Origin of the sequence: Streptomyces thermoalcalitolerans, from assembly GCF_039525155.1 — a bacterium.
In the GTDB taxonomy this organism is placed as follows: Bacteria; Actinomycetota; Actinomycetes; order Streptomycetales; family Streptomycetaceae; genus Streptomyces; species Streptomyces thermovulgaris.
In genome coordinates this window covers 228564-285914 of the sequence record NZ_BAAAHG010000002.1, presented here as the reverse complement: position 1 = coordinate 285914, position 57351 = coordinate 228564, and the positions used below count along the sequence as shown (strand labels likewise).

Genomic DNA, 57351 nt, shown 5'->3' with positions numbered 1-57351 from the left:
GGGGACTCCTTCAGCGGACGGCACAGCGGTGGGTGCGGGCGGCCAGCTCGGCGGCGGCCCGGCTGTCGTAGTCGGCGGAGAAGCCGCAGCGCGGGGCCGTGCAGGCGGCGGTGTGCTTCTCGTGGCCCCGGCCGTCGTAGTAGGTGGCGACCTGAACGGAGCCGATGCGGACGACGCGGCGGAAACGCGGGTTGGCGGGCATCAGGGCAGCTCCTTCGAGTTCTTGTGGTTCTCGCCGGTGAAGTCGGCGACGCGGTCGAGCAGCCACCGCCGGATCTCCGCGCCCTCGTACTTGTCAGCGGTGAGGATCACGGGCTCGGCGATGAGCAGTGCTTCGGCGAAGCGGTTCTGTCGGGTCAGCTTGGCGGCGCGGTTCAGCGCGCGGAGCGTGGACTGGCGCACGGTGGAAAGTCCTCCGGGTCAGGTGAGGTGGGTGGCGATGGCTTCGGCCAGCGGCAGCGGGACGCCGAGCCGGGCGCGAAGGGTCGAGGTGTCGATGGGCGTTCCGGTCCGGGCGCGGTGTTCGTCGGCGACCTTGCGCGCGAGTGTGAGAAGCGCCGGCGGAACCGGGGGCGTGGAGGGCGGAACCGGTTCCGGCTCCGCAGCGGGCAACTCAGGGGCAGAGGCAGGGGCTTGGGGCGCCTCGGGTTCCGGGGCCGACTCGCGCTTTCCCGTCGAGGCATGCGCGGTTGCTCCGTGGGCGAGCAGTGTCCCGCCCAGGAAGGCGACCGCGGGCCATCCGGCGACGAGGATGCGCAGCCAGTTCGGTACGGCGTTCAGGTCGAGCAGCCCGGCCGTGGCGACGTTGGCGCCGAGCGAGGCGGTCAGGGCGACGAGGAACCAGCACCACCCGGCCGCTTTCGCCTCACCGGAGCGCAGCCGACGCCAGGCCGCCACCAGCAGCAGGTCGACGGAGACCGGGTAGGCCCATGCCTTCCAGCCGTCCTGCCCGGCAGCGGCAGCCAGGTCGTGCAGGTGGGCGAAGGACAGCGCGGCGGCGATCAGCGCTTGGACGAGTACGGCGTCGAGGCGGGCGGACAGGACACGCACGGCACGACTCCTTCCGGTTCCAGGCATGGAGGGGGTAGGGACGTGGCACGGAACGGCCGTGCCGGCCGTGGGGAGGGAGTGCGTCTACTCGGTGGCCGGCTGCGTCGTGGCCAGGGGCCCGGACGCTTCCACCGGCATCGGCGGGACGTACGGCCGGAAGGGATCGAGCGCCGGTACGTCGGGGGTGAGATCCGCCGTCGCGCGGCAGGTGGCCGCGGCATCGGCAAGGGAGAGGTAGGGAGTGCGGATGCGGGACCAGCCGCCGGAGGTGTCGCCGACGACGGCCAGACCGGGCAGCTCGGGGGCGATGGCGCAGGCCGCGAGGACGGCCTCAGGGGCGATGTCGCCGAGCGCCATCTTGGCCGAGGCTTCGTCGTTCACACGGTGGCAGACACGGCCGGTGAGCTGAGCGCGGAGCATGGTCGCGCCCTTGCCCAGTTCGGCGCCGAAGCGCTGCCCGCACACTTCGAGATGGATACCGGCGGCCCGGCCGAGTTGGGCGAGCCGGATGAGCTGGGTGACCATCTCGTCCCGCCGCTCTTCCTCCTTCCGTGTGGCGACGAGGAAGAGTTCGGCCACTTCGTCGATGAACAGCACGATCGGGGCCGGGCATTCGTCCTCCGGCAGCCCCCAGATGTCCGAGGTGATCAGCTGTTCCGGGGTGTCGGGCGCGATGCCCTGCCGGGCCTTGATCAGGTCGTATCGGTCCTCCATTTCCTTCACGAGCACGGGAAGCAGCTCGGCCGCCTGGTCCGGTTCGGTCGCCAGGGCGGAGAGCCGAGGGGCGAAGGGCGCCAGCTCGACCCCGCGTTTGCAGTCGATGCCGACCAGGGCCACCGGCTGGGCGGCGAGCCCGGTCAGCAGGTTCCGCAGGTACATGGACTTGCCCGAGAGCGTGGCGCCGAGCACCAGCTCATGCGGTACGGCCCGGTAGTCCCGTACGAACGCGGTCACGTCCTCCCGTAACGCCACCGGGATCCGAAGGGGACCGCCGTCCAGTCGACGGGGCATCCGCACCTTCCGCAGCACGTCGAAGCCGACGAGCCGCAGTTCGACGACGCCCGGCTTGATGTCCCGCACATGGACGGCGTGGACACCCCAGGCGTGCCGGAGGCGTTCGGTGGAGGCCGCCAGATCCGCCGGCTCCTGTCCCGGAGCCAGCCGCAGCCGCATGCGCAGGCCGGTCGTGGTGGGCCGGATGACGCCCCGCCGAGGAGGCACCGGCCGGATCTCACGACGGGTGGTCGCCCGTACGGCCAGCGCCCGCCACCGGGACGGCTCGACGGTCAGACCGCAGGCGTCCATGGTCGAGGAGTACGAGGCCAGCAGCCGGACCACCGTGAGCGGCAGCCCGACCATGGACCAGTACGCCGCCGGGTGGGCGTGTCGGGCGTAGACGGCGCCGCCTGCCGCAGCGAGCAGGCCGCCCAGCTCGGCCCACGTCACCAGGTCCGTCACAGCGATCAGCCCGCTTCGGCCAGCGGGAAGGCACCCGGGGTGACGGCGGTCGCCCGATAGGCGATGCCGTGCCGCTCCCGGCCGTTGAAGACGCTCTGCCACGGCCGTGCCACCAGCCCCGGCAGCGAGACCGGGGCACCGACCGTCAGGCCCTCGGCCACGCCGCTCTCCGGGACGGTGACCTGGATCAGCGACGACTCGCCCTCGTCGATGTAGACGACGCCGACGGTCATCAGTGCCTCACCGGTCACCGCGTCCTTGGCGATCTCACCGGTCTGCCGGTCGCGCACCTTCGGCGCCGGAGCCTCGGTGAGCAGGATCGTGGCGGTCGAGGCATCAACGCGGATCACACGCACAGGGATTGCTCCTTCTGAGAGTCGACCAACTTGCCAACCTGACAAGTTGACTTAGCAAGTTTGACGCTAGGGATGACAGGTTGACTTGTCAAGCCGCTTTCGCCGGAGTCTCGCCCGAAGGGCGGTGTCAGTTCAGACGGTAGGTGTCCTCGAGTTCCTGCCGGTCGGCCGGAAGAAGCACGTCGGAGACCTGCAAGGCGCGACCGGAGGCGTCACGCGCGACGACCAGGACGCTCAGCACGGGAACACCGTCCGGCAGCTCCAGCAGCTCCGCCTCACGTGCTTCGGGCAGCCGAGCCGAAACCCGCTCGGTCACATGGTCGAAGCGGACCTTCTTCCGTGCTTCGAGGTGTTCGCGGGTGCTCCCGCTCAGAGGCGCGTCGGCCTCCAGCTCGGTGCCTTCGACCATGCCGGCGGGGAAGTACGACGAGACCAGCTCGACGGCTTCGCCGTCCTCTTCGACCAGGAAGCGGCGCATGAGGACCTCAGCGCTCTTCGGCAGGCCGAGCGCCGAGGCCACCCGAGCCGGGACGGGCACGCGTCCGACGTCGACCAGACGGCCCGCGCTCCGCGCCTCGTCACGCTCCAGCGCCTCACGCCCCCGCCGGTCCTTCCGCTCGACGACCTCCGGGCGGGCTCGGACGATCGTGCCGTAGCCCTGCCGGGACTCGAGCCAGCCGTCCCGCTTCAGCAGCTCCAGCGCTCGGACGACGGTCGGGCGGGACATCCCGAAGGTCTGCACCAGCTGGTTCTCGCTGGGCACGCGGGTGCCGGGCGCATACGTGCCGTCCTCAATGCGACGCTGAAGCGTCTGCGCAAGGCGCACGTACTTCGGTGGCTCCACTTCATATGCCATGAACGCCGCCCGTCGAGATTGGCCAAGTCAACTGGTCAACCAGACTAGCGACACTTGCACACCGGCAGGAGAAGCAGAGGGCTATCCCATCACGCCGGCCAGGCATCGGCCACCACGAAGGAGACGACCGTCCCGCCGAAGCGGCTGGGCCCGGAGTGCCAGGAGTCGGCGATGGAGTCGACCAGGAGCAGCCCCCGCCCGTGCGCGTCGTCGGCGTCGGGGTGCCGCAGGCGCACGTTCGCCGGGAAACCCGGGTTGTGCACCTCGACACGGAGCGAGGTTCCCTCGCGATACCACTCGACCCGCACCAGCCAGGGCTCGTCCGACCTCCCGTAGCGGATGGCGTTGGTCACCAGCTCCGAGATCATCAGCGTGCAGTCGTCGATCGAGCAGGCCGGGTTGTACGGAGCGATGAACTTCCGGAACCAGCGCCGGGCGCGGGACACGGACTCGGGCTCAGGATGCAAGGTCATCGCTCCGAGCCGCGGTGAGCCCTCGCAGGGATAGCGGTCGATCGTGTAGGCCATGCGTGCTCACTCCTTGCCGCTGCCGTCGCAGTCGAGGCAGCGCCGCTTCGACGTGGCACGGCTGCGGTCATTGGCCGTGGAGAGCGCCAGCTCCGTCCGGGAGCCGACGCGCTTCCACCCACGCCCCCGACACCCCCGGCACGCTAAGCGCGCATCCCGCTCCGGCCGCCGACTCGTCACGTCGTGCCCCCTTCTCCTTCAAGTGGCATTAGCCACTTTCTGGATAGTGGCATTAGCCACTTTGGAGGCGCAAGCGATTCACCGGAACCGGCGAGTCGTCAATCAGGTGAGGGGGTACCCCTGTTCGAACGCCCAGCGGTGAGGCGGGTAGGTGGCTTCGGCGAACTCCAGGGGCCGGTCCTGCAAGTCGAAGACGACGTGATGGACGACGAGGACCGGGGAACCCGGCTCCAACCGCAGGTCGGCCGCCTCCTCGTCCGTGGCGGCCCGAGCGCACATGCGGTCTTCGGCGTAGCTGCCTTGACGCCCCGTCATCTTCTCGACGTACATGAGCGTCCCTTCCGTGATCCGCTCGGGATCCATGAGCCTGGGCGCACGCCGGCCGACGTCCGGAGCGAACCACGAGGTGGACAGCGTGATCGGACCGTCCTGATTGTTGGTCACACGCCGGCGGTGCACGGCTCGACGGTCCTTCACCAGGCCCAGGGCCTCGGCGACGTAGTCCGGGGCCTCCGTCCACCCGGCCGAAGTGATCACCGCGTACTCTCCGGGCGTATAGATCTTCCCGGTCTGCCGGGCACGCCCGTACAACTCCCGTGCGCGCCGGTTCACTTCGAGGCTGCGCACGTAGGTGCCCGACCCTTGGCGCTTCTCGACCAGGCCCTGATGGCTCAGCGCTTGCAGTGCCCGTGCGGCCGTGGGCCGGGACACGTTCCAGTCCGCGGCGAGCTGCCGTTCCGAGGGGACCTCGTCCCCTGGCCGCAGGTCACCCCGAAGGATCTGGTCGCGGATGTAATGGGCGATCTGGAGGTACTTCGGCAGAGCCTCTTCGATCTGAGGCATCCCCCCTCCTTTCTGTCCAAGTGGCTATGGCCTCTAGCCACTATAGGGTGAGTGGCCAACCCCTGAACCCGTAGTCTGACCGCATGACGCGGTTGATCGTCGCAGCAGGAGGAGGGGGCGACGCAGTCGCCGCCGCAATGCTTCACGCCGCCCTCTACGGCGACGAGGACCAGGCGGTGATCTTCACGTACGCCTGGGACCGCCTCCTGATCGACCCGCGCCCGGGGCCACGGGGAGCCGACGGCTTCACGGGACTCGAGCAGCTCACTCGGTCCGTCCGGTCGGTACCGGCCACGGCCCGGCCGATCCCTCCAGGAGGCTCCACCCTCCCCCGTCTCGCAGCAGAGCTGCCCCACACCCTGGCCCTGCTCGACCCCCACCACGGCGCCGAGGGCATCACCCGTCAGCTCGAAGAGCTGGTGACCCACTTGGCCCCGGCATCGATCGACCTGCTCGACGTCGGCGGCGACATCCTCGCCCGGGGCGACGAACCCACCCTCAAAAGCCCACTCGCCGACGCCCTCACCCTCGCCGCCTGCTGCCAGGTCAACGCACCGATCCGCCTCCTGATCGCAGGCCCCGGCCTGGACGGCGAACTCTCCCCCGACGACCTGCGTCCCCTGTTCGGCCCCCTCGTCCACACCTTCACAGCCGAGGATGTGGATGCGATCGGCGGCATCCTGCAATGGCACCCCTCGGAGGCCACAGCCATGCTCGCCGCAACAGCCCGAGGAGCCCGCGGCACCTGCGAGGTACGCGACGCCGGCCTTCCCGTCCCCCTCACCGACGAAGGCCCCACGGTCCACGAAGTCGACCTGGACGACGCGCTCAGCCGCAACAGCCTGGCCCGCGCCGTCATGACCACCGCCACCCTGGACGAGGCCGAGGCACACAGCCGCGAGATCTGCGGCTTCTCGGAAATCGACTACGAACGCAACAAGGCGACCTGGCTCACCGAACAGCCGCCGACGAAGCTGGACCCCAACGACGTACTGTCCCGGCTCGACCAGTTCCACAGCGAAGCCCGAGCCCGCGGCGTCACCCACACCACGTTCCGCCACCTCACCGAGGCCCTGAACCTCAACGGCTCCCACAGAGAAGCCCTGCGCCGACTGCTCATCAGCCATCGCCCAGAGCAGTACGCAGCGCCCTTGTGGCGCATCCCGTCCAACGACTGAGTTACAACCTTCTTTACGGGTTCAAGTGCGGCTCGCTGCCGCTCGCCGCGCGCGGCCCGGCCCCCGGCCGGGCCTGCGCTCCTGTCTCCGCCCCGCTCCAGCCCGGCCGGCGCCCGTGCCGCACGCTGAGGCAAGCCGCCGCTTGCCGCCGGAGAAGAGGGTGCGTCATGGCTGGGGCGGTCGGCTCCGCGATTTTAGGCAGCCACTTTGGCGCGAGCCTCGCAGATCATGGCCCCAACGTCGGGCTTTACCGGGCAGGTCCACCACCTGCCCGACGCGCCAGCAGCTTACGGGGCCATGATCACTCGCGCCAAAGCAGCTCCCGCCCAAAATCGCTCCGCCGACCTGACAATCCTCCACTGGTTCTCTTCGGTTCAGACGCCAAGACGACCCAGGATGTAATTCGTGAACTGTTGACTCTTTGCCGCCTTTTCGAGTGTGGTGTTACCATTCTTCAGATAGGCCGCGGTTAGCTCTTTCAAAACACTAAGGCGCTCCTCAAGAAAATCGGAATCAAGCTGCGCATTGACCTCCACCACACGCTTCAATTGCTGAGGATCATGAATCCGGCCGCCAGCGAGCTTGACCGCCACCAACATCGACAGGTGGAACTTCAGGTTATTTCGCTCACCTTGCGTGGCACTCGCAAGTTCCGAGTGAAGGAAAACATCCACCTTTCGCTGAGTTTGAGCAGCCCAGAGAAAAACGCTGAGATCAACCTTCGGATTGAATACTTGCAAGTAATCGTCATCATTCTTGAGCAGAGACGACGGCTTTCCGCGCGCCTTGTCAGGTCGGCACAACCCCATAGCGGTCAAGGCTTGCCCAAGCAGAGGGATACCGATGATCTTTGCCGGATCCTTACCCTCATTCTTGTAGTAATTCTTACGACGGTCGTAATACCAGCCGTTGACCAGGAAATAGTCTTCGATATTTCGCTGGATTTCATCGGTTGCCCGTAGCGAGGCATCATTGACTGGAGTCTGCCGGTTAGTGGCCCTGATCACCTGATCACGAGTCTTTCGGTCAGTGGTCGAGATAATGCGAACCAAAAGCATACGTTCTCCGACAGGGGCATTCCTATCGGCCCGCAAGACTTCATAGATGGTATGGCTTGTCTGTAGGCCGTTGACGATTTGGATGTCCGTCAGCGTGTACGTCTTACCCCCCGTCGTCGCATCACTGCAGATAATCGTGACCCCGTTGTTCAGCCACCAAAATTCGGGACTTTCTGGGTTCTCAAGAGTTCGTCGAATCTCCTGATTTACTGTGACTGGCCCTTGATAATCCCGCACGTTCCAGTCGAACAGATAGCGACGCAACTTACCGTGCTCATCTGTAATTAGATCGAAGTAGTCGGACAGCCGCACCAGGGCTACGTGAGAGTTTCCACTAGTCGCGTTCTCCTGGAACTTCATCGGCAGGGAATAAGATGGCTTCTCATTGAAGCGCGCGAGAAGTTCACGGTCTCCGAGCAAATCACACGCGACAGCCGCGCCGGGAGGAAACAGATCGAGCAAAGCCTTACGCAACATTCCCTGCTTCACCAGGACCTGCGGAGCTACTCCCTGAACATCCCCCGGCGTAGCATAGACGACATTAACGGAAATTTTAGGCCTGCGCACAAGGAGTTTTTCCCAAGCACGCCGGAATAGATTCACACGGGACAGCAGGCTCTCATTGTAGAGCCCCCGAAGCCCATCGAGATCTTGACTCAGGTCCAGGATACGCCGAAGAGTGTTTTCCAGTTTATCCAGAGCAGCTTCTTCGAACGATGCACTGCGCTTAGCTTGAATCACCCACAGTTCAAGGAGTCGCTCCTGCGAGAAATCACTTGGCTTGCGATGCTCAGAGAATAGGTCGGAGTCTTCATCCAGGAGATTATCGTCCCAGAAGGTGAAGACCGAATCAATTCCGCCGTCCTGCCCGGACCCTACAATTCCATCCTGAATATTCTCCAACCCGAGCCCATACGGGCGCAAGGCAAGTTCAGAGGCGAAAATCTCGAACGCCGTATCCGCTGAGGACTGCGGAACGTTCTCTTGATGCCAGCTGTCAAAGATTCGCATGAGTAGAGTGCGGGCGTTGGTTTGGTGAGCTGGCATGATGCAGTCTCCTCACTAACTGTATGCACTAGGCGACGTAGCGCGACCTCAACGATCAAAGGGTAGATCAGGTCTGCCGGAGCATCCCCGAGTTGCGCTAACTCGTCGACTGACAGAGCCGGAGGTGGTTGGCACAGGCACCCGCCCCTCCACTCAGGGTCCGGGCCGACCACCAGCCGCGTTGGCTTCGTACCCGCGGTCGATGTGTGATGGGCCAACACCGGTCACCGCACCACATGCGCACCAGAACGAGCGGGGGACAGCGGGGAATCAAGGTAACGCGAGCGCTGCCAATGAAGCCGCAGCCCAACCATTTGCCCAGGTCAGCGTCCGCACTGACCGCGAATGATCGCAGCTTCCCAAGCTGAGAGCGCGAGTTCGATTCTCGTCACCCGCTCTTTGAAGAAGGCCCAGGTCAGAGACCTGGGCCTTGTTGTTTGTGCGCGATGATCAGCCACCGCGTGCCAGATCCGTGCCAGAAGCACGCCAGATACGCACCACTTCACTTGGGGGCTTCCCTCGGTGGGCCGTACCTCACGGCCGCCGGCCGAGCCGCGGCTCCAGAAGGTCCAGGGCCTCCTCCCCCCGGAAACGGTCCGCCCCATCACCGGCCTTCGGCCTGTGCGGCACGTAGGTGCCGATCATGACGTTCATCTCACGCAGCCTGTCCAGACTCCGCGCATAGGCCGGGTGGGCCGCCTGGGCGGCGTTCAGGTAGGGCAGAACGGCGATGGGGACGCCCATGCCGTACCCTCGCACAGGATGCCCAGGGCAAGGGTGTCGGAGATCCCGGCGGCCCACTTGTTGATCGTGTTGAAGGTGGCCGGGGCGACCGCGATGGCATCGGCGGGCGGCAGAGGACGTGCCTCACCGAGTGTGCGCCAGGCGGAGCGGACCGGGTGGCCGGTCTGCTTCTGGACGGCCTCGACGTCAAGGAAGGCCGCTCCCTGCGGGGTGGCGACGACACCGACGTCCCAGCCCCGTTGCCGCGCGGCCGTGATCAGCTTGCCGGCATCGGCGGCGATGCCGCACGCGCAGACGACGACGTACAAGAAGGGTCTCTTCCCCACGGCTGTCGGATCGGTCACGCAAACACTCCGAGTCGTCGGCTGAGCTGATGCAGTCCGGGCAGAGTACGGCGGCGGTCGCGAGCCGCCATCTCCGCGACCAGATCGCGGACGGCGGGACGGCGGACATCCTGTGCGGCGCACGTCTCGGCGACACACAGGGCCCGGTAGCCCTCGGCAAGGTGCCCCTGCCGGCTGTAGGCCCGGGCCACCTCCAGCCACAGCGCGGCCCGGCGCTCCGGAACGGGGATGCGGCGGCGCATGAGCGGGTGGGCCGCTCGAAGAGCGAGGCCGACGTCGCCCAGGGCCACCCGTGCGCTGACTTCGTGAAGGGCCACGTTGGTGGGGCCGAAGGTGGCCCAGGCGTCGGGCCGGTCGAGGGAGACGTACCGTGCCACCTCCCTCTCCTTGGAGAGGAATTCCTCCGTGGCGGCGCGGTCACCTCCACCGCCGGCCGCGGTCGCACCGCGCAGGAGCAGCAGTCCGACAGCCGCGAGGTATTCAGGGGAGCGGCGGTCGTAGGAACCGGTGAGCTGGTCGGCGGTGCGGCGCACAAGTGCGACGGCCTGCGCGGTGTGCCTCTCACGGGCGAGGACATGAGCCTGTACGCGGACGCTCGAGGCGAGGATCAGCGGGTCACCGGAGCGTTCGGCCTCGGCCATCGCACGGCCGACGGCGAGCCAGGCAGTCCCCTGGTCGCGCTGCTTGAGCAGCAGACTGGTCGCGGTCTGGTACGCCGTGGCCAGGAGCGGCGAGAACGCGTCCATGGCTCTCGCGTCCTGTGCGGCCTTCCGCAGGTCGGCGATCAGGCCGGGGAGCATGCGCTCCAGTGCCGTGTAGTCACAGGTGTGGAAGAGCCTGCGGGCCTCGCCGACCCTCTTGCGCAGAACGGTCGTGTCAAGCGGAGCGGCGGTGCCTGCCGGGTCCAGCCCGGGCAAGAGGGCCTGCACGAGTTCGTCACGGGCGACGACCGAGTCGGCAGGAGACACGAAAGCCACGACGCCGGCGGCAAGGAACGTACGACGACGCATGTCCTCAGCTCCGAAATCGGCGGCGGAGACGTCAGGCACGGCTGCGAGCCCCAACTGTCCGGGAGGAATGCCGAGTTCCTGCGCAACAGCCCGTAGGACACGGATGTCCTCCGTGCCACGACCACTCTCCAGGCGGCTCACCTTGGACTGGTGACAACCGAGCGCGGCAGCGACCTCCTTCTGCGAGCGCCTCTGCAACACCCTTGCCCGACGCATCACTTCACCGATCCGCCGGGCTTCGCCGCACGCCTCGGTCATCCGCCACGGCCCCTTCCATCGCCGATCCTGCCTGCTCAACAGGGCGTGAATCAGCCGGGTTTCGCTTCGATGCAGCTCTTGCATACCCCATGCGTCAGCGGCGCATGGCCCAAACGGCCACAACAACCGACTGGTTCCTTGAAGCGGCACCACCGACGCCACTGTCGCAAGGAAGGTCACCCATGGCAGCGCACCGGCTTGCTTTCTCGGTACCGGCCACGGCACACGCGGTCACCACCGCGCGGCACCAGGCCGTGAACGGGATACGGCGTTGGAATGCGGGACTGGACGACGATGTCGTACACACCGCAGCCCTGGTGATCAGTGAACTGCTCACGAATGCAGTGCGGCATGTCGGTGCCGGCCGGATTCTGCCGGCTGTCCGGCTCACCGGGACCGTTCTGCGCATTGAAGTCCGCGACTCCGGCTCGCGGCTTCCCCTGCCCGGCCTCCCGACCGAGGACAGCGAGAGCGGGCGTGGTCTGCTCCGGGTGGCCGCTCTCACCGGCCGGCACGGTGCCGAGCCGACTCCCACGGGCAAGCGATGCTGGGCCGAGATTCCCCTGCCCACCCCACCAGGAACGGAAAACCCCGCTCCTCTCCCCGATGAGGAACCGACCGCGTCACTCGCCCCGCCTCACCCCGCACAGCCTTCTGAAGTGCACGCCACACGCACCGAACGACCGCCCACCGGGGTCGGCAGGATCCGGCGAGGCTACTGGTGCGAGTGCTGGACCGAAGCTGTCAGAGGCGGCACGAAGGAGCCGGTGCTCCTGGCCTCCTTCGACGCCTGCTCAGCGGCTCAGGCCGACCGGTGGGTCGCGGTCGCACTCCGGACCATCTCACCCATGCTCGACGCCGACGCCTTGGACGAAGCCTGGGCGTGGCTGTACGAGGACCGCATTGAAACACGTCGTGCTCTACTGCGACGCGAACCCTGCACCGTAACGCTCACACACGCCAACACCCGCATCACCTGGGCGATCCGACCAGTGCTCTTCCTGCCACTCGCCCACCGCCAGAACGCTGAACTCCCGCCGTGCGCACACGCTTTCAAGCATCACGTCGCCAGCTGAGTCACCGCTTTCTCTGCTTCTTTCAAGGCGCCGCGCAAGCGCGTCGCGCGCAGGCCCGGTCCCCCGGCCAGGCCTGCGCTCCTGCCTACGCCCCGCTCCCGCCCGGCCGGCGTCCGTGCCGCGCACAGCACTCAGCCGATCTCCCCGGAGAAGGGGTACGTCGCGGCTGGGGCGGTCGGCTCCACGGCTTTACAGCGCCGCCTTGGCGCGAGCCTCGAAGATCATGGCCCCGACGTCGTGCTTCACCGGGCAGGTCCGCAAACTGCCCGACGCGCCGGAAGCTTACGGGGCCATGATCATTCGCGTCGAAGCAGCGCCGCCACCCCCAGCCGCTTCGCCGACCACCGTGTCGGGCAGGGCCGCGTCAACACTGCCTGAGACGCAGCGTCACCGCCAGACCGGCGTGATCGGACGGCCACAGTCCATTGGGTGTCCGCTCGTTCGGACGGTCCCCGATCACTTCGGCGGCGACCGCCGACAACCGTGAGGGCTGGTAGAAGACGTAGTCGATGCGGTGATCCAGCTTCGATGGCAGGTTGCGCAGATCGGGGTCCTGCCGGGCGGTGAATCCGCCCCCGGGACCGTGCACAGCCCGCCAGGCGTCGTCGTAACCGCCGGAGGTGAACGTGCCGTACGGGCCCGTGGCGTCCGTGGGCAGGGAGTTGAAGTCCCCGACCGCAATGACCGGGTACGGCGACTGGGCCAGTGCGGTGTGCAGTTCGTTGCCCTGGGCGTTTCGGATGGACGCCGCCGTCGGCTCCAGATGCGTAGTGGCCACCCGCACCGTGTGCGACTGGTCGTTGGTCTTCGGGCCCGCTTTCGGCTTGTGGCCGAGGCCGACGTCCACCGCCGACCAGCCGCGCGGGATGGTGAAGGTGAGGCCGGCCGGGGTGGTGACGACGAGCCTCGCCGTGTAGAGGTGCGACTGCGCATGGGTGACCGGGAGCCTGTCCTTTGTCAGGATCACGTCGCGGTCGGTGAAGCTCGCCCTTTCGGTGGCGCTGATCGGCAGGGTGGCGCTGAAGGTCGTGTCGATCGCGGCGGCGCGGTAATGGAGGCCGACCGCGCGCAGTTCCCGGAGCAGGATGTCGAGGAAGTCGTAGGTGGTGGTGAGGGAGCCGGTCAGCGGTCCCTTCTTCCAGAGGGCGACTTCCTGCAGGCCGACGACCTCGGGCTTCTCCCGGCGGAACAGCTTGGCAATGGCCCGTGCACGGGACGGGAAGTCGGTGGCGACCATCTGGTCGTAGGCGATGCCGGCTCGTCTGATGAGTTCCGGCAGAGTGGGTGCTGTGAGCAGCGGCGTGAGGGGGGCGCCCTGATAGATGTTGTACGTGGTGACCTTGAGCTGCCGTGCGGAATCGGCCTGAGCGGGGGCGGTCAGGCCGAGCAACGCAGCCAGCAGTCCGGCGACGGCAAAGAATGCCGTCATCCTGCGTGTCAATGCACTCTCCTTCTCGTACTGGCGCAAAAACGCATCAACACGCAGATATCAGCGCGATCCCCCAGAGGCGTGAAGACCGCAACTCGTGGTCACCCGTTTACGCGATAAATCACCCGTCCGGGCGGCTGCGAGGACCCACGCATCGGACTTGCCCACAAACAGCGCCGTCCAGCAGAGGCCGTGCCGGACGTGCGCCGGATCGTAGGGAGAACCACGGGAAACACCGGGGACCAGCGACCCTGCCCATCAGGCGTCGGCACTCTTGAGTCGCACGCCAACACCCGCAGCAAACCCCCAGAACACCTTGGCTTTCCAAGCTGAGAGCGCGAGTTCGATTCACGTCACCCGCTCTCCGAAGGATGAAACCCGCCCGTCTCCGGCGTCCCTGTGCAACAAGCGCGTATATCCTTGATAGCACCTTATATATACAACAGAGGTGTGCTCGATGACTCGCACCGTGATCGACCTCGACGACCAGCTGGTCGCCGAGGTGGCCAAGGCCCTCGGCACCCGCACCAAGAAAGAGACGGTGAACACCGCGCTGCGCGAGGTGCTGGAGAACCGGCGGCGGTCTCTCGCCCTCACCCGCCTGCGGGCGGCGGCAGCCGAGGGTGCCTTCGACCTCGATCTCCTCGAGGACAAGAGGAACTACCGTCGGTGAACGCCGCGCAGTTCCTGATCGACACCAGCGCGCTCGCCCGCATGTTGCGCGGCGACGCCGAGCAGTACGGATGGGACCAGGCGGTGGCAGCCGGGCTGGTCGCGACCTGCCCCATCACCGAGCTGGAGTTCCTCTGCAGCGCGCGTTCCAGCGCCGACCGTGCACGGGTCATCGAGGACTTGCGCCTGCTCTTCGGCTGGGTTCCGGTCGACGACCGTGCCTACGACCGCGCCTGGCAGGTCCAGGAGATGCTCACCCAGCACGGACAGCACCGCAGTGCCGGAGCCGTCGACCTCGTGGTCGCCGCCACGGCCGAGTTGCAGGGGCTGACCCTCCTGCACCGCGACCGGGACTTCGAATGCATCGCCGCCGTCACCGGCCAGGCACTTCAGTGGTACGGGCCGGAGGCCGGAAAGTGAGCCGGGCACATGGCGGTTGTATCGCTTCTGCACGACCATTCCGGCTGACAGGTGTGCCCTTGGCCGGGCATCCTGCGCAGCCTCGAAGGGGTTTTGAGTCTCGACTTCGAACCAGCCGATGCGCACCTCGGGCCCACTTCTGCGTATCTGCTGTCTCCTGCCCGCCGTTCTTCAAAGCCGAGCCCCCAGCGTGCCCGTACAGGCGGGCGATCACGTGATATTCGTACGCTGAACTCACGTGATGCAGAGGTGAATTGACGGCCGGTCTGGCGCCGGACAACCGTATCCCGCGGGAAACACCGCCGACCTGGCCGTCGGCGGCGTGCCGGCTGTTGTCAAGTGAGCGTCCCCATGGGGCAGGCGGCATCGGCGACGTGTTCGTCCGCGGCTGCGGTTGCCCAGTTCGGGTGGTAGATCTCCCGTACTGTGCTCCCTTTCCCAGGGGCACGGACAAGCCGTTCCCGTGCAGTGCGTTGGCGGTTCCCGGTCGCCTTCCGGCCCGAGACATCGGCGAGTTGGCAGGACGGCGATCGGCGGATGTCCAAGGTGCCGGGGAGAGAAGGCCGTTGAGGGAAGGGGCCGACGGGCGCCGGTGTGCCGGACGTGTCCGCACTTCCGTTGCGCCTCGTCGGTGGGGCATCGGCGGGGCCCGCGCCCCAGGGGACGCGGACGGCCCCCGTGCTTCACCTGTGGGCGATGGCCTGTTCGATGAGGGCGACGGTGGCTCGGGGGTCGTCGACCTCGAGGACGAGGCGGTCGTAGGCGCCGGCGTCGGCGAGTTCGATGACGACCGCCTTGTCGGGGTTCTTGACGTCCCAGAAGGAGCGTTCGCCGTCGCGGCGGAAGCGGCCGGCGGTGATCACGCCGGGGACGTAGGTGCCGCCGGTGCGGATGCCCTTCGGTTCCCGGGCCATGCCGGGGTCGTGGGTGGCACCGCGGACGTGGGCGAGGGGAATCTCCAGACGGCTCTTGAGGGCCCAGAGCTTGTCGAGGCCCTGGAGTTCGGCGGTCAGCAGGCCGCGTTCACGGTCAACGGAGATCAGGGCCATGTCACTTCTCCTTGGGTGTGGTGGCCGGCCGGGCCCGCAGGCGCAGGCGGGCGCCGAGGACGGTCGAGGCGAGTTGCGGGGCGGCGTCGCCATGGGTCGGACGCAGGGCGTCCTCCAGTGCGGTGATGCCTTCGGCGACCAGTGCCGCGACCTCCTGGTCGTGCGGGGCGCGCTCGGCGGCGGCGAGCAGGAGGAGCCCGGCGGCCGGGCCGTCGTCGTACGAGGCGATGGCCGCGGCCAGGGCCTGCTCGGGGGCGGTGAGGGCCGCGATGGCGGAGGTCGTCGGGTGGATCTCGTGATCGAGGTGCCGTCGCAGCGCGGTCAGGTGCAGGCCCCGTTTGGAGCCGAAGACCTTGTAGAGACTCCCCCGGTGAACCCCTGTGGCGGTCACCAGGTCGTCCACCGAGGTGCCCTCGTAGCCGTAAGTGGCGAAGAGGGTGGCCGCGGCGCTGACGGCCTGGTCGGTGTCGAAGGCACGTGGTCGTCCCATGTCCATGACTGTAGGGGATTGGAGAACGATCAGTCAAGAACGATCGTTCTCATACGGAGCCGGCCTCTGGTTCCGCTCGTCCACTCGACCGCGGGGACGGAGCACGGCACAGCGCGGCCGGGTGAACCGGCGGCTCCGTATCGGCGGGGTTTCGCCGGGGCACTCCGGGCGGAATCCTCCCTTTATGAAAACAACGGGGCGGGTTGTCGGGGAGCTGGTCTGCGCGGCCGTCGGGGTGTGGGCGGCCTCCGAGGTCATGGTCCCGTTACGGATCGACGGCACCGCGGGCGAGCGGGCGGAGTCCGTGGCCCTCCTCGCCGCCCTGTTCACCGCCGCCACCATGGTCGTGCCCCTGTCGGTGGGGTGGGTGCTCGGGCGGGCCGTGGCACGGAATCGGCGTCGTATGGCGCAGGAGCCCGACTGGGACGCCTCCGAGTGGGAGTTCCTCGCGCCTCTGCGCAGGCATTTCGTCTATGCCGGGCTGTTCATGGCGTTGCCGGTCGTCATCCTGACGGTGTTGGGGCCCTTGGGGGTGTGGGCCGGGGTGGAGCTCGGTGCCGGGCTGGGTCTGGACGTCGAACTCAGCGGTGGGCTCAAGGTCCTCGTCACCACCGGACTTGTCGTCTTCGCCGTGCAGAGGGTGCTGCTGCGGGTGCTCGCCGTGCCGTTCAAGGGCCGCCGCTCCGAGGCCCTGCTCTCGCTGAGCGGCTTCCTCTTGTGCTGGGCGGGCCTGGCGCTCGCGGCGGTATGGCTGGACTCAGTGGAGGCGACGGGCCCGCAGTGGCTGGCGCTCGCCGTCGTCGCCGCCCTGTTCGATCTGCGGTTCTCGCTGACCCTGACACTGCCCGTGCCCGGAGTGGCGTCGCTGATCCTCGTCTCGGTCAACGCGCTGGTGCTCTGGTTCATCATGTGGCTCACCGGCCTGCTGCACATCGACGGCTTCTGGCCCCTCATCGGGACGGTCGCCCTGATGTGGGTGGCGGAATGGCCGAGCCGCCTCGCAAAGGCCGCTGCGGAAGCCCGGGCCAACCCGCCCCAGCCTCCGCACGACCCTTTCTGGCCGGAACATCACCTGCCGCAGACACCGCTGTACTGACCGGCCGGAGGTCGGACGCCGGCGTGCGGCGGCCCCCGCCCAGGCGTCAGTCCCCAGGGTTGTACGGGGACTTGGCGCGGGCCTCGTGGAGCGCGGTGCCCCACCAGGCGAGCTCGTCGAGCATCACCTTGACGGCCCTGCTCGTCCCCTCGGCGTCACGCGGCGTGCCGTCCTCGCCGAACGCCTCCCAGTAGAACGGGAAGGCCACACCGTCGCGGATGGTGACGGCGTGCATCTCGGCGAAGATCTGGCGCAGCTGCTCGACGGCGCGCAGGCCGCCGCTCTGGGCGCCGTAGGAGACGAAGCCGACCGGCTTGGCCCGCCACTCGGTGAAGTGCCAGTCGATGAGCGCCTTCAGGGAGGCCGGGAAGCTGTGGTTGTACTCGGGGGTCACCACGACGAACGCGTCGGCGGCGGCCAGCTTCGCGGAGAGCGGGAGCATCCCGGCCGGGCGCAGCTCCTCGGTCGCCATGGCGGGCGGTGTCGCGGGGAGGGGCAGCGGCAGCTCCGTCTCGGCGAGATCGACGACCTCGACGTCGAAAGCGCTGTGCTCCCTGGCCAGCCCGGCGAACCAGTGCGCCACGACCTCGCCGAACCGGCCCTCGCGGACGCTTCCCAGGATGACGACGAGCTTCAGGGGGTCCGTGGACATGTTTGGTTGCTCCTTTGTTCTTCAGTTCTTCTCAACGGGCGTTTCCCGACGGTCGGCCACCGACGAGGAGACGGGATGAAAAAAGAGGCAAGGGAGATGAGAGGGACGTAGCGGTGCGGCTGCGGCTCACACGCCCGCCGGGGACGCGGCGTCGAGCCGCGCAAGTTCGCCGTCGCCGAGGACGATGCTCGCCGCGGCGACGTTCTCCTCCAGGTGGCGCAGCCGCTGTGTGCCGGGGATCGGGGTGACCGGGATGCCCCACACCCGGGCCCGGTGATGCACCCAGGCCAGCGCGATCTGACCGGGCCGTACGCCGTGCTCGCCGGCGATGTCACGCAGGACCCCGGGCAGTTCCTCCCGGCCCGGAAACGTCCGGGAGAACTGTGCCGACCGGTCGTCCGCGGCGCAGAGCAGCCCGCGTCCGTTCGGCGAGAAGGGCACCACGCCGACGCCGAGTTCGGCGCAGACCGGCACCATCCTCTCGACGCGGCGGGCGCCCAGCGACCACTCCGACTGCACGGCGGAGACGGGGTGCACGGCGTGGGCGCGGCGCAGTTCCTCGCCGCTGACCTCGCTGAGCCCGATGTGGCGCACCTTGCCCTCGGCGACCAGCTCGGCCATGGCGCCGACGGTCTCCTCCAGCGGCACGTTCGCCGGGGGCCGGGCCAGGTAGTAGAGGTCGATGACATCGGTGCCCAGGCGTTTCAGGCTGGCCTCGCAGGACGCCCGTACGAAGGGGGCGTCACCACGCACCCACCAGCTGTCGCCGGGGCCGAAGACCACACCGAACCGGGTGCACAGCACGACCTCGTCACGGCGGCGGCCGATGGCCCGGCCGACGAGTTCCTCGTTGCGGCCCCGGCCGTACATGTCGGAGGTGTCGATCAGCGTGACGCCGAGGTCCAGCGCGTGGTTGATGACGGCGGCGGCCCTGGACGGCTCCGTCGCCATGGCCGGTTCGGTCATCCGCATGCAGCCGAGTCCCTGGACGGGGACCACGAGACCGGTGCCGCCCATGGGCGTCGTCGGCAGACGCGTACGCATTCTCTGTCACTCCTGCTTCCACGATCTGTTCACGGCCGCCGGCCCCGGACAGGGTCCGGGCCGCGTCCGGCACCAGCACATGCGGAGCGAACGCGGCGGCCGCCGTGCCGAGGGCACAGAGCACGGCCCCTACGGCGAAGATCCGCCGTCGCCCGAAGAGATCACCGAGCGAGCCGGCGACGAGCATCAGGCAGGAGGCGGCCAGGAAGCAGCCGGCGACCACCCACTGCAGGGCACCACCGCTGCCGCCCGGGTCGGCGGCGATACGCGGAAGCGCGATGCCCGTGCCGGACATGGCCATCGGAACGATCAGGTGGCCGAGGAGCACGGACCCCAGGGACAGCGCGGACCTGACGCGCCCCCGGACCCCGGAGGGGCCCCGGCGCCTGACGGCGCCCCTGCCTGGTCGAGCCTCTGCGATGCGCCCACGAGGGTAAAGTACAACGTGCATTGCAATGAGTAAAGTGGTCATTGCACCCGACGAGGAGGAGCCACGATGGCCAGGGCGGACAGCCGGCGGAACCGGCCGCACAAAGGGTTCCCGGAGAAGCGGCAGGCCATCCTGCGAGCCTCCCGGAAGGTCTTCGGCCGGGTCGGCTACCAGGGGGCGAGCATCGAAATGATCGCCGCCGAGGCCCAGGTGTCCACCCGCACCATCTACAACCACTTCGAGAACAAGGAACAGCTCTTCACCACCGTGCTGATCGACAGCTCGGAGCAGGTGGCCGCCGCCCACGAGGCGATGATCGAGCGTCATCTCGGCAACACGGTGAGCGCCGCCGACCTGGAGGCCCGCCTCGTCGGCCTCGCCAAGGACTGGGTACGGCCGCTTCCGGAGTTCGCCGACCACTTCGCGATCGTCGCCCGCATCAACGCCGAGGGAGAGAACTTCCCCGCCGACCTCCACGACGCCTGGCAGAAGGCCGGCCCCCTGCGCGTGCAGCGCACACTCGCCGCGCACATGGCCCGGCTCGCCGAGCGCGGGCTGCTGCACGTCCAGGACTCCGAACTCGCGGCGCAGCACTTCGTGGTGCTGGTCACCAACACCTGGGGCAGGGGCCGGGCAGGCGTGGACGCACTGTCCGAAGCCGAGATCCACGAGATCGCGGCCGCCGGCGTCCACGCCTTCCTCCACGGCTATCTGCCCCGCGGCTGAACAGCCGGACACCGACGCAGCGGTCGTACAAGCCCGGTGATGCCGGTGCGGTCGCCGGGCACCCGCGCCAGGGCGCGCGGGGCCGCCGGTTCACCGAGTGCGTCGTGCCGGTCGTCGAGTGCGTCGTGCCGGGCAGGCCCGTCGGGCGTGTCGTCGTGTGCGTGCGGTGGGCGGGAGGCCGGCTGCGGCCCGGTGCGCTCCGGCCGGGCCACCGAGGCCGTGTGGACACCGAGGCCGTGCGGTCTCAGCGCATGCGCCCCAGTGCCTCCCGTATCCGCCGGGCGTCCCGGATCCGCTGCTCGTACGTCGCGCCCAGCGCGAGCAGCAGCAGCCCGGCGAGCGCGGGAGGCAGCCAGCGGGGGAACAGGCCCGCCAACTGCACCAGGTAGGGGGCGAGTTCATGCAGCGCGTCCAGCACGAGCACGCTCCCGCCGAGCAGGAGCGGGGCCTGGAGCCGGTGACGGGCACCCAGCAGGGTGAGGACGAGGGCCGCCGTGCCGAGCAGCAGGGGACGCGGCCAGTCCGCGTCGGCCCACGCCGCCGTCAGGCTCGGCACGAGTGTCGCTGAGAGCCCGGGGCCGTAGGCCGTCCACGACGAGGTCTCGGGGGCACGGCGGCGCCGGACGAAGCCCACGACCAGCGCCGGAACGGTCACCGGCAGGGTGTACGCCTCCGGGGTGCCCACGCCCCACGACCCGAGCCGCACCCAGGTGGCCGACACGAACAGCGCGGCGGCCACGTACCCGGCCCACCGCCGGTCCGCGCGCACGGCGGTGCCCGCGGCGATCACCCCGCACAGGGCCAGGACGAGGGCCAGCACGGGCGCGTCGGTGACGGCCAGTCCGATGGCCAGCAGCCCCGCGACGGCGCCCGTGGCCTCGACCGGAACCGCGGCCCGCGGGACCCGTGCCGCGAGCAGGGCCGCGGCGGCCGGGACGACCAGGACCAGCAGCGCCGTGTGCGCGGGCGACCGGTCCGCGGCGGCCCCCACCGCACACGCCAGCAGCGCCGCGCCGGCCAGGGACGCGCTCGCGCAGACGGGGGTCAGACGCCGGTGTGCGGCGGCCCCCGCGAAGATCCCCGTCAGCACGGCGAGCACGGTCAGGGTCGCACCCCGGGAGGCCAGCGAGAGGAGGACGAGGCCGGCCGCGGTGAGCAGGGAGAGGAGGACGGAGGCGAGGAACGTAGGCGTCCGGCGCGCGTACCCCGCCACGGCCAGCACCGCCACGGCCGTCAGCCCCTGGACGGACAGCCCCGCCGCGTACGGGAGCCGCAGGACGGCGGGGAGGACGAGCGCGGTCGCCCAGACCAGGACCACGGCACCGGCCACGGCCCGGTCGCGCCAGGCCGTGGTGGCGCGGGCCGCCCCGGCCAGCACCGCCGCGGCGGCCACGAGCACCAGCGTCCTGGCCGCCGCGTCCGCCGGCCAGGGCGCCCAGACCGTCACCGCGGCGCGCAGGTCCGACGGCGCCCCGGACCAGACCCGGCCCGTCCAGGCGACCGGTCCCAGCAGCGCCACGACGGCCAGGGGCAGCGCCCAGGCCACCGCCAGGACCTGGACGGCGGCCGACGCCCGGACGGCACCGCGCCGCACGTGGTCGGGGAGCGGGCCGCGGACGGCCGCCAGCAGTCCGACGCCGCAGGCCAGATAGCCGGGCACGGTCCACACCCCGGGCAGCAACGCGCGCGGGATGCCGCCGAGCGCCGCGACCAGGAGCAGTCCCCCGGTCACCGCGGCGCCGGTGGCGAGGCCCCGCCGCGGGGTGCGCCCCGCGGCGTACAGCGCGATCGCCGCCGCACAGGCGAGGAGCGCCGCCGCACGGACGGCTGCGCCCGGGCCGGTGGCCGTCCAGGAGAGCACGCCGGCCGTCACCACGCCCCAGCCGCCCATGCCGTACATGCCGACGGCGGCGGCGATGCGCAGGGACCTCGCGGACGTCCGGAGCGCTACGGCCGTGTCGAACGCGGCCGTCAGCAACAGCGCGGCGACGGTCGTGTACGAGCTCGCGTCGACCGCCACCGCCCCCAGCAGCAGGGGGAGTTGGGCGGCGCCCAGCGCGGCGAGGAAGGGGATGCGCGGGGAGCCGAGTCCCTCGAGTCCTTTGAGCTCTCCGAGTCCCTTGCCGTATCCCCACCACATTCCGGCCAGGAGGGCCGTCGCGACGGCCGCGTACCCCGTGCCGTCGACGGTCGTCAGCGCGACCTCGTGCAGCGCGTACGCGTCCAGCACCGTCAGCGCCAGTCCGAGGCCCGCCAGGGTCTCCGCCGTCGAGCGCAGTCCGCGCTTGAGCAGGGGCACGGGAGCACCGAGCACCGCCGCGGTCACCGCGGCGAGCACCACGGACCGCCCGGCGATCCCCAGGTGTCCCCAGCTGACCAGGGTGAACGCGATCGCGGCAACGGTCAGCAGGACACCGCCGAGCACGAGGAGCACGTTCTGCACCCGGGGGGCGGTGGTCTCGGGCTGCCGCGGCACCGGCCCAGCGGGCGGGAAGGCGGGCGGGGAGGGCTGCCGGAGGAGAGCGATCAGCTGGGCACGGCGGGCCAGCAGCTGGACACGGCGGGCGTCGAGGTGCCGCAGCTCCATGTCGAGGATCCGCAGTTCCTCGGCCGGTGGCAGGGGAGGGGTCATGCCGTGGAGTGTGGTGCGCGCCACGGCGCGGGACATGAGTGCGGGTACTCAGGTCCGTACTCAGTTTCCGCGTGTTCCGCGTACGGCAAGCCCCTGAGGTGCGGATTCCCCTGAAGTGCGGATTCCGGTGTGCGGAATGGTGTGCGGGATTCCGGCGCCCGGTGAACGGGACCGGCGGACGGCGCCGGTGAACGGAACCGGCGGACGGGGCCGGTGACGGCGCCGGTGAACAGGTCGGTGACGGGGTCCGTGCGTCAGCCTGCTGCCGAGCAGTCGGGGCAGAGCCCCCGGTAGGTGATCTCGGCCTCGTGGACGGTGAAGCCGAAGCGCTCGGAGGCGGGCAGATCGGCGACCGGGTCGCCCGTCGGGTACACGTCCCGGACCGCGCCGCAGCGGACGCAGACCAGGTGGTGGTGCCGCCGGTGCGCGTTCGGGTCGTACGCCTTGGCGCGCTTGACCGTGGTGACCTCGATCACCTCACCAAGTGACACCAGTTCACCCAGAGTGTTGTAAACGGTCGCCCGAGAGATCTCCGGAAGCCTCGCGGCGGCGCGCGCATGCACCTCGTCAGCGGTCAGATGGACGTGCTCGCCGGCGAGGACCTCGGCCACGACACGCCGTTGCGCGGTCATCCTCCAACCGCGTCTCCGCAGACGTTCCAGCAGGTCACTCATGGCGGGCCGTCCTCAAACCGTTGAGAGATCTCACTCCGAAAGAGGTACTACTTTGGATCCATAGCTGACTTAGATAATGTCTAGTATAGGATGGGGTAGACGAAGATGCGTCATCGCACGCCATCGGATCCGGTCCGATGCGACTGCGCACCGCCGTCGCCGGCACCGCGCCGGGCGACGCGCTGCATGCCGCAGCCGCACGGCCCTTCGGAGCCTCCGCGGCACCGCCGCGGGGGCTCACCCCTGGGGTTTCGACCCTGAACGTCTTGAAGGAGACCGCCTTGACTGACTCCATCGACACCCCGGCGACGCTGGAGAACGGCGCACCGGCTGTCAGCAACCGCAACTCGCTCAGCCTCGGCACCAACGGCCCGCTGCTGCTGCACGACGTCCACCTGGTCGAGACCCTCGCGCACTTCAACCGCGAGCGTGTCCCGGAGCGCAATCCGCACGCCAAGGGCTCCGGCGCCTTCGGTGTCCTCGAGACCACCGAGGACGTCTCCCGCTACACCAAGGCGGCCCTCTTCCAGAAGGGCGCCAGGACCGAGATGCTCGCCCGGTTCTCCACCGTGGCCGGTGAGCAGGGTTCGCCCGACACCTGGCGCGACGTCCGCGGTTTCGCCCTGAAGTTCTACACCTCCGAGGGCAACTACGACATCGTCGGCAACAACACGCCGATCTTCTTCGTGCGCGACCCCATGAAGTTCCCGCACTTCATCCGGTCCCAGAAGCGCATGCCGCACACCGGTCTGCGCGACAACACCATGCAGTGGGACTTCTGGACGTCGAACCCCGAGTCCGCCCACCAGGTGACCTACCTCATGGGCGACCGCGGTCTGCCCAGGACCTGGCGCCACATGAACGGCTACGGCTCCCACACCTACATGTGGATCAACGCCGAGGGCGAGAAGTTCTGGATCAAGTACCACTTCAAGACCGACCAGGGCGTCCAGTGCATGTCGAACGAGGAGGCCGAGCGCCTCGCGGGCACGGACGCGGAGTACCACCGCCGCGACCTGTTCGAGGCGATCGAGCGCGGTGAGTTCCCGAGCTGGACCCTCTACGTCCAGGTCATGCCGTACGAGGACGCCAAGGACTACCGGTTCAACCCGTTCGACCTGACCAAGGTGTGGCCGCACTCGGACTACCCGCTGATCAAGGTCGGCAGGATGACCCTGAACCGGAACCCGGAGAACTTCTTCGCCGAGATCGAGCAGGCGGCCTTCGCCCCGTCGAACCTCGTCCCGGGCACCGGTGTCTCCCCCGACAAGATGCTGCTCGGCCGCGTCTTCGCCTACGCGGACGCCCAGCGCGCCCGTATCGGCACCAACTACTTCCAGCTGCCGGTCAACCGCCCGAGGGTGAAGGTCAACTCCTACACCTTCGACGGCCACATGACGTTCGAGCACACCGGCAAGGCCCCGGTGTACGCCCCGAACTCCTTCGGCCGCCCGTTCGCCGACGAGACCGGCCCGGTCGAGGACGGCTGGGAGGCCGACGGCGAGATGGTGCGCAGCGCCTACCGCCTGCACGCCGAGGACGACGACTTCTCGCAGCCCGGCACGCTGGTCCGCGAGGTCTTCGACGACGCCCAGCGCGACCGTCTCGTCAAGACCGTCGCCGGTGCCCTCGCCTCGGTGCAGGAGCCGGTTCTGTCCCGTGCCTTCGAGTACTGGAAGAACGTCGACGCCACCATCGGCGAGCGCATCGAGCAGGCCACCAAGGATGCCCGGACGAAGTAACTCCCGTCCGGCGCAGGCTGCTCGAGGAGCCCGGCCCTCTTCGGGGCCGGGCTCCCGGCATGAGGTCCCCGTGGGAGAAGTCCTCGGCAGAGGGCCGGAGAAGGCCCGGGGAGAGTCCGGCGAGAGTCCGGTGAGCCCCTCGGAAGAGGTCCTCACCGTCCGGGCCACCGGCTAATCGCCGCCGCCGTCGCCGCCTCCTCCGTCGCCACCGCCGCCGTCGCCGCCGCCCCCGCTGTCTCCTCCGTCGCCGCCGTCCGAGCCCCAGCCGTCGTCACCGCCGGGTTCGTTGTCCTCTCTCCCCGTACCGAGGTTGCTGAACCAGGGGAGCTCCCAGGCCCCGTCGTCGGCGACCGGCTCGTCCCCGCGCCCCAGCGGCTGCGGCCGGAACCGCGCCGACCCCGTCATGTTCCCCAGCCCGAAGGCGACGGCGAAGACCTGCGCCATGACGGCGTCCAGCGGGTCGGAGCTCTCGTACTGCACGGGGGACAGCGGCCGAAGCACCGTGCCCGGCGCGACCTCCGTCCGGTACGGAGGACGCATCAGCAGAGCGACGGGCCGGTCGTTGTGCAGCAGTCTTGAGCTCATCGCGTCCTGCCGTCGCAGCACCCACTGCTGCCCGGGAAGCCGTACCTCCACAAAGCTCCTGGATCTGCGCAGTCTCTTCCTGTGCAGCTCGAGCTCCGCCGGGAAGCCGTCGACCGTCAGCCGCAGCCCCTTGGACGGTCCGGGGGTGTCGGGATGGAAGCCGTACGGTGCCCGGATCCGTACGACGGGAGCCTGCGGCCCCCAGACGTCCACGCGCACCAGACGCCGGTCCACGACGACGGTGATCGGCCCGGCGGGTCCCGGCGCGAACCGGCGTGCGAGCCACAGCGGTACGCCCTCGGCCCGGGCCCGGTCCGCCAGGGCGGCCACCTGGTCGGGTCCGCCGCACCGCCGCACCGCCAGCTCTCCCAGCGCACGGGCGAACTCGGCGGCCCGCCGCACCCGCACCGGTGTGGTGGTACCGGTGATCCGGGTCACCGGTACGATCCCGCTTCCCTCCGCCAGGTGTTCCAGCGGGCGTTCCGTCCCGCCGCCCCCGAGCCAGCGCCCGCGCTGGAACGCCTCGGCCATGGCACCGAGGTTCAGCTCGTCCAACGGTGTGGTCCTGCCGCCCCTCCGCAGCCCCTCCTCGGTCAGTTCCACGGTCCGCGCCAGCGGGTTCCACGACCGTTCCCCGTAGAGCACCCGGCTCATCACACCCCCATGGTCACTACGGTCGGCTCAGCAGGATTCACCTTCACACACCCCGGTCCCGCCCGTCACCGGGGGCTCGGGAGTTCCGGCAGGGGCGGGTGCGGTGCTCGCCGGTGTCACGGCCACACGGTGGCGGCCCCCTCCCTCGCCGCCCGTGCGCACGGCGGACACGACGAATCCAGCGGATGCCGCGGACACGCCGGACACGGCGCGTTCACCGCGCCGAGCACTGTGCGCACTGCCGCCTTCCTGCTCACCGGCCTTTCCGCCGGAGCCCGGTCACTTCTTCCCGTACGCCTGCTTCCAGCGCGCCCGGTGGCGGAAGTCGCCCTGTCCGCGGCCGTTCACCTCGCTCAGGGACAGCAGGGGGACACCGTTGTTCCACAGGCCGAGGAGATCCCGGTGCACAGCCAGGATCCCGTGCTGCAGCGCGAATCTCTCGGAGGGCCGGCTGAACCGCGTGGTCGTCACGAACACCGCCAGGTCGGCCCCGAAGTGCACCTTGGCGCCCAGCAGATCGCGCACCTCGCGACTCGCGATCGTGCTGCTCGGCGCGTAGCGCTTGCACTGAATCACCATGGTCCGCCCGTCCGGAAGACGGCCGATGACATCGGCGCCGTTGTCGTGGGCACCGCCCACCCGCCGGACCTGTGTGCACCCGTCGCGCCGGCAGAGCCGTGCGACCAGTTCCTCGAACTCGGTGCCGGTCATCGTGTCCACCTCGGCGAGGGTCCGGTGACCGGCCTTCACCGCTTCCTCCTGCCGCCAGAGACGGTCCCGCCCCCGCAGGAGCCGGTCCGTGCGCCACAGCCACCAGCCGGCCGTTCCCACACAGCCGAGGAGCACCGCACCCGTGACGTAGGGCCACACGGTCCGCCAGAACAGCACCAGCAGGACAAGCAGCAGGCCCCCGCCGACGCCCACCGCTTTCCACCGCGCCGCCCGGCGTCCGCGCGCAGCCGCACCCCGTTCGCGTTGACGCCCGGCCACCACCGAAACCCTTTCCCCCGCGGATCCGTGTACGGCAGTCTGAGCAGCTCAGGACAGCGCGAGAAGAGCGCAAACCGGCCATGCTGTCCGGATGCGATCGCCTGGCGGGGCGTGACGGGGCGGTGTCCCCGCGGTGCCCGCAAGCGGCACAACCGTCTTGAGAGTCAACGGCCGCAGCGTCTCGCCGCCGGCAACGGCCAGGGACGGGGCCGGCGTTCGTGTCCACGCGCCGTACCCGTGATCCCGTCGCGTTCGGTGGTGGCCTCGCCTCGGGGTGCGGCGGAAGGCCGCGGCGGGAGACGGTCATGTCCGGGAGGACTCGGCGGTCGCGGCGAGACCCAGCTCGCGGATGATGCGGGTCAGGTCGTCCGGGGCGGCCGCGAGACGCACCGGCTCGCCCCCGTCGTCGAGTTCGGCGACGTGCCAGTCGCGCGGGACGATGTCGTCGCCGCCCCGGACACGCCGTACCTTCGTGAGGGTGAGCCGCTCCACCGGGATCCGCTTCGCCGCGAACCGGCCCGGACCGGAGTGCGGGACCACCGCGGGCTCCCCGCCGCCGAGGACGATGTGGGTGCCGAAACCGTGCGGGTTGTAGTCGGTGTGCTCCAGGAAACGGGCGGACAGGAACACCTCCTTCTCCTTCGTCCCGGCCTCTCCAGGCGTCCCGGCGTCTTCGGGTCTCCCCGCGTTTTCGGGCGTACGGATGCGAGTGGCGCGCCAGGCCAGGACGGTCAGGCCCAGCGTGACCGACGAACCCACGGCCCCCCACGTGATCGCCACGGGGGAAGTGAGCAGGGACGTGGGGTGGAGGTGGCAGAGCGGCAGCAGCCACAGAGCCGTGACGACGAGCACGCCCACGAACGGAAGGGCCGACGGGAGGACCTCGTCGTCGGGCAGCCGGCGCCCGCGCAGACGCAGCAGGACCAGGGCGGCGGGATACCCCGCGAGCAGGGCGAGCACGGCCGCGCCCACGGCCTGGGCCCCGGCCGTGGCGGGGGAGCTGCGCCACACGTGGTGTTCACCGGCGACCTCCCGCACCTCACCGCGCCAGACGGTCACCTCGACGCGGTCGCCGGGCCGGAACTCCAGGGCCGCCTCTCTCGGCACACCGACCCGCTCCAGCGGCCTGCCCTCGGTGAAGTACAGCCAGCTGCGCTGCTTGGGGGTGTTGACGTCGGTCCGCTCGATCACGGCCGGCAGGGTGCTCAGACAGTCCTTCCCGGACTCCCGGCTGCCTTCCCCTCGCTCCACGGCGGACGTCCCGGCGGCGCATGGGGCGGCCGACCTCCACGCCCGTTCGTCCGCCGCGACACCCGGTACGTTCCACGCGAGCGCACCCGCGAACGCGAGCAGCAGCGCGCACCAGACCAGCGGCCGGACCCAGCCCCCGTACCCGGCGGTGCCGCTCGCGATGACGGGGAGATGGCCCGACTGCGGGGCTCCGTGACGGCGGAGCAGCGCGCGCAGTGCGTCCAGCTTCGCGTCGAAGTCCTCGTCCGGGGGCGAGCCGCCGTACGGCAGGGGCAGCCGCCGCCTGCGTCCGTCGCGCAGCAGCACACTGACGCGCCGGAGTGTGCCGTGCCGGGTCTCGTACCGGTGTACGCGCAGATCGGCGACGTCGCTCCACGGCACACTCCGGCGACGCAGCAGCGTCCGGCAGTGCAGGCCGTACGCGTCGCCCCGCACGTACACCGTGGCCCAGTGGAGCGACACGACGCCCACGGGCACGAGGGCGAGGCCCACGACCAGCCATGGGTCCAGGAGCGAGCCCAGGTATGCCAGGCGTGTGACGGCGACACCCGCCCCGACCGCGCCGAGTCCGGCGAAGAACCACGGGACACGCCTCCCCGGCAGACGGCAGATCACGTCCTCCGTGCTGCTCATGCACGGAAGCGTGTCATCGGCCGGGCAGCGCCCGCTTCTGCGGTGCACGGCAGTTTTTCACCCCCGTACACTGCCGACTTCTCGCAAGGAAAGCCGAGCACCGCGGGAAATGTCGCGGAAGTCGCGACGCACGCCCCGCGCGTACGACCACCGTCACGACCACCGCCGTCGGTGCGGGCGGACGGCCGGGGCGAGTAGCGTGGGGCCGAGGGCGCGAGGAATCCGCGAGGGATCTCGATGCCCTCGCCGGCAGCCGCCTCTCTCACTGCCACCGGCGGCCGACGGTCTGCCGGCCCCGACAGGCAGGTGAGTCCCGTGGCCGTTTCCGCCCCCTCCTCCGGCGGGACTCCCGGCGGACGGAGCAACGGAGCATACGAGTCCCCGCGCCCCGGAACAGCACTTTCGCGGCCCACGACCACCTCTCGCCGCTCCGTGGCCCGCCGGACACGTCCGTGTCCGCGGCGAGGGCCGCGGTGGCCGACGTGGTCCGTACCCGCCGTTTCCGGCAGGCCGGGCAGCGGCAGGCGCCGATCCTCCGGCGCATCCTCACGGCAACCGTCGTGCGGCCGGGTTCTCGCCCAGGGCCATCGGGGCACGGGAGCCCCCACGCCCCCGGGGCCCGGGTCCGGTGGCGGGGCGTTCCGTGAGCTCCGCGAGACCCGCGAGATCCGCGAGATCCGCGAGATCCGCGAGATCCGCGAGATCCGCGAAATCCGTGAGAGGAGGGCGGCGTGGTGGAAGACGTGAGGCCCTGCAAAGCGCACGAAGGGCGGCTGTCGGCGGCGGAACCGGGTCTGTGGCAGCAGGTCGTCGAGCAGCTGGGCACGGCCGTGGCCGTGACGGACCCGGCGGGGCGGATCACCGCGGTCAACCCGGCCGCCGAGCGGCTGCTGGGCCGTACGGCAGCGGTGGTGCACGGGAAGGACATCCATGATCTGTGCCACCGGGACCCCACGGGCGCCCGGGTCCCACGAGAGCACTGCCCCTTGCTGCGGGCACTGGCCGAGGGGCGTCCGGCGCGCGGGGACGACGACAGGTTCCTGCGGGGGGACGGATGGCTGGTCCCGGTCTCCTGGTCGGCTTCACCTCTGACGGACGGCGATGTCTTCCAGGGCATGGCCGTACTGTTCGCCGAGACCACGACGGGCCACGACACCCGCCGGGAACGCGCGGAACGGACGGAGCGGACGAAACGCACGGAGCAGGCGGAGCGAGCCGCCCGTACGAACGCGCTGGAGGGGCTCACCGAACGGTTGACCCTCGTTGCGGCGATCACCGGCGTGCTCGGCCAGACCCTGGAGGTGGACGAGGCCCTCGCCCGGTTGGGCCGGCTTCTGGTCCCCCGCCTGGCCGACTGGGCCGCGGTGGACCTCCGGGTCGGCCCCGATCAGGTGCACCGGGTGGCGGTGACCGGCCCCGAGGGCCGTGTCGCCGACCAGGAGGACTGGCACGGTCATCTGCCCCCGGCCGGGAACGCGTCCCCCTCGCCCCTGGCCCGGGTGCTGAACGGAGGCGATCCCGTCCTCCAGGGCCCGGCGGACATGGGCGCACCGCTCGACTCCCCCCTGGCCGCCGTCCACAGCGCCTTCCTCGCGGCAACCGGCGCGACGTCCGCCCTCACGGTGCCGCTGGGCGCCGGACGGCAGGTCACCGGTGCCCTGACCCTGGTGCGCACCGACCCGGCACGTCCCTTCGGCACCGGCGACCTGGAGATGGTGAGCGACATCGGCCGCCGGGTCGGTCCGCTCATCGACAACGCCCGCCGGTTCGGCCGCCAGCGCGCCGTCGCCGAGGCCATGCAGCGCAACCTCCTCTCCCCGTTGCCCCGGCACGGCCGGGTCCAGCTGGCCGCCCGGTACCAGCCCGCTCCGGCCGGCTCGCAGGTCGGTGGCGACTGGTACGACGCGTTCACGCTGAGGGACGGCGCGCTCGCCCTGGTCATCGGCGACGTCGTGGGCCACGATCTGACCGCCGCGGCCGGTATGGCGCAGCTGCACGGTGTGCTGCGCTCCCTCGCCTGGGACCACACCGGTCCGACGGGTGCCGTCGTGGACCGTCTCGACAACGCCCTGCACGCCATCACGACCGTGCCGATGGCCACCCTCGTCCTCGCCCGGCTGGAAGGCCCCGACAACGGCCCGTGGACCCTGCACTGGACCAGCGCCGGACACCCGCCGCCCCTGCTGCTGACCCCCGACGGGAACGCGCAGTACCTCGAAGCCGGCCAGGGGCTCCTCCTCGGAGCCCACACGGACGGCACGGAACAGCGGCCGAGCGCCGCCCACGCCCTGCCGCCGGGGTCCACGCTCCTGCTCTACACCGACGGCCTGTTCGAGATCCCCGGCGGCGACCTGGACACCGGGCTCGGCCGGCTGCGCCGCCACGCCCTCGCACTCGCCCACGAGCCACTGGACACCCTGTGCGACCGGTTGTCGGCCCGGATGCCTCCTGGCAGCACCGACGACATCGCCCTGCTCGCCCTGCGCCTGCCCGTGCCATGACCGGGACCGGGGCCGGAAAGGGGTCCGGAAAGGAGGCGGAAAGGGGTCGTCCCCGGTGCGGCCGGGTACCCGGGCACGGCAAGGCATGCGCAGCCGTACGTGTCCCGCCGCCGGACATGCCGCGCCCGCGCCGACGACCGCCGCGCCGTACCACGCGGCAGGACCCTCATGAACACAGGACACCCTCATGAACAGCGCACTGTGGCCCCCGCCGCCCACCCGCCCCCTGCCCCGTCTGTATGTCGCACCCCAGAGCACCGTGCCCCGCCGCATCGACGGGGCCTGGTGGCCGCGCACCTTCGACCTCCTGACGGAACTCCCGCAGCTGCTCTCCGGTCTGCCGGAGTCCTGGGGCCAGATCGACAGCGTCCTGGTGAACAGCGCGCTGTGGACCGGGGCACCGGGCCGCCTGCTCGTCCGCAACCACGTCGTACGGCTGCACAGCACCGCCTCGGCGCACGCGCCGAACACCGTCGTCCTGATGGCTTCCGGCCAGGGCCGCCGGGATCTGCTGGTGGTGCCGCCGGAGGCGACCGAGCAGGCCGCCGCATCGCTCATGTCCGCCGCGGGACTGCCGGCGGAGCAGAGCTTCCTCATGAGCTGAGCAGGCCGTCCGGCAGTCCCCCGCCGCCGGGAACCGGCAGCTCCCCCTCCGCCGACGGGAAACCGGCCTCTTCGCTCTCGTCCACCGCCCCTGCTCATGGCTCGAGTGCTGTTCCCGGCCCGTGCACAGCGGGTACCCGTAGCCCGCGAGTGAGGTGCCACCCACCTCTCTCCGGCCTTTCCGACGGGCATCACCCGTGCCCGACCGACCGATCGAGGCGAGCGCCATGACGGAGAACACCACCAACGCCGGCCTGGGCAGCCTGCCCGACACCGGCCCCGTGCCCCCCAAGGTACGCACCGGCCCCACCGTCCCGGCCCGGGCCCGGGGCAGGACCACCATCGCGGACAGCGTGGTGGCCAAGATCGCGGGTATGGCCGCCCGTGAGGTCCCCGGCATCCATAACCTCGGCGCCGGTATGGCCCGCGCCCTGGGCGCCATGCGGGAACGGGTTCCCGGCACCGGCAGCGGCATCACCCGGGGCGTCAAGGTGGAGGTCGGCGAGCGCCAGGCCGCCGTGGACCTGGACGTCGTCGTCGACTACGGCGTCTCCATCGTCGACGTGGCCGGCGAGGTACGCGTCAACGTGATCGATGCGGTGGAGCGGATGACCGGCCTGGAGGTGGTCGAGGTGAACATCACCGTCGACGACGTCCACCTCCCCGACGAGGAAGAACCGGACGACACCCGCGTGCAATGACCCACTGCGGCGCACCACCGCGGCGCGCTGCCGCGGCGCACCACCGCGGCGCGCTGCCGCGGCCCGGCGCTCCGGCGGTGACCGGCCGCCGGCCCCGGCCCCACCACGCCACGGCGGGGCTCAGCCCCACCGAAGCGGGTTGCAGCGGTTCTGTCGGCCCTGGTCCCGGCCGTCCCGGCCGCGGCCGTTCCGCTCCGTCGCGGCCTTCGCCCCGTCCGGGCAGGCCACGGCGCCGCAGCGGGAGACACCGGGAGCGACACCACTTCCGGAGCGATGAATTTTTTTCCCTCCGATCCAAGCGAAAAATCGGCGCGGAGCACGGCGAATATCCGGCTTCCGGGAAGCAGAACAGGACGATATCTCCCCGCAGGGACGAGCACGCCGTGCTACTGTCGAAACAGTTGCAGTTGTGGTTGCCAGAAGGTTCATTTCCCGACGGGCAGATCATTACGGCGACACGAGGTCCGCGCAGGGCGGATTTCGAGGACCGTTTCCGAAGGGGAAATGACATGGTCACCGGCACTGTGAAGTGGTTCAACGCCGAAAAGGGCTTCGGCTTCATCGCGCAGGACGGCGGCGGCGCCGACGTCTTCGCCCACTACTCGAACATCGCCGCTCAGGGCTTCCGTGAGCTCCATGAGGGCCAGAAGGTGACATTCGAGGTCACCCAGGGCCGGAAGGGCCCGATGGCCGAGAACATCACTCCCGCCTGACACCGGCGCTCACGCATACGGTGCAGCCGGGGTCCGCACCTCACGGTGCGGACCCCGGCTCACTCTTTTTTCCGGACGCTCCCGCCCGGTCGTTCACGGCTCGTTCCCTGATGCTCCGCGCCGTTCATTCCGCTGAGGAAATTCCTTGATACGCGCCCATGGCGGAGAGGATTCCACGGAATCGCATCCGCACCAGCCGTACCGCCCGCACCACCCGTGCATCCGCGCACAAAACCGTTCGGAATCCGGCCGGTCCCCTGACTGGCCGTGCTCCCCCCCGGCCGAGGCCTACCGGGACCGCTCAGCGGGGAACGCCGCTTCCCGGGTGAGGAAGGACAGCTGGGCCTTCTTCTCCGGCAGGTACACGTCCGGCAGGTCCACCTCGGGCAGGGTGACGACAGGACCGGGCGTGAAGCCCTGACGGCGGAAGCGGGCGATGGCCTTGTCGTTGCGCACGTCCGGGTCGACCACCACACGGGCGCGGTCCAGGCCCAGCAGGACGTACGACAGCAGGACGGTCAGCAGCCGGGAGGTCCAGCCGGGCCGCGCCGCGCCCGGGGCGGCGGGCGCCAGGAGCAGATGCATGCCGATGTCGCCGGGCTCGACGGGGTAGCACTCACTGACGCGGTCGGCGGACGGCTCGTAGGTCTGGAACAGGGCGACCGGTTCGTCGTCCTTCACGACGAGGAAGGCGTGATGGGTGTCGAGGGTGGCCATGTGGGCGTAGATCTCGGTCACCTGCTCCTCGGTGAGGCCGGTCATGCCCCAGAACACGGCCCGTTCCTCGCTCACCCAGCGGTGGATCACCCCGGCGTCGGCCCGTGCGTCCAGCGGCAGGATCCGGACGGTGCCGAAGCCGTCGACCTGCTGCTCGTGAACGGCCTCACGGGAGGCGTACGGGGGGCGCGGGGCCTGCCTGGGGTGCTGCGGGGCCTGCCCGTCGTCGTGCGCGTCAGACATCGGTCTCCTCGTTCTCACCGGTCTCACCGGTCTCACCGGTTTCTTCGTTCTCCTTCTTCATCCGACCCCAGTCGGTGACGACCGGGACGAGCTCTCCCTCGAGCCACAGGGGAAGCTGGTCGCGGTGGTGGGGCGAGCCGGGGATCCCGGACGCGCCGAAGGGGACCACCCACCGGCTGTCCTCACGGCGGGCCAGGTCCCACACGTACCGGGCGACCGGGCCGCGCGCGGCGAGGTCGGTGAGGCCGGGGACGGAGGAGGTGCACAGCACGCAGTCGTGGTCGCCGGCCAGTCCGGGTTCGTCGTACGGCGTCTCGGGAGGCAGTGCCCGCCAGGGGGCGAGGCGGTGGGCGTCCCCCCAGGTGCCGGCGGGCGGCCGGGCGGCCACCTCCTCGACCGCCTCGCGGACGACGGCCGGGCGGTCGATCCCGTACAGCTCCTCGGCGGTCAGAAGGTGTTCGAGGGCGTGACCGATGCGCGGGGTCAGGGCCAGCCAGGGCAGGAAGACCTCCGGATACGCGGGCGGGGCGGCCAGCGCGGCGAGGGCGGGGTGGGCCGCGAGACGGCGTACGACCGCCGAGCGCACGGCCGCGAAGAGGGCCGCGTCGGTGCTGCCCGCGTCCATGCGGCGGTCCCAGCGCAGCAGCCGCTCCCGCAGGGCGGCGGCCCCGTCGCTCAGACCGTCGAGGGCGGCGAGGTGCTCCAGCAGGGGCGCGGCGGAGGCGAGGTGGGTGTCGGTGTGGAGCGCGGACAGGTCGGCGGCGGACCACCGCCGGCGCCCGTCGAGCAGGGCCCGGATGCGGTCGGCGCGGTGCGGCGGGGCGAACTCGACGCCCAGGGGCACGGCCGGGCCGCGATGGTTGGCCATGACGGCGACGCCGTCGGTCAGTCCGGCGCGCGGTGGCTCATGCCATCCCCGCCAGTCGTGGCCGGGCTCCCAGGCGGGCACCACACGGATCCGGTTGGCCTCGGCCCGCACCGGCACCCGGCCGGCCACGCGGTGCAGCAGCCCGCCCTCGGTGTCGGCGGCCTGCACGACGTTGACCGGCTCGGCCCACCGGTCCACGGCCTTGTCCACGTCGGCCACCCGGCGGGCCCGCAGCAGGGGCAGCAGGGCCTCGAAGCCGAGGTCACCGGTGACCCGGGGCGGGTGGCGCAGGCTGATCGCGACCGGGGGCACGCCGGGCTCGTCCACACCGGCGTCCAGCCCCTCGGGGCCACCGATGACGACGGGACCCCGCTCGGTCTCGAGCACCTCCACCTCGGCCGGCTCCTCTCCGGCCACCTCGATCGTCTCGGTGTGCCGGGCGGCCCGCCGCCACACGCCGTCCGGGTCGAGCGCCTCGACGCCGGCACCGGTGCGCCGCAGCCGCTCCCGGTAGAGGTCCTGGTAGTCGGCCATGGCGTTGGTGATGGCCCAGGCGACCGTGCCGGTGTGGCCGAAGTGGGCGATGCCGGGGACGCCGGGCACGGCGAGACCGACGACGTCGAACTCGGGGCATGCCAGGTGGATCTGCTGGTAGACGCCCGGGTCCTCGATGAAGCGGTGCGGGTCGCCCGCGATGAGCGGCTGTCCGGTGACGGTCCGTTCGCCGGAGATCAGCCAGCCGTTGCTGCCGGAGGTGCCGGGCCCGTCGGTGGCGAACAGGCCCACCGCGTCCGCGCCGAGCCGGGTCACCACCAGCTCGCGCCACAGCTTGGCGGGGAAGCCCGCGAAGAGGATGTGGGTGGAGAGCCAGATGCCCAGGGGCGTCCAGGGCTCCCAGCGGCCGGGGGTGAGACCGACGCGGGCGAACTCCGGGGCCGTGGCGGTCCTCAGCCCCGCGTTGACGCCGTCGACGTACGCCCGGACCCAGTCCGCCGTCTCCGGGTCGCGCCGCTCCAGGGCGGCGAAGCAGCGACGGGCGGTGTCGTCCAGGCGGGCGCGCCGCACGAACCGGTCCCAGGGCAGGGCCTGCGGTCCGAGAAAGGACGCCGAGGTGCCCCGCGCGCGGTGCCGCTCCACCTCCAGCTGCCAGGCCCGGTCCAGGGCGGTGACACGGCCCTGGGCGCGAGCGAGTTCCGCCGCACTGTCCGCACGCAGATGGGGAATGCCCCAGGCATCGCGGTAGATCTCGGTCGCCACCCCGCACCCTTTCCGACTTTAGGTTAGGCTTGCCTAAGTAATTGTGGTGCATCGTACGCGACAGCGAGAGCAGGAGAGACAGAGGGCGGGGGTCGGGAGTGCGCTCCTCGGCCATGCCGCCGGCTCTCGCGGCCGAAACGGCACCGGTTCCCCGGCTGCCGCACCGGAAAGACACGCGGAGACACACGAAGGCACGCGGCTGCCTCGACCCCCGGTCACCGGCGGGTGTGACGAAGAAGCCGTCTCGTGCGCTGGGGCAGTCGACCTGAGCGGGGACGGCCTCGGATCCGTTGAGTTCAGTGAGAGACCAACGCACCGGGATGGACACGGACATGGGCGACCGACACAGCGACGGCGACAGCCGCGTGCTCGCCCGCGACGGCACCTCGAGCGCCGGCCGGCTGTGGCTCGCCCTGGGCCGCGCCCTGCGCGCCGAAGCCCTCGACACCCCCGCCGAGCAGCAGGCCCTGGCCGCCTTCCGCGCCGCCCGGGACAGCGGAATCCACCGGCGGACACACACAAGGCAGCGGGACGACTGGCGCTGAGCGGCGCGCCACCGGCGGCGAGAACGAGGGCAGCACCACCCGGCCCACCGCCGAACAACAGGCCCTCGCCCGTCCCGGGCCGCCGAGAAGGGCGAGAGCCCCGGACACCGCATGGCACGGCGGGAGCGACCCGGGACGGTGGGCGTCGCTCTCACTTCGTCGGGACCTGCCGGGCCGGCGCGGTCCTGCGGGTGACCGAGCGGTCCAGATGGACCACCACCGTGTCGTAGAACCGGTGCACAAGGGTCTCCACGCTCCGGATGAAACCGGACTCGGTGTTGCCACGGCTGCTGCCCATGCCCTTGAAGAGGGAGAGGCGGAAACCGGTGATCTGCGAGCCGTTCTTCGGCAGCAGGTCCCCCGGCTCCGGCCGAAGCCGCTCCAGCGTGCCCCGCGGGCCACCCATACCGCCGTCCACCAGCGTTTCGACATGGAGGTCCGCCGGTGCCTCGGCCAGTCGTCTGATGAGCCGCTTGGCCCGGGTCAGCGGGTAGCCCTGCTCGGGAGCGGGGATCTCGACGGAGGCGCGCAGTTTTCCGGTGCGGAGGTCGGCGGCGACCGCCAGGACGCCGGGTGTGCCCTCGATGCGCAGCTCGGCCTGCAGCCTCCCTTCCCGGCACAGCTGATCGGCCATCCGGGCCCGACGGGCCCCGGGGTCGCTTCCGCGGCGGGCACGCTGGACCGGGAGCACCTTCTGCCCGATTTCACCGCCGAGCCCCAGACAGATGTGGCGGATGAGCCGTTCCCAGCTCTCGACCACTTCCAGGGCGCGCGGATCGCCCTGGCACAGCGTCTCGTCGTCGATCCCCCGGCGTACGGGAACCCAGGCGGCGCCCATGTTCTGGAAACCGTGGCAGCCGGAGTTGTCGTGCCGCAGGTAGTGCAGAAGCTCCTGAAGCAGCCAGGCGTGGGCGCTGTTGCCGACACCTTCGTGCCGGATGAGCAACTGTGCCTGGTGAGCGACTTCGGCCCAGGACAGGTGCCACAGGGCCACCTTGTGCTTGCGCCGCCGGTCGATCTTGACGTCGACCAGCGGGCTGCCCTCGAGGGCCACGTCGTTCGAGAGGGTGATCACGGCCTCGTAGCCGCGTCGTGCGGCTATGTCCACGTACACCTGGACCTGGTCGGGCTTGAGCGGATTGCCGTTGGTCTTGGTCTCGACCAGAGCCGTCCACAGCTTTCCGCCCCGCTCGACGCGGATCACGCCATCGGGACGCCGGGGTGTGTCACCGTGCGGCAAAGAGACCTCGGTGAACGTCTCCATACGGCCCGCCGGGGCGCCGAAGGCCGCCGTGAGCCTCCTGCCGAACTCCGGTACCTGTGCCATGACCGACAGCAGGACCGAGGTGGCGCGCATCTCCCGCTCCCGGTCGCTCTTGAGCGCCGTGACGGGAAAGAGCCTGGCCGCCTTCCAGGACTCGTTCTCCGCGAGGGACTTCTTCACCGCCTTGGGGAGGGTGACCTTCTTCTTGGCCGTACGAGGGCGTGCGGTCACCTTCTTCGGTTCCGCGTTCTCGGCGTGCTGCCGGGGCGAGGGCACAGCGGGCAGCGGTGCCGGCGGTTCCTGCTCGGCAACCGTGGCGGCACCCTTCGCCTCCTTCATGTCCGGCTTCCCGTCGTCCTCCGGCATCACGGGCGCAGCCGGCTCATCGGCCGCGTCGTCCTCGATGTCGACGCCGAAGTCCGTCGCCAGCCCGGCCAGTCCGGTGGCGTACCCCTGTCCGACCGCCCGGAACTTCCACCCCTCCCCACGCCGGTACAACTCACCGAAGATGAGGGCGCTCACCGAGTCGGCGTCGTCGGTGGCGAAACGGAGCAGGGGCTCACCCGATGCGTCGGACAGGGTCACACGGAGGTCGTCGAGTTCGCTGAACAGCGCGCCCTCGTACCGGCTCGCGGCAATGACGATCCGTTCGACCCCGGCGGGCACCGCCGTCAGATCGAAGCTGATCCGGTCCTCGCTGCCCTCCCCGGCGGGCTGCTTGCCGAGAAGGTGCACGCTGCCGTCGGCAGCGGACGGGTTGTTGTAGAAGTGGAAGTCGGCGTCACTGCGCACCTTCCCGTCCGCGCCCAGCAGGAGAACGGAGACGTCCGCGTCTCCCTCGCCGGTCGGGCTCGCCCACCCCAGGCTCACGATCACCGCGTCGACGTTGTCGCTCAGGGCGGCCAGCTCCACATTGCCACCCTTGACCATTTCGTACATAAAATCCCAAACCGCTCACAGTGGGCGCAAGAATCCGCCCACTCCCACACCTTGTGTGACACACCGCACACTCGACGCATGGCGCACTCTAGCCCGAACAGACCCCATCCGTGCCGATCTTCCGAAAGACCTCATGCGTCGCGAAGCCGGCCGAACCGCGGCGTCGTCGCGAACACGACCGGGACCTGGAGCCACCGGACGGTCCACCGGCCCTCCGTGCGGGGCCGCCCGCCTCCGTCACCTCGTGCGGACCGGGTCCGGGCAGGCGACCGGGCCCAGGGCAACCCGGTGGTCAACTGCTACCGTCTACCAATCTGTAGACGTTCACCCCTCGGACAGTTCGGTTTCACCGAGGGTTCCGTATTCGTGCCCCGGAGATCCACCTGATGACGACTTCCTCCCCGCCCGCCCAGGGGTTCGACGGTGCGGCTGTCAGCGGCGGCCTCTACACCGACGTCACCGAGTTCGCCCGGGACACGCCCTGGCTGAACGAGCCCGCGGAGCTGTACTCCGCCGTCGGCATGGGCGTGTTCGTGATCTTCGGTCTGATGGCCTGGTGGCGCGCCCGGCACCAGGGGAACGCGGTCATGGCCGCCGTACTGGCCACACCGTTCGCCGTCGTCATCGCGTACGCCGTCAACAGCGGGCTCAAGAACATATTCCAGGAGCAGCGCCCCTGCCGGGCCCTGCCCGGCAGATTCCTCATCGAGGAATGTCCTCCTGTGGACGACTACGCCTTCCCCAGCAACCACACCACGGTCGCCGTCGCCTTCGCGGTGGCGCTGCTGGTCATCAACCGGTGGATCGGGGCCATCGCCCTGCTCGCGGCCGTGGCGATGGGCGCCTCACGGGTGTACGTCGGCGCCCACTACCCCCACGACGTCGCCGCCGGAGCCCTGGTGGGGACCGTCGTCACCCTGCTCGTCATCCTCGCGGCACGCATGTTCGCCCTGTCCTTCGTGGGACGGCTGCGCACCGGTGCGCTGGCCCCGCTGCTCGCCGCCCCGGATGCGGCGACGGGCCGGCCGGCACGGGCGCGCTGACGTCGGCTTCTCCGGCGTCTTCTCTTCCTTATCTCTGTCCCTCTTCTTTGTCTCCCTTTCTTCCTCTTCTCTTCTTCGTGGTGCTTCCGCCCCCGGACACCGGCCGAACGGCCCGTGTCCGGGGGTCGTGTCGTTGGCAGCGGCTCACTCGTCCTCGGACGGCCAGGGCCCTCGGTAGGCGTGGGCCCGGCGGCGGTCGCGGCGGACCAGCACGGTGGTGCGGGCCGCCACGATCAGCGTCGCGGCGGCGAGCGGGACCAGGAAGGGCGACATCTGCGTCACCGCTTCGGTGAGGGCCGTCATCGTCGTCACTGCTCCTTTCCGTGGCCGCCCGCCCGGCAAGCCCGGGTGGCCAGGCCGTCGACGAGGGCCGCCTCGATGGCGCTCATCCGGTCGGCCAGCAGGGCGAGGGCGGCGGTCGCCCGGGTGAGGGGGTCGTCGGCGGGGCCGCCCAGGGCCTGGGAGCGGACGTAGGCGGCCTTCAACTCGGCCCAGCGTTCGGCCTGTTCGGGGGTGAGGGTGCCGCGCAGTTCGGCCAGCTTCAGCAGGTTGGCCTCGGCTCCGTCGGTGAGGGTCCGGGCCTCCGCGGTGAAGTGGTCGTCGAGGACGGCGGAGAGCTCGGCGTCGTTCATGACCGGCCGCACCCGCTGGGCGATCCTGTTCATGGTGCGGTAGGAGCCCTGGAGCCGGAACGGCGGCTCGGTGCGGGTCTCCTCGGACTGGGCGGCGGAGGCGATGTAGGCGGCGTTGACCGCGAGAACCGTCTCACGCACGGTGAGCAGGTGCCGCAGTACGGCGACGATCTGCTCCACCTCGGCGGGTGCACAGGGGTGGACGAGCCGGTCGGCGCGGGCCGCGGGGTCGCCCGCGGCGAGCCGGAGCAGCAGGTCCAGGTCGCGGCGGTCGCGGCCGGCCAGCGGGGCGAGCACCGGGTTCGCGGTGAGCGCGTTCTCCAGGAAGCTGAGCGCGAAGACGTCCTCCTTGCCGGTCAGCACCTCGCCGAGGTCCCAGACGTCGGCGCGGTTGGCGAGCATGTCCGGGATGCGGAAGCGTTCGCCGGACTCGGTGTACGGGTTGCCGGTCATACAGACGGCGAAGCGCTTGCCGCGCAGGTCGTAGGTGCGCGGCTCGCCGTTCCACACGCCGTCGATCCGGCGGGTGGTGTCGCACAGCGGGATGAACTTCTGCAGCAGCTCCGGCGAGGTGTGCTGGATGTCGTCCAGGAGCAGCAGTGTGTTGTTGCCCGCCGCCAGCGCAAAGTTGATCTTCTCGATCTCCTGGCGGGCGGTGGCGTTCGGCGCCTCGGCCGGGTCCAGTGAGGTGACGGCGTGGCCGAGGCCCGGGCCGCTGACCTTGACCAGCATCAGGCCGAGGCGGTCGGCGACGTACTCCATGAGCGTGGTCTTGCCGTAGCCGGGCGGCGAGACGAGCAGCAGCAGACCGCCGGTGTCGGTGCGCCTGGTCTCGCCGGCGGTGCCGAGCTGGCGGGCGAGGCTGTCGCCGACGAGGGGCAGATAGACCTCGTCGACGAGCCGGTTGCGGACGAACGCCGCCATGGAGCGCGGGCGGTGGTCGTCCAGCCGCAGCCGGGCACGCTCGGCGTCCACCAGGGCGGTGCGGCGGCGCTGGTAGGCGCGGAAGGCGGGGACCTCCTCCTGCGCGAATCTGCCGGTCCGGGCCAGGAACTCGTCGATCCGCAGGGTGAGGCGGCGGTCCGTGATGCGCGGATGGGTGCCGAGCAGGCCCTCGACCGTGGTCACCGGGGAGACCTCGGACTCGTAGCGGGTCAGGTCCGGGCACAGCTCGGCGGCCACCGCCTCGGCCAGGTCGCCGGCGGACATCCCGGTCCCGGTGGAGGCGGCGTACGCCGACAGCCATGCCCCGGCCAGCTGACGGCGGTCGGCGAGGGCGTCGAGGGCGGCCAGGTCCTCGTCGTAGGCACAGCCGCCCACGGTGCGGCGGAACGTGTCGAGCAGCGTACGGGTGGCGGTGCTGACGACGAAGCCGTCGGGGCCGGTCGTCAGCTCCTCGAAGAGGTACGCGGCCGCGGCACGGGCCGTGCCGTGCGCGCCCGCGGTGCCCGCCGCATCGCCGCTGCCCGTAAAGGCCGATCCCGTGGAGGACGGTGCGGTGGTGTCCGGCGACCAGTCGGCGATCGCCCGCGCCAGTTCCTCCTCCAGTGCGCCGATCGCCGGGGACGGGCCGAAGGTGTCGCGGGCGCGGGCCAGGGAGACGGCCCGGCGGGTCCAGGCCGCGCGGGCCGCGGGGGTGGTGCCATGGGCCCAGAACAGATGGGCGGCGGCGCGGGCCGCGGGTTCGTGGCGCAGGGGCCCGGCCTGTTCGTACAGGGGGAGCAGGGCGGCCAGGATCAGCGCGGCGTCGTGGTCGTGGATGCCGCGCTCGTAGCCCTCGTCGTACGCCTCCTCCGCGGCCCTGCGCACCAGGGCCGGCAGGTCGTCGGCCGCCGCCAGGGCGGCCGGACCGTGCTCGCGCAGCAGGCGGGCGGCCAGGTACTCGGCGCGGTACACCTCGGGCGACTCGGACGGCAGGCGGCGGTCCCAGTAGGGGCGGGTGGACGCGAAGTCCGGGTCGGTGACCGGGGCGCGGTAGTCGGTGCCGGTGACGGCGAAGGCGAGGCCGTCGCCGTGCGGGACCAGGGTGAGCTCGAAGGGCCGGGTGGTGACGGCGAAGCGGTGGGCGCCCAGACGGACGGTGCGGCCGCCGTCGGTGTACAGGTCGGTGCGGTCGCGCAGGGCGCGGGCCGCCTCCTGGCGGGCGGACTTCAGACGGCCGTCCAGCTCCTCCGCCCGTACCGGGTCGCCGAGTGCGCGCAGTTCCCCGGCGGTGCGGCGGACCTTGGCGACCAGGGGGTCGGAGGCGAAGAAGGTGCTGACGGCGTCGGCGTCGGCGAGGCCGGCCGCGCGCCGGGCGATCGTCTCCAGGACACGGTCCGCGGAGGCGGCGAGCTGTTCGGCGCGGCGGGCGCGGGCGTCCAGAAGGCTCTGCCTGCGGCCGGCGAAGGCGTCGTGGATCTCGGCGCGCTTGGCGGCGAGCTCCCCGAGGAAGTCGTCGAACTCGGCGAACCGGGACTCCAGGTTCTCCAGCCGGACCAGCAGGGCCGCGAGCTGCTCGTCGCAGGCGTCGGGGTCGTCCGCGGCGGCCAGCGCACCGGTGACGGCCTGGCCGAGCAGCGCGAACTCGGCGGCGAACTCGGCACGCCCCTCCTGGTCGCGCAGTTCGCGGCGCCGGGCGTCGAGCAGGGCGCGGGCCCGGTTGACGCCGCCCAGCACCTCGGCGATGCGTTCCAGGACCAAGGTGCGCACGGTGGCGTCGCCGGTGTCGAGGCCGGCGACGACCTCGGTGACCGTGTGCAGGGTGCCGGCGAGCTCGTCGAGCCGGTCGGCGACCGGGGCCGCCTCGGCGACGGAGCCGATCGACTCGGCGTCGGCGACGAGCCGTTCGACCTCGTCGTGGTGCTCGGCGAAGGCGTCCTCGCGGGCCAGATGGGCGACGGCCCGCCGGCCGAACGCGGCGAGGTCGGCCTCCGCCTCGGCGGCGAGGTCGTCGATGCGGGCGACATCGGCGTACCGCATCTCCTTCAGGGTCAGCAGATGCCCCTGTGCCTGCCGCAGTTCGCTCAGTCCCTCGACCCAGGCGGCGGCCCCGCGCGGTGCCTCGCCGCGCAGCCGGCGCACCACCGCGGCGAGCCGTTCGGCGGCGGCCTCCAGCGCGTCGGCGGCCCGCCGGGTCAGCGTCCGCACGGTGCGGAACTCCTCCAGCACCTGCTCGGCGGTGTCCCGTACGGCCTGAAGCGGGGTGCGCAGGTCGCCCAGCTCCTCCTCGCCGAGCCAGTGGTGGCTGTCGAGGACGCGGACGCAGGCGGCGACCAGTGCCTCGTACACCTCGACGGTCGGCGTGGTCTCGGCGACGGCACGGCTGATGGACAGGCAGTCGGAGATGCCGCGGACGAGATCGGCGTTGCCGATCCGGGCGAGGGGGCCGGTGCCCGTCGTGGCGGCGTGGGTGTCGGAGACGTAGTGGGTGTCGGAGACATAGGGGGAAGCCCACAGCTGGATCGGGTGCACCCGGCCCGGCTCGGCGGGCCCCGCCGAGGGAGCCGTGCGCAGTGCCATCAGCACACCGTCGTCGAACAGGGCCCAGCCCTGGCAGGACAGCGGGGTGGCGACCTCCTCGCGGATGGTGTTGTACGACAGCAGCAGGCTGCGCCCCTCCGCGCGCGCGTGGAAGGCGTACAGCACGTCCTCGCCGTACGGCGAACGCACCTCGCGCTCGAACTCCAGCCCGCTGGTGTCGAGTTCGTACGTCTTGTGGGCGCCGGTGGCCAGACAGTAGCCGCCGGGGAACACGATCCCCTGGTCCTCGGGCAGACGGCGGCAGGCCTGCCCGATGCCGTCGAGGCGGAGCACCTGCTTGGTGAGGGTGTTGAAGACCAGGTAGCGGTCCGCGGTCTCCTTGTAGGGGCGGATGCGCAGCAGGATCAGCGCACCCACGCGCGCATGCGCGATGTCCGCGTCGGCGAGGGACTGCAGCGGCTCGTCGACCGGCTCGCTGTACACGCCCTCGCCGGTCCCGGTGTCGTTCTCGGTCTTGAGGGTGAGGCTGCCGCCGGCGGTGGAGACGAAGACCTCGCCCCGCACCGAGACATGCGGGAACCGGCCCGGCACATGGTCCTCGCGGCCCGCCTCGGTCCACTCGACGTCGTGGGAGGGCGGCAGCACGTAGTCGCGTTCGCCGCGCGCGTCCAGGAACGCCGCCCGGCCGCCGGCGGTGAGCGTCCAGCGCAGCACCCGGATGTCATCGGCCTTCTCGCCGATGCGGAACACGGCCAGCAGCCGGTCGTCCGTGCGGCGCAGGCTCAGCAGACGGGCCTGCCGGTAGTAGCGGTACAGGGCCGCGAACTCCCGTACGAACTCCGGGTCGTCGAGGAGGCCGGGCACCGCGTTCTCGGGCAGCCGGTTCAACGCGCGGTCGTACAGCGCGAGAACGTCGCCCACCTCGGGCTCGGGCCGGGTGCCGTTGTACCCGAACAGCAGGTGGTCGCCGACGGCGACGACGTCCCGGGGCACGCTGGGGTGCTCGGTGTGCAGCCGGCCGGTGCCGGTGAGGTCCAGGCGCGTGGCGCCGAACTCCTCGGCGCGGCGGGCGTTGAGGCGCTCGGCGCCACGGGCGAGTTCGGCCGCCTGCGCGGTGAGCCGGTCGCGCAGTACCTCGTACGTTCCGGTGTCCACGGTCGTTCCGGTGTCCACGGTGTCGTACGAACCCGTCTCCAGGGCGGTGGCCATGGGTGGTGCGTCCCTTCGCGAGGAGGTGCGGGGCCGGGGCCGCCGCCCCCCGTACGGCGGCCCCGGCCCCGCTGGTCGTCGGAACCCGGCGCCGGACTCCCGTCGGTCTCTCGCCGGTCCCCCGTCGTTTCCTGCCGCTTCTCGGCGTTTCCCGGCGCGTCCCGGCGTTTCCCGCCGCGTCCGATCGGTTCCCGTCGGTTTTTCGCCGGCCTCCCGTCGTCCGCCCGAAGGCCGGGTCCGGCGGCGTCACGGGATCCGCTCGAAGGCAGCGGTGCGGGACAGGGCCCCTGCTCGGGAGCTGCGCGAGGGCAGGGCCCCTGTGCGCACGGATCCGGGGGAGCGTGCCGGACGCCGCGCGGCGGGCGGGGTCCGGCGCCGGGTTCTCAGGCCTTGACGGTGCCGTTGGGGGCGGTGAGCGGCATGTCGGCCAGGCCCAGCTCGTCCGCGCGGTCGAGGAGTTGCCGCACCTGCCCGGCCTTGCTGCCGCCGGACTTCATCAGCTGCATCAGCAGCGCGGAGACGGTCAGGTTCCGCACATCGGCCGTGGAGAAGGAGCCGAGGATCCGGCCCAGGTCATCGGGCAGGCTCGCCGAGCCGTCCAGGTAGGGCTTGGCCAGGGCCTGCGCGGTGTCGGAGTGCGCGACGAACCCGTCGACGCCCTTGCCGAGCGCGACCGCGGACATCAGCCGGTCGAAGAAGACCGACTCGCCGCCGACGATGTCGATGTCGGCGTTCTCCAGGCCGGTCGCCAGCACCGTGGCCTGCGCCTCGGCGACCTGCCGCTGGGCCTCCAGGGCGGCCAGCCGGATCTCCTTCTCCGCCTCCAGCCGCAGCCGGTACTCCTCGTGCCCGCGGGACGCCTCGTCCAGGGCGGCCATCGCCGCCGCCTTCTCGTTCAGGCGGACCGCCTCGGCCTTCAGCTCCTCGCCGATCGCGGCGGCGTCGGCCAGCGCCCTGGCCCGGGCGCCCTCGGCCTCGGCCCGCAGCCGCGCCTCGGCGCCCTCGGCCTCCGCGCGCAGCCGGGCCGCGGTCGCCTCGGCCTCGGCACGGCCGGCCTTCTCGATGACCTCCGCCTCCTGCTCGCGGACCTTCACCGCGGCCAGCCCCTCGGCGGCGGCCTCGGCCTGGACGGCCTCGGCCAGGCGCAGCTTGGCCTGGGCGTCCAGGTCGGCGGTCTTCAGCCGGGCCTCGGCCAGGGTGAGTTCCTCGGCCGCGCGGTGGGCGGCGGCCTGCTCGGCGGCCTCCGCGGCCTTGATGTCCTTGACCAGCTTCTCCTGTGCCTCGGCCTCGGCGGCGATGACGATCGCCTGACGCTCGCGCTCCGCCTCCTCCACGGCGCGCAGCTTCTTGATGGACTCCTCCTGCTCGGCGACCGTGCGTTCCACGGCGATCCGCTCGCGCACGACCTCGGCGATCTCCCGCTTCTCCGCCTCGACCTCCTTCTCGGCGGCGATCCGGGTCAGCTGGGTCTCCCGCTCCCGGGCGATGACCTCGAGGAGACGGTCCTTCTCGATGCGCTCGTTCTCGATGGCGATGACCCGCTCGCGGTTCTTCGCGGCGACGGCGATCTCACGGGCCTGGTTCTCGCGCTGGATGCCGAGCTCCTCCTCGGTGCGCAGGAAGGCGGTCTGCGCGCGCAGCCGCTCCTCCTCCACCACACGGGCGGTCTCGGCCTCCTCGCGGGCGCGGGTGGTCTCGATCTCCCGCTTCTGCCTGATCTCGGCGTCCGCCTGCCGGCGCTCCAGCTCCAGGATGGCCTCGCGCGCGTCGACGTTCTGCCGGGTGATCTCCATCTCCTCGGTGCGCTGGGCCTCGTTGGTGCGCACGTGCTCCGCGGCGGTCAGCTCGGTGATCTTGCGGATGCCCTGGGCGTCGAGGACGTTGCCGGGGTCGAGCTCGGACAGCGGCGTCTGCTCCAGGTAGTCGATCGCCGCGTCCTCGAGGTGGTAGCCGTTCAGGTCGACACCGATGACCTCGATGATCCGGTACCGCAGCTCCTCGCGCTTGGTGTAGAGGTCGGTGAAGTCCATCTGCTTGCCGACGGTCTTCAGCGCCTCGGAGAACTTGGCGTGGAACAGCTCCTGCAGCGTGTCCCGGTCGCTGGCGCGGGCGGTGCCGACGGCCTGGGCGACCTTGATGACGTCCTGGGCGGTCTTGTTGACCCGGACGAAGAACGTGATGCGGATGTCGGCGCGGATGTTGTCCCGGCAGATGAGCCCCTCACGGCCCGAGCGCTCGATCTCTATGGTCTTCACCGAGATGTCCATCACCTCGGCCTTGTGCAGCACCGGCAGCACGATCTGCCCGGTGAAGGTCACATCGACCTTGCGCCTCTTGGAGACGATCAGGGCCTTCCCCTGCTCCACCTTCCGGTACAGCCGGGAGAAGACGAACAGCACGAACAGAACGAGAATCAGGCAGGCCGCGGCGAGCGCGCCGATGACATTCATGGCATACGTCCTTGGTGTCCTTGGCGGTGAGGGACGGTGAACAAGGGCGAGCCCGGGGTGGCCGGGGCCAGGACTCTGAAGGCCGGCGCGGCGTGCGGGCGCCGGACGAGCGGGGAGTGCGCCGCGGTGTTTCCCTCGTGACGTGTGCGGCGCACCGAACGACGGACATTCCCCCCTGCCGGTTCCGGTGCCGGACAATTGCCGGTGCCCGGCACTGGAACCGTCCGTGGTGCTCCCCGTGCGCCATTCTGCCCGCGGACATGCCACTCGCGCATTGCCGGTTTCCGGCAATTTTCCGTGGCTGTTTACTGCCGAGAAGGTGACGGAGCCTCAGCGCACACGGCCGGGCGGTGGTGCGGATTCCCTTCTGCTTCCTTGCCTCTTCCCTGCCGTTTCCCTGCCGCTTCCCTGCGCCTTTCCTGCCCCCTTCTCTGCCCCCTTCTCTGCCCCTTTCTTGCCCTTCCCTGCCTCGGCACAGCTCTGTCGGCACAGCTCTGTACGCCCTGTGCGACAGGGGACGGGGCCCGCCGGCGGCCTGCCGGTGGAGCGATCAAGGGGGCGTGGGGGTCCTGGAACCGGTCGCGAATGCCTGTCCCTGCCGCGTCGGCGGTGCCGCCCCGGCATCACCGTGCGACTCCACGCGCCTGTCGGACCTATCGGAACGTCGTCCAGCGGGGGGCCGTACGGGACCAGTCCTCGGCCCAGGCGGAGAGGTTGCGGCGGCGGAGCACCAGGGCGGCGAGACCGTGCACGGCCGCGCCGGCGGCGCAGACGGCCAGGGCGGCGAGGATCGCCCAGCCCATGCTGCGGCTGCGGATCTCGTCGTCGGTCATGGGCGGCCCGGTGACCCGTCCGTCCGGGTCCGTCCACACCTCGACGCTGCTGCCGGCGGGCAGCCCGGCGGGGACGTCGGCCCGCGCGGTGCGGGTGAGGCCGTCCGGTCCGGTGAGGCGCACCTGGACCGAGTAGCGGGCCCGCTTCGCCTGCCGCGAGTCCGGCTCGACGTGGCGGGGGGAGTCGTGGACCAGGACCGCGGTGGTCCGCTGCCACGTCCGTTCCTGGTACTCGGCCTGCCGTTCGTAGTGGCGGAAGGCGGCGTCATGGGCGAGGACCAGGGCCGCGGGCGCGGCGGCCAGGACGGCCAGCAGCAGGACGAGGCCGATCCATGCCTGCAGCAGATCGGTGGGGCGGCACAGCGGATTGCGCCGCAGGCGCCACAGCGGGATGCGCGGAGGCCTTCCGGAGGGCGGGGGCCCGGGAGGCGGCTGCGCTCGGGGGAGGCCGCCGGACATGGTGCGGTCCTCCTTTCCAGGTCTCCTGGACGACTGTTGTCCAGGTCTCCGGGACGACTGCTCTTCAGGTCTCTAGAACGACTGTGACTCGAAGGAGGCGGAATCCGCGTCCGCGGGGTCGTCGCGGGCGGACCGCAGAAGAGTGGCGGCGCCGCGAACGGCGGCGGTGTGCGGCGCCGCCACGGTCTTGAGGGGCGCGTGCAGCCTGCCGGTGAGGTGGTAGGTGATCTCGGGGCGCAGGGCGCCCCCGCCGGCCAGCAGCACGCCCCGGCGCAGGGCGTCGGTGGTGAGCGACGTGCGGTCCTGCCGCAGCATCGCGTTCACCATGGTGGCCACCGCGTCGCCCATCCGCGTCGGCGGGACGGTGTCCAGGTCGGTGGTGCCCAGCGCGGTGCGGCGGGCGTCGACGACGGCGCCCTCGGACAGCAGCACCACCTCGGTGAGATGGGCGCCGATGTCCACCACGAGCAGCGGACGCGACAGGTCCGCGCCCGCGGCCAGCGCCACGGCCCGGGCGCGGGAGACGGTGAGGACGTCACGGGGCCGCAGCACCTCCACCGCCGTACGGGCCTGGGAGCGGTAGGCGACGCCGTCCAGCACGGGAGCGGTGACGACGACCAGCGGGCGGGCGAAGCGGGGCAGCCGGTGGCCGAGCAGACGCTCGAGCATCCGGGCGGTGCCCTCGGCGTCGAGGATGGTGCCGCGCCGGATCGGGTACACCGCGCCGGCACCGGGGAAGGTCACCGTGGGGACGTCGACGACCAGTCCCCGGCCGGCGATCCAGGCGCGGGTGCGGGCGCTGCCCATGTCGAGGGCGACACCGCAGCCCTGCCGGCCCAGTGGCCACGGCCGGTGCCGGGTGGTGTCGACGGCGGCGCGCGAGCGCTGGGACCGCTGGGACCGCTGAGACTGCTGGGACTGCTGGGAGGTGGTCATCGTCCGGCCCCTCCGCCCTGCAGGCAGCGCCCGCAGTAGCGGGCCTGCGGCACGATCAGCAGACGTTCCCGTTCGACGGGGCCCCGGCACCGGAGGCAGATGCCGTAGCCGCCCTCGTCCATACGGGCCAGGGCGGCCTCGACGTCGGCGAGGACCATGCGGGCGCAGGCCGCGAGCTTGACGCGGACCTCCACCTGCGAGGCGGCCTGCCCCTGGAGTTCCGCGTCCGCGCGGGAGGACTCGGCGGCCGAGAGCTGCCGCACCTGCTCCTGCCGGAACAACCGCTGCTCCTCGAGGTTCTCGCGGAGCACGGCGAGGTCCTCGGGCGTCATGTGCGTGTCGCGGTCGCCGATGATCTGGTTGTTCACCACTTCACCCCCTCGGGCAGTGCAGGAGACGAGGCCGGCGGAAGACGAGGCCGGGCGGGAAACGCGGCCGGGCAAGGAGAGCACCGGTTGCGGGACGTCAGGCGCCGCGGCGCAGGCAGGAGACGCAGTGGGCCGTGTACGGCAGGATCTCCAGGCGCTCCGCGGGGATCGGCTTGCCGCAGCCCAGGCAGATCCCGTAGGTGCCGTTCTCGACACGGGCGAACGCCGCGTCGATCTCCTTCAGCACCCGCTCGATGGCTTCCCGCTGGGAGGACATAAGATGGTCGTCCGCCGTCGTCCGTCCGGTCTCCCTCAGGGCCTCCAGCTGGACCAGCCGGGTCCCGCGCGCGTGCTCCAGGCGCCGGCGGGCCTCCTCCGCCGCCGCGCGCTCGAGGCTCGGTTCGGTCCTGGCGGCGTCGAGCGACATCGTCGGTGCCTTTCTGTCCGTTCTTGTCCGTATGATCCGTACAGTCCGTGGAGTCCGTGGAGTCCGTGGAGGTTCTGCCGGGTTCTGTCCGGAGGGTGTGCGCGCCCCGTGGGGGCTGCTCAGGGGGACGGGGACCGGTCATGTCTCACCCTGGACGACCGGACCGCGGTTTCCCATCGGGTCCAGGACCCATTTGCGGGCGGTCGGAGAGTTCATTCAGGGCCCGGCCGGGGCCGGGGCCGCATCGTCCGGGGTGCGTGATGCCCGACAGTGGAGGCAGACCGCGTCACGGAAGGAGGCGTCACCCGGTGTCCCTGTTCTGGCGGATCTTCGGGCTCAATGCCGTGGTGCTGGGGTCGGCCACCGCACTGCTGCTGTGGGCTCCGGTGACCGTCTCGGTGCCGGTGCTGCTGACCGAGGCGGTCATTCTGGTGGGCGGTCTGGCCGTCATGCTGGTCGCCAACGCCGCTCTGCTGCGGTGGGGACTGGCCCCGCTGGACCGGCTGACGAAGCTGATGACCACGGTGGATCTGCTGCGTCCCGGTCAGCGGCTGCCGGTGCCCCACGGCGGTGAGGTCGCCGAGCTGATCCGCACGTTCAACGCGATGCTCGACCGGCTGGAGCACGAGCGGGCCACCAGCAGCGCGCGGGCGCTGCTCGCCCAGGAGGCCGAGCGGCGCCGTATCGCGCAGGAACTGCACGACGAGGTGGGCCAGGGCATGACCGCGATCCTGCTGGCGCTCAAGCGGGCCGCGGACGAGGCCCCGCCGCCGTTGCGCGACGAGCTGCTGCAGGTGCAGGAGATCACCCGGGGCAGCCTGGACGAGGTCCGCCGACTGGTGCGCCGGCTGCGGCCGGGAGTCCTGGACGACCTCGGTCTGGTCTCCGCACTGACCTCGCTGACCAGCGAATTCGCCACCCACACCGGGCTGCGGGTGATACGGCGCTTCGACCCCGATCTGCCCCCTCTGGAGCCGGAGACCGAGCTTGTCCTCTACCGTGTCGCACAGGAGAGCCTGACCAACGCGGCCCGGCACGCCGACGCCGAACAGGTCGAGGTCAGCCTGCGGCGCGTCGACGGTGCCGTGGAGCTGGCCATCGTCGACGACGGGCGCGGCATCAGGGCCGCGCGCGAAGGCGCCGGTATCCGCGGTATGCGTGAGCGGGCCCTGCTCATCGGGGCCGGCCTCGACATCGCCCCCGCTCCCGCGGCCGGAACCCAGGTCCGGCTGACCGCGCCCGTCCCCAGGAAGCAGCTCTGAAGATGCCCGACCCGACCAAGATCCGCATCCTGCTCGCCGACGACCACGCCCTGGTGCGGCGGGGAGTGCGGCTGATCCTCGACCAGGAGCCGGACCTGGAGGTGGTCGCCGAGGCCGGTGACGGCGCGGAGGCCATCGAGATGGCCCGTGCCCATGACGTGGACCTCGCGGTGCTGGACATCGCGATGCCCCGCATGACGGGTCTGCAGGCCGCGCGCGAGCTGGCCTCGCTCAAGCCGGACCTGCGGCTGCTGATGCTCACGATGCACGACAACGAGCAGTACTTCTTCCAGGCGCTGAAGGCCGGGGCCAGCGGATATGTGCTGAAGTCCGTCGCCGACCAGGACCTGGTCGCCGCCTGCCGGGCCGCGATGCGCGACGAGCCGTTCCTCTACCCTGGGGCGGTGACCGCGCTGATCCGCAACTATCTCGACCGGGTCCGCCAGGGCGAGGAGACCCCGGACCAGATCCTGACCCCCCGGGAGGAGGAGGTCCTGAAGCTGGTGGCGGAAGGGCACTCCTCGAAGGAAATCGCCGAGATTCTTTTCATCAGCGTCAAGACTGTGCAGCGACATCGTGCGAACCTGTTGCACAAACTCGGGTTGCGTGATCGTCTCGATCTCACCCGCTACGCCATCCGTGCCGGTCTGATCGAACCCTGACCGTGCCCCATGACCATCTGCGGTCCCGGCCGTCCGCTCCCCGGCCAGGACCCCGGGCCCGATGCCCGCATCCACAGGAAGGGGAACGCTGGGTGCCTCACGCTCCACGCACCGCTCCCGGCCATCCCCTGGCCTTCCTGAGCGCGGTCCTTCTCACCTTCTTCGCCTTTTTCACCGGCGGCTCGTCCCCGTACCCCACGGCGGCAGCATCCGCCCCCCACGGCGACACGAAAGACCCGTCCGCGCACGCCGGCCGGCCCCTCGCGGCACCTCCCGTCCCCCGCCCCCAGCGGCTCCCCGGCCCCGCGGACGACGACGCCGACCGGGATCCTCCCGACGGTGCTCCCCGGTCCGCCGACCGGTCCGGCGACCGGTCCGACGAGCAGTACAGGACCGTGTGCTCCACGCAGAGCGGAACGCGGCAGGAGGCGCACGGCGAGCGGCCGCCCCCGCACACGCAGTCGGCGACGGCCGCGCGGGAGGCGGCGCCGGCCGCACCCCCGGGCAGGCGCGTGGCGGCGGTGTCCGGGTACGTGCCGTGCCCGGTGGGGCACGTGCTCCGGGTCGGCGGACGGGCACCGCCCGGTGGCCCCGGCGTCTGATCCTTTCGTTCCGTTCGCCGTTCCTACCGCCGTGACCGCTGCCGTGACCGTGCCGGTCGTGGTCGCGGTGTGCCTGCCGGAGGCCTTTGTTGATTCGTTCAAACAAGGTGAGGGCGCTGTTCGCCCTCATCGTGATCGCGCTATCCGTCTATATCACCGTCACCGTTCCGGTCCGTCTCGGACTCGACCTGCGGGGCGGTACCCAGATCGTCCTGGAAACCAAGTCCACGTCGGCCGTCAAGGCCGACAGCGCGGCCACCGACCGCACCCTGGAAGTGCTCCGCGGCCGGGTCGACGCGCTCGGTGTGGCCGAACCGTCCCTCGTCCGCTCGGGCAGCAACCGGATCATCGTCGAGCTGCCCGGCGTCCAGGACCCCAAGAAGGCAGCCGACGTGCTCGGCCGCACCGCCCAGCTGACCTTCCACCAGGTGCTCGGCGTGGCCGACCCCAAGGCGAAGCCCGTCAAGCCCACGCCGGGGGAGTCGAAGGAACTCGTGCTCCCCGACGAGTCGGGGCAGAAGCTGCGCCTGCAGAAGGCCGCCCTGACCGGTAAGGACGTCAAGGGCGCCGACGCCCTCTTCGACCAGGAGAGGGGCGCCGGCTGGTACGTCACCATCGACTTCAACAAGGCCGGCAGCCGGGGATGGGCCAAGCTGACCGGTGAGGCCGCCTGCAAGTCGCTGGGCGACCCCATGCGCCGTGTGGCCATCGTGCTCGACGACCGGATCATCTCCTCGCCGCAGGTCGACGCGCAGGTCTCGTGCGGGGTGGGCATCACCGGCGGCTCCACACAGATCACCGGCTCCTTCACCGACGCCGAGGCCCGCGAGCTGGCCCTGCTGATCAGCGGTGGTGCCCTGCCCGTGCCGGTCGAGACCGTCCAGCAGAACACCGTCGGCCCGACCCTGGGCGCCGCCGCCATCAGGGCGACCGCCTGGGCCGCGGTGATCGGCACCGCGCTGACCGCGCTGTTCATCATCGCCGTCTACCGGCTCACCGGCTTCCTCGCGACCGTGGCCCTGGCCTGCTACGGCCTGATCTCCTACGCCGCCCTGGCCGGCCTCGGCGCCACCCTGACCCTGCCGGGTCTGGCCGGTTTCGTGCTGGCGATCGGTATGGCCGTGGACGCCAATGTGCTCGTCTTCGAACGAGCACGCGAGGAATACGCCAGCATGCACCGGCCCAGCGCACGCTCGGCCCTCACCGCCGGCTTCCGCAACGCCTTCAGCGCGATCGCCGACTCCAACATCACCACGCTGATCGCGGCCGGACTGCTGTTCTTCCTGTCCACCGGTCCGGTGCGGGGCTTCGCCGTCACCCTCGCCATCGGTGTCATCGCCTCCATGATCAGCGCTCTGGTGATCACCCGTGTGCTCGCCGACTTCGCCGTGTCCCGCCGGTCGGTGCGCCGCCGGCCGCAGCTCACGGGTCTGGCGAGCACCGGACGGGTGCGCGACTTCCTCGTGAACCGCAACCCGCAGCTGATGAAGCACCCGCGCCGCTGGCTGGCGGCCTCCGCGATCGCGCTCGTGCTCGCCGGCACGGGCATCGCGGTCCGGGGCCTGAACTTCGGCCTGGAGTTCACCGGCGGCCGGCTGATCGAGTACAGCACCAGCACCACCGTCAGCCCCGACCGGGCCCGCAGCGCCCTCGCCGACGCCGGCTTCCCCGGCGCGGTCGTGCAGGCCTCCGGTGACAAGGAACTGACCGTACGCACCGAGCAGCTGACCTACGACGAGGCGAGCAGGATCACCGAAACCATCGACTCCCTCGGCGGCACGGCGGAGAAGATCCGCGACGAGCAGATCGGCCCGAGCATCGGTGAGGAGCTGCGCCGCAACGCCCTCATCGCCCTCTCCGTGGCCCTCGGCGCCCAGCTGCTGTACCTCGCCGCCCGCTTCCGCTTCGTGTTCGGCACCGCGGCGGTCGGCGCACTGGCGCACGACGTGATCATCCTTCTCGGTGCCTTCGCCTGGCTGGGCAAGCCCATCGACGCCGTGTTCCTGGCGGCTCTGCTCACCGTCATCGGTTACTCGGTCAACGACTCGGTCGTCGTCTTCGACCGCGTCCGGGAGCTGATCCAGCGGAACCGCAAGAAACCCCTGTCCGAGGTCAGCAACACCGCGATCCTGCAGACCCTGCCCCGCACCGTGAACACGGGTATGGGCGCCCTGCTGATCCTCGCCGCCCTGGCGGTGCTCGGCGGCGACTCGCTGACCGACTTCGCGCTCGCGCTGCTCATCGGCATCGCGGTCGGCACCTACTCCTCGGTGTTCACCGCCACCCCGCTCGCCATCGAGTTCAGCAAGCGCGGCGGGGCCTCTCCGCACCGCCCGCAGCGCCGCAAGCCGGCTCGCCGGTCCGCACCGGCCGCGCAGGTCTGATACGGCCGATCCGGTGGGCGGTGCACCCCGCCGCCCACCGGAAATGGGTGCTGCGCCCGATGGCCGGGATGCGCGCGCCGGGTCACTCTGGAAGATCCAGGAGGGGGGCCGCACACCGTTGCGGCCCCCCTCACCGGCTCTTGCCAGAAGGGACCGTATCGCCGATGTCGTTGGAGACCACCCGCAGTGACTCCGCGGCCGAGCGCATGAGCGCGCACGAGGCCCGGCAGCGCCTGGAGCACGAACGCGACTCCCGCCTCGAACAGTTGCGGGCCATCGAGGAGAGCGCCAACGGCGGCCAGGAGGCCGACGACCTCCTGAAGGCGCAGAAGAGCGCCCTGCAGCGGGCGCTGAAGGAGATCGAGGCCGCCTTCGAACGGCTGGACAACGGTTCGTACGGAACCTGCGAGAGATGCTCCAAGCCCATCCCCGTGGAACGGCTGGAGATCCTGCCGTACGCCCGCTGCTGCGTACCCTGCCAGCAGCGCACCGGCTAGGGGGTGTCGTTTGGATCATGCCGCAGGTCGCGGGGTTCGGCACGCCCATCTGCGGCGTTGTCGTCACTCGCCGACGCTCCGCGTCGGCTCCCTCCTCCGCCTTGCATCTGCACGCACCGAACCCCGCTCACCTCGGACATCAGGCACCGCTCACCGGAGTCGGCCTGATCCAAACGACACCCCCTAGACCGGCGCCTTCTCCCTGCTCTCCCCTTCTCCCTCTTCTCTCCCTCTTCGCTTTCTCCCTCTCCCCCGGCAGCGCCGCGTGCACGTGCCCTGCCCTTCCTCAGGGCTGCCCTTCCTCAAGGGCCGGCCCTTCCTCAGGGGGCCCTTCCTCAGGGGGAGGGGGAGTGACCCCCGGAAGCAGGGAAGCGACCCCCGCCGGCGGGAGGAGGAGCGGGCTTCCGCGAGCGCCCCGTGAACCGGGTCCGGTGACAAGTGCCGCCCCCCCGTTCCGGACGGCCGCTCTCACCCGATCGGCCGAGACCGTGCGCCTGTGTCGGTGCGGCCGTCGGTACGGCCGTCGGCAGCACGGGGCCTCGGCCGCTGTCCCGGGTACGCCGGCGGACTCACCGGCCGCCGCCGGCCGTCCGGTACGCGTGACCGGCCGCCCGGCGGAA

The 57351-nt window shown here is 70.9% G+C and carries 48 protein-coding genes and 3 pseudogenes; 19 read left to right on the top strand and 32 right to left on the bottom strand.

Annotated features, from left to right (window positions below):
- Positions 1–10 precede the first annotated feature (10 nt).
- The 8 genes from ABD224_RS02680 to ABD224_RS02645 all read right to left on the bottom strand — a co-directional run bounded on the left by ABD224_RS02680 (position 11) and on the right by ABD224_RS02645 (position 5270).
- Positions 11–202 (bottom strand): mobile element transfer protein, encoded by a 192-nt coding sequence (locus ABD224_RS02680; protein ID WP_344046246.1) that lies wholly within the window; start codon positions 200–202, stop codon positions 11–13.
- Positions 202–402, bottom strand: coding sequence for a hypothetical protein (locus ABD224_RS02675; protein WP_344046244.1), 201 nt, complete (start codon positions 400–402; stop codon positions 202–204). Before ABD224_RS02675 ends, ABD224_RS02680 begins: the two co-directional genes overlap by 1 nt.
- Positions 403–420: 18 nt before the next feature.
- Positions 421–1050, bottom strand: coding sequence for a DUF2637 domain-containing protein (locus tag ABD224_RS02670; RefSeq protein ID WP_344046242.1), 630 nt, complete (start codon positions 1048–1050; stop codon positions 421–423).
- 84 nt (positions 1051–1134) lie between these two features.
- A complete protein-coding gene (locus tag ABD224_RS02665) occupies positions 1135–2508 on the bottom strand; it encodes an FtsK/SpoIIIE domain-containing protein (RefSeq protein WP_344046240.1) in 1374 nt (457 codons plus the stop codon).
- Between the two features lie 5 nt (positions 2509–2513).
- Positions 2514–2864: an SCO3933 family regulatory protein gene (locus ABD224_RS02660; RefSeq protein ID WP_086793107.1), complete on the bottom strand. Its 351-nt coding sequence runs from the start codon at positions 2862–2864 to the stop codon at positions 2514–2516.
- 127 nt (positions 2865–2991) lie between these two features.
- Positions 2992–3720, bottom strand: a complete 729-nt coding sequence (locus tag ABD224_RS02655; protein WP_344046237.1) for a GntR family transcriptional regulator — start codon at positions 3718–3720, stop codon at positions 2992–2994.
- An 89-nt stretch (positions 3721–3809) separates the two neighbouring features.
- Positions 3810–4247 (bottom strand): ATP-binding protein, encoded by a 438-nt coding sequence (locus ABD224_RS02650; protein WP_086793111.1) that lies wholly within the window; start codon positions 4245–4247, stop codon positions 3810–3812.
- A 282-nt stretch (positions 4248–4529) separates the two neighbouring features.
- A complete protein-coding gene (locus ABD224_RS02645) occupies positions 4530–5270 on the bottom strand; it encodes a GntR family transcriptional regulator (protein WP_086793113.1) in 741 nt (246 codons plus the stop codon).
- A gap of 83 nt (positions 5271–5353) precedes the next feature.
- On the opposite strand from ABD224_RS02645, the gene ABD224_RS02640 reads away from it, so the two are divergent.
- Entirely contained in the window at positions 5354–6448 is a 1095-nt protein-coding gene (locus ABD224_RS02640) for a DUF1152 domain-containing protein (protein WP_344046232.1), read from the top strand.
- A 374-nt stretch (positions 6449–6822) separates the two neighbouring features.
- On the opposite strand, the gene ABD224_RS02635 is transcribed toward ABD224_RS02640, so the two are convergent.
- The 3 genes and pseudogenes from ABD224_RS02635 to ABD224_RS02625 all read right to left on the bottom strand — a co-directional run bounded on the left by ABD224_RS02635 (position 6823) and on the right by ABD224_RS02625 (position 10909).
- Entirely contained in the window at positions 6823–8553 is a 1731-nt protein-coding gene (locus tag ABD224_RS02635; protein ID WP_344046230.1) for an AIPR family protein, read from the bottom strand.
- Positions 8554–9087: 534 nt separating this feature from the next.
- A pseudogene (locus ABD224_RS02630) lies at positions 9088–9641 on the bottom strand (flavoprotein).
- Complete coding sequence (locus ABD224_RS02625) at positions 9638–10909, bottom strand: helix-turn-helix domain-containing protein (protein ID WP_344046228.1); 1272 nt, start codon at positions 10907–10909, stop codon at positions 9638–9640. The pseudogene ABD224_RS02630 and the gene ABD224_RS02625 overlap by 4 nt, the downstream one beginning before the upstream one ends.
- Before the next feature lie 89 nt (positions 10910–10998).
- Here ABD224_RS02625 and ABD224_RS02620 point away from each other — a divergent pair.
- Positions 10999–11412: pseudogene (locus ABD224_RS02620) on the top strand (ATP-binding protein); the annotation flags it as partial.
- A 201-nt stretch (positions 11413–11613) separates the two neighbouring features.
- The gene (locus ABD224_RS02615) at positions 11614–11985 is read left to right on the top strand and encodes a hypothetical protein (RefSeq protein WP_425580903.1); all 372 of its coding nucleotides are present in this window, start codon (positions 11614–11616) and stop codon (positions 11983–11985) included.
- Positions 11986–12349: 364 nt separating this feature from the next.
- Here ABD224_RS02615 and ABD224_RS02610 read toward each other — a convergent pair whose 3' ends face one another.
- Positions 12350–13414: an endonuclease/exonuclease/phosphatase family protein gene (locus ABD224_RS02610; protein WP_344046226.1), complete on the bottom strand. Its 1065-nt coding sequence runs from the start codon at positions 13412–13414 to the stop codon at positions 12350–12352.
- A gap of 457 nt (positions 13415–13871) precedes the next feature.
- On the opposite strand from ABD224_RS02610, the gene ABD224_RS02605 reads away from it, so the two are divergent.
- Complete coding sequence (locus tag ABD224_RS02605) at positions 13872–14087, top strand: type II toxin-antitoxin system VapB family antitoxin (RefSeq protein WP_344046224.1); 216 nt, start codon at positions 13872–13874, stop codon at positions 14085–14087.
- Positions 14084–14506 carry a PIN domain nuclease gene (locus ABD224_RS02600; protein ID WP_344046222.1) on the top strand — a complete coding sequence of 141 codons (423 nt, stop codon included), beginning with the start codon at positions 14084–14086 and terminating at the stop codon, positions 14504–14506. Before ABD224_RS02605 ends, ABD224_RS02600 begins: the two co-directional genes overlap by 4 nt.
- 683 nt (positions 14507–15189) lie before the next feature.
- Here the strand turns inward: ABD224_RS02600 and ABD224_RS02595 are convergent.
- Both ABD224_RS02595 and ABD224_RS02590 read right to left on the bottom strand, forming a co-directional pair.
- Positions 15190–15555: a hypothetical protein gene (locus tag ABD224_RS02595; protein WP_344046220.1), complete on the bottom strand. Its 366-nt coding sequence runs from the start codon at positions 15553–15555 to the stop codon at positions 15190–15192.
- A gap of 1 nt (position 15556) precedes the next feature.
- A complete protein-coding gene (locus ABD224_RS02590; protein ID WP_344046217.1) occupies positions 15557–16045 on the bottom strand; it encodes a TetR/AcrR family transcriptional regulator in 489 nt (162 codons plus the stop codon).
- Between the two features lie 184 nt (positions 16046–16229).
- Between ABD224_RS02590 and ABD224_RS02585 the strand changes: the two genes are divergently transcribed.
- Positions 16230–17141 carry a hypothetical protein gene (locus ABD224_RS02585; protein WP_344046215.1) on the top strand — a complete coding sequence of 304 codons (912 nt, stop codon included), beginning with the start codon at positions 16230–16232 and terminating at the stop codon, positions 17139–17141.
- Positions 17142–17187: 46 nt separating this feature from the next.
- Here the strand turns inward: ABD224_RS02585 and ABD224_RS02580 are convergent, their stop codons facing one another.
- The 3 genes and pseudogenes from ABD224_RS02580 to ABD224_RS02570 form a co-directional block, all read right to left on the bottom strand.
- Positions 17188–17793, bottom strand: coding sequence for an NADPH-dependent FMN reductase (locus ABD224_RS02580; RefSeq protein ID WP_344046213.1), 606 nt, complete (start codon positions 17791–17793; stop codon positions 17188–17190).
- A 126-nt stretch (positions 17794–17919) separates the two neighbouring features.
- Positions 17920–18837, bottom strand: coding sequence for an aldo/keto reductase (locus tag ABD224_RS02575; RefSeq protein WP_344046211.1), 918 nt, complete (start codon positions 18835–18837; stop codon positions 17920–17922).
- Between the two features lie 97 nt (positions 18838–18934).
- Positions 18935–19132: pseudogene (locus ABD224_RS02570) on the bottom strand (MFS transporter); the annotation flags it as partial.
- Between the two features lie 201 nt (positions 19133–19333).
- Here ABD224_RS02570 and ABD224_RS02565 point away from each other — a divergent pair.
- Positions 19334–19993: a TetR/AcrR family transcriptional regulator gene (locus ABD224_RS02565; RefSeq protein ID WP_344046209.1), complete on the top strand. Its 660-nt coding sequence runs from the start codon at positions 19334–19336 to the stop codon at positions 19991–19993.
- Positions 19994–20237: 244 nt separating this feature from the next.
- On the opposite strand, the gene ABD224_RS02560 is transcribed toward ABD224_RS02565, so the two are convergent.
- Both ABD224_RS02560 and ABD224_RS02555 read right to left on the bottom strand, forming a co-directional pair.
- A complete protein-coding gene (locus ABD224_RS02560; protein ID WP_344046207.1) occupies positions 20238–22625 on the bottom strand; it encodes an SCO7613 C-terminal domain-containing membrane protein in 2388 nt (795 codons plus the stop codon).
- Between the two features lie 254 nt (positions 22626–22879).
- Complete coding sequence (locus ABD224_RS02555; protein ID WP_344046205.1) at positions 22880–23299, bottom strand: Fur family transcriptional regulator; 420 nt, start codon at positions 23297–23299, stop codon at positions 22880–22882.
- 281 nt (positions 23300–23580) lie between these two features.
- Between ABD224_RS02555 and ABD224_RS02550 the strand changes: the two genes are divergently transcribed.
- Complete coding sequence (locus ABD224_RS02550; RefSeq protein WP_344046203.1) at positions 23581–25041, top strand: catalase; 1461 nt, start codon at positions 23581–23583, stop codon at positions 25039–25041.
- 171 nt (positions 25042–25212) lie between these two features.
- On the opposite strand, the gene ABD224_RS02545 is transcribed toward ABD224_RS02550, so the two are convergent.
- The 3 genes from ABD224_RS02545 to ABD224_RS02535 all read right to left on the bottom strand — a co-directional run bounded on the left by ABD224_RS02545 (position 25213) and on the right by ABD224_RS02535 (position 29154).
- A complete protein-coding gene (locus ABD224_RS02545; protein WP_344046201.1) occupies positions 25213–26280 on the bottom strand; it encodes a hypothetical protein in 1068 nt (355 codons plus the stop codon).
- Between the two features lie 279 nt (positions 26281–26559).
- A complete protein-coding gene (locus tag ABD224_RS02540; protein ID WP_344046199.1) occupies positions 26560–27204 on the bottom strand; it encodes a restriction endonuclease in 645 nt (214 codons plus the stop codon).
- 369 nt (positions 27205–27573) lie between these two features.
- Positions 27574–29154, bottom strand: a complete 1581-nt coding sequence (locus ABD224_RS02535) for a PH domain-containing protein (RefSeq protein ID WP_344046196.1) — start codon at positions 29152–29154, stop codon at positions 27574–27576.
- 731 nt (positions 29155–29885) lie between these two features.
- On the opposite strand from ABD224_RS02535, the gene ABD224_RS02530 reads away from it, so the two are divergent.
- The 4 genes from ABD224_RS02530 to ABD224_RS02515 all read left to right on the top strand — a co-directional run bounded on the left by ABD224_RS02530 (position 29886) and on the right by ABD224_RS02515 (position 33672).
- Positions 29886–31655, top strand: a complete 1770-nt coding sequence (locus ABD224_RS02530; RefSeq protein WP_344046192.1) for a SpoIIE family protein phosphatase — start codon at positions 29886–29888, stop codon at positions 31653–31655.
- 187 nt (positions 31656–31842) lie between these two features.
- On the top strand, positions 31843–32259 hold the full coding sequence (locus tag ABD224_RS02525) for a DUF5994 family protein (protein WP_344046190.1): 417 nt from the start codon (positions 31843–31845) through the stop codon (positions 32257–32259).
- A gap of 226 nt (positions 32260–32485) precedes the next feature.
- Positions 32486–32959 carry an Asp23/Gls24 family envelope stress response protein gene (locus tag ABD224_RS02520; RefSeq protein ID WP_344046188.1) on the top strand — a complete coding sequence of 158 codons (474 nt, stop codon included), beginning with the start codon at positions 32486–32488 and terminating at the stop codon, positions 32957–32959.
- 509 nt (positions 32960–33468) lie between these two features.
- Positions 33469–33672 carry a cold-shock protein gene (locus ABD224_RS02515; protein WP_344046186.1) on the top strand — a complete coding sequence of 68 codons (204 nt, stop codon included), beginning with the start codon at positions 33469–33471 and terminating at the stop codon, positions 33670–33672.
- A gap of 288 nt (positions 33673–33960) precedes the next feature.
- Here the strand turns inward: ABD224_RS02515 and ABD224_RS02510 are convergent, their stop codons facing one another.
- Both ABD224_RS02510 and ABD224_RS02505 read right to left on the bottom strand, forming a co-directional pair.
- Positions 33961–34632, bottom strand: a complete 672-nt coding sequence (locus ABD224_RS02510) for a GNAT family N-acetyltransferase (RefSeq protein WP_344046184.1) — start codon at positions 34630–34632, stop codon at positions 33961–33963.
- Complete coding sequence (locus ABD224_RS02505) at positions 34625–36757, bottom strand: penicillin acylase family protein (RefSeq protein WP_344046182.1); 2133 nt, start codon at positions 36755–36757, stop codon at positions 34625–34627. The genes ABD224_RS02510 and ABD224_RS02505 overlap by 8 nt, the downstream gene beginning before the upstream one ends.
- 332 nt (positions 36758–37089) lie before the next feature.
- On the opposite strand from ABD224_RS02505, the gene ABD224_RS02500 reads away from it, so the two are divergent.
- Positions 37090–37302 (top strand): hypothetical protein, encoded by a 213-nt coding sequence (locus tag ABD224_RS02500; RefSeq protein WP_344046180.1) that lies wholly within the window; start codon positions 37090–37092, stop codon positions 37300–37302.
- Positions 37303–37453: 151 nt separating this feature from the next.
- Here the strand turns inward: ABD224_RS02500 and ABD224_RS02495 are convergent, their stop codons facing one another.
- Positions 37454–39505, bottom strand: coding sequence for a TerD family protein (locus tag ABD224_RS02495; RefSeq protein ID WP_344046176.1), 2052 nt, complete (start codon positions 39503–39505; stop codon positions 37454–37456).
- Between the two features lie 386 nt (positions 39506–39891).
- Here ABD224_RS02495 and ABD224_RS02490 point away from each other — a divergent pair, with 386 nt between their 5' ends.
- Entirely contained in the window at positions 39892–40548 is a 657-nt protein-coding gene (locus ABD224_RS02490; RefSeq protein ID WP_344046173.1) for a phosphatase PAP2 family protein, read from the top strand.
- A gap of 144 nt (positions 40549–40692) precedes the next feature.
- Here ABD224_RS02490 and ABD224_RS02485 read toward each other — a convergent pair whose 3' ends face one another.
- The 7 genes from ABD224_RS02485 to ABD224_RS02455 form a co-directional block, all read right to left on the bottom strand.
- Positions 40693–40860, bottom strand: a complete 168-nt coding sequence (locus ABD224_RS02485) for a hypothetical protein (RefSeq protein WP_344046291.1) — start codon at positions 40858–40860, stop codon at positions 40693–40695.
- Positions 40857–45851, bottom strand: coding sequence for a DNA repair ATPase (locus ABD224_RS02480; RefSeq protein ID WP_344046171.1), 4995 nt, complete (start codon positions 45849–45851; stop codon positions 40857–40859). The genes ABD224_RS02485 and ABD224_RS02480 overlap by 4 nt, the downstream gene beginning before the upstream one ends.
- Positions 45852–46234: 383 nt before the next feature.
- A complete protein-coding gene (locus ABD224_RS02475; RefSeq protein WP_344046169.1) occupies positions 46235–48301 on the bottom strand; it encodes a flotillin family protein in 2067 nt (688 codons plus the stop codon).
- A 653-nt stretch (positions 48302–48954) separates the two neighbouring features.
- On the bottom strand, positions 48955–49593 hold the full coding sequence (locus ABD224_RS02470; RefSeq protein WP_344046167.1) for an Rv1733c family protein: 639 nt from the start codon (positions 49591–49593) through the stop codon (positions 48955–48957).
- A gap of 72 nt (positions 49594–49665) precedes the next feature.
- On the bottom strand, positions 49666–50529 hold the full coding sequence (locus ABD224_RS02465) for a rod shape-determining protein (RefSeq protein ID WP_344046165.1): 864 nt from the start codon (positions 50527–50529) through the stop codon (positions 49666–49668).
- A complete protein-coding gene (locus ABD224_RS02460; protein ID WP_344046163.1) occupies positions 50526–50897 on the bottom strand; it encodes a TraR/DksA family transcriptional regulator in 372 nt (123 codons plus the stop codon). Before ABD224_RS02460 ends, ABD224_RS02465 begins: the two co-directional genes overlap by 4 nt.
- A gap of 97 nt (positions 50898–50994) precedes the next feature.
- Entirely contained in the window at positions 50995–51324 is a 330-nt protein-coding gene (locus tag ABD224_RS02455) for a TraR/DksA C4-type zinc finger protein (RefSeq protein ID WP_344046161.1), read from the bottom strand.
- Between the two features lie 308 nt (positions 51325–51632).
- On the opposite strand from ABD224_RS02455, the gene ABD224_RS02450 reads away from it, so the two are divergent.
- The 5 genes from ABD224_RS02450 (at position 51633) to ABD224_RS02430 (ending at position 56731) form a co-directional block, all read left to right on the top strand.
- Entirely contained in the window at positions 51633–52586 is a 954-nt protein-coding gene (locus ABD224_RS02450; protein WP_344046159.1) for a HAMP domain-containing sensor histidine kinase, read from the top strand.
- A gap of 2 nt (positions 52587–52588) precedes the next feature.
- Positions 52589–53248: a response regulator gene (locus ABD224_RS02445; RefSeq protein WP_344046157.1), complete on the top strand. Its 660-nt coding sequence runs from the start codon at positions 52589–52591 to the stop codon at positions 53246–53248.
- Between the two features lie 92 nt (positions 53249–53340).
- Positions 53341–53850, top strand: coding sequence for a hypothetical protein (locus ABD224_RS02440; protein WP_344046155.1), 510 nt, complete (start codon positions 53341–53343; stop codon positions 53848–53850).
- A gap of 89 nt (positions 53851–53939) precedes the next feature.
- The gene (secD, locus tag ABD224_RS02435) at positions 53940–56234 is read left to right on the top strand and encodes a protein translocase subunit SecD (RefSeq protein ID WP_344046153.1); all 2295 of its coding nucleotides are present in this window, start codon (positions 53940–53942) and stop codon (positions 56232–56234) included.
- Between the two features lie 164 nt (positions 56235–56398).
- Positions 56399–56731, top strand: coding sequence for a TraR/DksA family transcriptional regulator (locus ABD224_RS02430; RefSeq protein WP_344046151.1), 333 nt, complete (start codon positions 56399–56401; stop codon positions 56729–56731).
- Positions 56732–57351 lie beyond the last annotated feature (620 nt).

Bases quoted from the DNA above. Each gene is read 5' to 3' on its own strand.
- ABD224_RS02475 (WP_344046169.1), bottom strand. From the start codon at position 48,301: ATGAATGTCATCGGCGCGCTCGCCGCGGCCTGCCTGATTCTCGTTCTG.
- ABD224_RS02650 (WP_086793111.1), bottom strand. From the start codon at position 4,247: ATGGCCTACACGATCGACCGCTATCCCTGCGAGGGCTCACCGCGGCTC.
- ABD224_RS02610 (WP_344046226.1), bottom strand. From the start codon at position 13,414: ATGACGGCATTCTTTGCCGTCGCCGGACTGCTGGCTGCGTTGCTCGGC.
- ABD224_RS02640 (WP_344046232.1), top strand. From the start codon at position 5,354: ATGACGCGGTTGATCGTCGCAGCAGGAGGAGGGGGCGACGCAGTCGCC.
- ABD224_RS02520 (WP_344046188.1), top strand. From the start codon at position 32,486: ATGACGGAGAACACCACCAACGCCGGCCTGGGCAGCCTGCCCGACACC.
- ABD224_RS02490 (WP_344046173.1), top strand. From the start codon at position 39,892: ATGACGACTTCCTCCCCGCCCGCCCAGGGGTTCGACGGTGCGGCTGTC.
- ABD224_RS02480 (WP_344046171.1), bottom strand. From the start codon at position 45,851: ATGGCCACCGCCCTGGAGACGGGTTCGTACGACACCGTGGACACCGGA.
- ABD224_RS02575 (WP_344046211.1), bottom strand. From the start codon at position 18,837: ATGCGTACGCGTCTGCCGACGACGCCCATGGGCGGCACCGGTCTCGTG.
- ABD224_RS02580 (WP_344046213.1), bottom strand. From the start codon at position 17,793: ATGTCCACGGACCCCCTGAAGCTCGTCGTCATCCTGGGAAGCGTCCGC.
- ABD224_RS02590 (WP_344046217.1), bottom strand. From the start codon at position 16,045: ATGGGACGACCACGTGCCTTCGACACCGACCAGGCCGTCAGCGCCGCG.
- ABD224_RS02495 (WP_344046176.1), bottom strand. From the start codon at position 39,505: ATGTACGAAATGGTCAAGGGTGGCAATGTGGAGCTGGCCGCCCTGAGC.
- ABD224_RS02555 (WP_344046205.1), bottom strand. From the start codon at position 23,299: ATGAGTGACCTGCTGGAACGTCTGCGGAGACGCGGTTGGAGGATGACC.
- ABD224_RS02625 (WP_344046228.1), bottom strand. From the start codon at position 10,909: ATGACCGAGGCGTGCGGCGAAGCCCGGCGGATCGGTGAAGTGATGCGT.
- ABD224_RS02445 (WP_344046157.1), top strand. From the start codon at position 52,589: ATGCCCGACCCGACCAAGATCCGCATCCTGCTCGCCGACGACCACGCC.
- ABD224_RS02655 (WP_344046237.1), bottom strand. From the start codon at position 3,720: ATGGCATATGAAGTGGAGCCACCGAAGTACGTGCGCCTTGCGCAGACG.
- ABD224_RS02470 (WP_344046167.1), bottom strand. From the start codon at position 49,593: ATGTCCGGCGGCCTCCCCCGAGCGCAGCCGCCTCCCGGGCCCCCGCCC.
- ABD224_RS02500 (WP_344046180.1), top strand. From the start codon at position 37,090: ATGGGCGACCGACACAGCGACGGCGACAGCCGCGTGCTCGCCCGCGAC.
- ABD224_RS02605 (WP_344046224.1), top strand. From the start codon at position 13,872: ATGACTCGCACCGTGATCGACCTCGACGACCAGCTGGTCGCCGAGGTG.
- ABD224_RS02595 (WP_344046220.1), bottom strand. From the start codon at position 15,555: ATGGCCCTGATCTCCGTTGACCGTGAACGCGGCCTGCTGACCGCCGAA.
- ABD224_RS02560 (WP_344046207.1), bottom strand. From the start codon at position 22,625: ATGACCCCTCCCCTGCCACCGGCCGAGGAACTGCGGATCCTCGACATG.
- ABD224_RS02430 (WP_344046151.1), top strand. From the start codon at position 56,399: ATGTCGTTGGAGACCACCCGCAGTGACTCCGCGGCCGAGCGCATGAGC.
- ABD224_RS02515 (WP_344046186.1), top strand. From the start codon at position 33,469: ATGGTCACCGGCACTGTGAAGTGGTTCAACGCCGAAAAGGGCTTCGGC.
- ABD224_RS02585 (WP_344046215.1), top strand. From the start codon at position 16,230: ATGAAAACAACGGGGCGGGTTGTCGGGGAGCTGGTCTGCGCGGCCGTC.
- ABD224_RS02565 (WP_344046209.1), top strand. From the start codon at position 19,334: ATGGCCAGGGCGGACAGCCGGCGGAACCGGCCGCACAAAGGGTTCCCG.
- ABD224_RS02535 (WP_344046196.1), bottom strand. From the start codon at position 29,154: ATGAGCAGCACGGAGGACGTGATCTGCCGTCTGCCGGGGAGGCGTGTC.
- ABD224_RS02635 (WP_344046230.1), bottom strand. From the start codon at position 8,553: ATGCCAGCTCACCAAACCAACGCCCGCACTCTACTCATGCGAATCTTT.
- ABD224_RS02510 (WP_344046184.1), bottom strand. From the start codon at position 34,632: ATGTCTGACGCGCACGACGACGGGCAGGCCCCGCAGCACCCCAGGCAG.
- ABD224_RS02545 (WP_344046201.1), bottom strand. From the start codon at position 26,280: ATGAGCCGGGTGCTCTACGGGGAACGGTCGTGGAACCCGCTGGCGCGG.
- ABD224_RS02465 (WP_344046165.1), bottom strand. From the start codon at position 50,529: ATGACCACCTCCCAGCAGTCCCAGCAGTCTCAGCGGTCCCAGCGGTCC.
- ABD224_RS02645 (WP_086793113.1), bottom strand. From the start codon at position 5,270: ATGCCTCAGATCGAAGAGGCTCTGCCGAAGTACCTCCAGATCGCCCAT.
- ABD224_RS02455 (WP_344046161.1), bottom strand. From the start codon at position 51,324: ATGTCGCTCGACGCCGCCAGGACCGAACCGAGCCTCGAGCGCGCGGCG.
- ABD224_RS02680 (WP_344046246.1), bottom strand. From the start codon at position 202: ATGCCCGCCAACCCGCGTTTCCGCCGCGTCGTCCGCATCGGCTCCGTT.
- ABD224_RS02525 (WP_344046190.1), top strand. From the start codon at position 31,843: ATGAACAGCGCACTGTGGCCCCCGCCGCCCACCCGCCCCCTGCCCCGT.